The organism is Streptomyces sp. NPDC026417 (genome assembly GCF_055567695.1).
This window is the reverse complement of record NZ_JBVHPY010000007.1, coordinates 136,349-193,541: the sequence shown is the minus strand read 5'-3', so window position 1 is coordinate 193,541 and position 57,193 is coordinate 136,349. Positions and strand designations below refer to the sequence as shown.

Annotated in this window: 47 protein-coding genes; 23 read left to right on the top strand and 24 right to left on the bottom strand. The window is 69.6% G+C overall.

All coding sequences use genetic code 11. The features are described 5' to 3' along the window. Positions 1-90: 90 nt before the first annotated feature. Together murJ and ACZ4NT_RS13820 are read right to left on the bottom strand one after the other, a co-directional pair. On the bottom strand, positions 91-2,319 hold the full coding sequence (gene murJ / locus ACZ4NT_RS13825; protein ID WP_121404991.1) for a murein biosynthesis integral membrane protein MurJ: 2,229 nt from the start codon (positions 2,317-2,319) through the stop codon (positions 91-93). Between the two features lie 46 nt (positions 2,320-2,365). Next, entirely contained in the window at positions 2,366-4,795 is a 2,430-nt protein-coding gene (locus tag ACZ4NT_RS13820; RefSeq protein WP_467725333.1) for a DUF6049 family protein, read from the bottom strand. A gap of 234 nt (positions 4,796-5,029) precedes the next feature. Here ACZ4NT_RS13820 and ACZ4NT_RS13815 point away from each other — a divergent pair, with 234 nt between their 5' ends. After that, on the top strand, positions 5,030-6,496 hold the full coding sequence (locus ACZ4NT_RS13815) for a CCA tRNA nucleotidyltransferase (RefSeq protein WP_467725331.1): 1,467 nt from the start codon (positions 5,030-5,032) through the stop codon (positions 6,494-6,496). Positions 6,497-6,609: 113 nt separating this feature from the next. Here the strand turns inward: ACZ4NT_RS13815 and ACZ4NT_RS13810 are convergent, their stop codons facing one another. The 4 genes from ACZ4NT_RS13810 to ACZ4NT_RS13795 form a co-directional block, all read right to left on the bottom strand. Then, positions 6,610-7,086, bottom strand: a complete 477-nt coding sequence (locus ACZ4NT_RS13810) for an LppU/SCO3897 family protein (protein WP_121404988.1) — start codon at positions 7,084-7,086, stop codon at positions 6,610-6,612. 116 nt (positions 7,087-7,202) lie between these two features. Further along, positions 7,203-8,465: an MFS transporter gene (locus ACZ4NT_RS13805; RefSeq protein ID WP_121404987.1), complete on the bottom strand. Its 1,263-nt coding sequence runs from the start codon at positions 8,463-8,465 to the stop codon at positions 7,203-7,205. A 78-nt stretch (positions 8,466-8,543) separates the two neighbouring features. Further along, on the bottom strand, positions 8,544-9,626 hold the full coding sequence (locus ACZ4NT_RS13800) for an inositol-3-phosphate synthase (protein WP_121404986.1): 1,083 nt from the start codon (positions 9,624-9,626) through the stop codon (positions 8,544-8,546). A gap of 44 nt (positions 9,627-9,670) precedes the next feature. Continuing rightward, on the bottom strand, positions 9,671-10,351 hold the full coding sequence (locus tag ACZ4NT_RS13795) for a helix-turn-helix transcriptional regulator (protein WP_121404985.1): 681 nt from the start codon (positions 10,349-10,351) through the stop codon (positions 9,671-9,673). Between the two features lie 374 nt (positions 10,352-10,725). Here ACZ4NT_RS13795 and ACZ4NT_RS13790 point away from each other — a divergent pair, with 374 nt between their 5' ends. Beyond that, the gene (locus ACZ4NT_RS13790) at positions 10,726-13,431 is read left to right on the top strand and encodes a transglycosylase domain-containing protein (protein WP_467725330.1); all 2,706 of its coding nucleotides are present in this window, start codon (positions 10,726-10,728) and stop codon (positions 13,429-13,431) included. Positions 13,432-13,541: 110 nt separating this feature from the next. After that, complete coding sequence (locus tag ACZ4NT_RS13785; RefSeq protein ID WP_467725328.1) at positions 13,542-15,050, top strand: glycosyltransferase family 87 protein; 1,509 nt, start codon at positions 13,542-13,544, stop codon at positions 15,048-15,050. 101 nt (positions 15,051-15,151) lie between these two features. On the opposite strand, the gene ACZ4NT_RS13780 is transcribed toward ACZ4NT_RS13785, so the two are convergent. From ACZ4NT_RS13780 to ACZ4NT_RS13770, 3 genes are all read right to left on the bottom strand, one after another. Beyond that, complete coding sequence (locus ACZ4NT_RS13780) at positions 15,152-16,183, bottom strand: alanine racemase (RefSeq protein WP_121404982.1); 1,032 nt, start codon at positions 16,181-16,183, stop codon at positions 15,152-15,154. A 116-nt stretch (positions 16,184-16,299) separates the two neighbouring features. Beyond that, the gene (gene femX, locus ACZ4NT_RS13775; RefSeq protein WP_121404981.1) at positions 16,300-17,421 is read right to left on the bottom strand and encodes a peptidoglycan bridge formation glycyltransferase FemX; all 1,122 of its coding nucleotides are present in this window, start codon (positions 17,419-17,421) and stop codon (positions 16,300-16,302) included. Positions 17,422-17,630: 209 nt separating this feature from the next. Continuing rightward, on the bottom strand, positions 17,631-17,945 hold the full coding sequence (locus tag ACZ4NT_RS13770) for a hypothetical protein (RefSeq protein ID WP_121404980.1): 315 nt from the start codon (positions 17,943-17,945) through the stop codon (positions 17,631-17,633). 286 nt (positions 17,946-18,231) lie between these two features. Between ACZ4NT_RS13770 and rpsF the strand changes: the two genes are divergently transcribed. From rpsF to rplI, 4 genes are all read left to right on the top strand, one after another. Next, on the top strand, positions 18,232-18,522 hold the full coding sequence (gene rpsF, locus ACZ4NT_RS13765) for a 30S ribosomal protein S6 (protein ID WP_004950685.1): 291 nt from the start codon (positions 18,232-18,234) through the stop codon (positions 18,520-18,522). A 78-nt stretch (positions 18,523-18,600) separates the two neighbouring features. Beyond that, a complete protein-coding gene (locus tag ACZ4NT_RS13760) occupies positions 18,601-19,200 on the top strand; it encodes a single-stranded DNA-binding protein (RefSeq protein WP_467725325.1) in 600 nt (199 codons plus the stop codon). Between the two features lie 45 nt (positions 19,201-19,245). Further along, a complete protein-coding gene (gene rpsR / locus ACZ4NT_RS13755; protein WP_003949403.1) occupies positions 19,246-19,482 on the top strand; it encodes a 30S ribosomal protein S18 in 237 nt (78 codons plus the stop codon). Between the two features lie 18 nt (positions 19,483-19,500). Continuing rightward, positions 19,501-19,947, top strand: coding sequence for a 50S ribosomal protein L9 (gene rplI / locus ACZ4NT_RS13750; RefSeq protein WP_121404978.1), 447 nt, complete (start codon positions 19,501-19,503; stop codon positions 19,945-19,947). Positions 19,948-20,097: 150 nt separating this feature from the next. On the opposite strand, the gene ACZ4NT_RS13745 is transcribed toward rplI, so the two are convergent. Next, the gene (locus ACZ4NT_RS13745; protein WP_467725322.1) at positions 20,098-21,444 is read right to left on the bottom strand and encodes an MATE family efflux transporter; all 1,347 of its coding nucleotides are present in this window, start codon (positions 21,442-21,444) and stop codon (positions 20,098-20,100) included. A gap of 450 nt (positions 21,445-21,894) precedes the next feature. Between ACZ4NT_RS13745 and dnaB the strand changes: the two genes are divergently transcribed. Together dnaB and ACZ4NT_RS13735 are read left to right on the top strand one after the other, a co-directional pair. Beyond that, on the top strand, positions 21,895-23,373 hold the full coding sequence (dnaB, locus tag ACZ4NT_RS13740) for a replicative DNA helicase (RefSeq protein WP_121404976.1): 1,479 nt from the start codon (positions 21,895-21,897) through the stop codon (positions 23,371-23,373). 90 nt (positions 23,374-23,463) lie between these two features. Further along, entirely contained in the window at positions 23,464-24,849 is a 1,386-nt protein-coding gene (locus ACZ4NT_RS13735; RefSeq protein ID WP_121404975.1) for a serine hydrolase domain-containing protein, read from the top strand. Positions 24,850-24,922: 73 nt separating this feature from the next. Here ACZ4NT_RS13735 and ACZ4NT_RS13730 read toward each other — a convergent pair whose 3' ends face one another. Continuing rightward, complete coding sequence (locus ACZ4NT_RS13730) at positions 24,923-25,375, bottom strand: GNAT family N-acetyltransferase (RefSeq protein WP_121404974.1); 453 nt, start codon at positions 25,373-25,375, stop codon at positions 24,923-24,925. 64 nt (positions 25,376-25,439) lie between these two features. Next, a complete protein-coding gene (locus ACZ4NT_RS13725) occupies positions 25,440-25,898 on the bottom strand; it encodes a MarR family transcriptional regulator (RefSeq protein ID WP_121404973.1) in 459 nt (152 codons plus the stop codon). A 142-nt stretch (positions 25,899-26,040) separates the two neighbouring features. Between ACZ4NT_RS13725 and ACZ4NT_RS13720 the strand changes: the two genes are divergently transcribed. Next, positions 26,041-27,249, top strand: coding sequence for an MFS transporter (locus ACZ4NT_RS13720; RefSeq protein WP_121404972.1), 1,209 nt, complete (start codon positions 26,041-26,043; stop codon positions 27,247-27,249). A gap of 132 nt (positions 27,250-27,381) precedes the next feature. Next, complete coding sequence (locus ACZ4NT_RS13715; protein ID WP_467725320.1) at positions 27,382-27,804, top strand: GlcG/HbpS family heme-binding protein; 423 nt, start codon at positions 27,382-27,384, stop codon at positions 27,802-27,804. 64 nt (positions 27,805-27,868) lie between these two features. Here the strand turns inward: ACZ4NT_RS13715 and ACZ4NT_RS13710 are convergent, their stop codons facing one another. Next, positions 27,869-28,735: a GNAT family N-acetyltransferase gene (locus ACZ4NT_RS13710; protein ID WP_121406323.1), complete on the bottom strand. Its 867-nt coding sequence runs from the start codon at positions 28,733-28,735 to the stop codon at positions 27,869-27,871. 736 nt (positions 28,736-29,471) lie between these two features. Here ACZ4NT_RS13710 and ACZ4NT_RS13705 point away from each other — a divergent pair. Beyond that, entirely contained in the window at positions 29,472-31,004 is a 1,533-nt protein-coding gene (locus ACZ4NT_RS13705) for a globin domain-containing protein (RefSeq protein ID WP_467725318.1), read from the top strand. A 98-nt stretch (positions 31,005-31,102) separates the two neighbouring features. Here ACZ4NT_RS13705 and ACZ4NT_RS13700 read toward each other — a convergent pair whose 3' ends face one another. From ACZ4NT_RS13700 to ACZ4NT_RS13680, 5 genes are all read right to left on the bottom strand, one after another. Further along, positions 31,103-31,585 (bottom strand): NUDIX hydrolase, encoded by a 483-nt coding sequence (locus ACZ4NT_RS13700; RefSeq protein ID WP_121404969.1) that lies wholly within the window; start codon positions 31,583-31,585, stop codon positions 31,103-31,105. Positions 31,586-31,742: 157 nt separating this feature from the next. Next, entirely contained in the window at positions 31,743-32,648 is a 906-nt protein-coding gene (locus ACZ4NT_RS13695) for a LysR family transcriptional regulator (protein WP_121404968.1), read from the bottom strand. 248 nt (positions 32,649-32,896) lie between these two features. Continuing rightward, entirely contained in the window at positions 32,897-34,042 is a 1,146-nt protein-coding gene (locus ACZ4NT_RS13690) for a cystathionine gamma-lyase (RefSeq protein ID WP_467725315.1), read from the bottom strand. Beyond that, entirely contained in the window at positions 34,039-34,539 is a 501-nt protein-coding gene (locus ACZ4NT_RS13685) for a low molecular weight protein-tyrosine-phosphatase (protein WP_121404966.1), read from the bottom strand. The genes ACZ4NT_RS13690 and ACZ4NT_RS13685 overlap by 4 nt, the downstream gene beginning before the upstream one ends. After that, the gene (locus ACZ4NT_RS13680) at positions 34,539-34,919 is read right to left on the bottom strand and encodes a phage holin family protein (protein WP_467725313.1); all 381 of its coding nucleotides are present in this window, start codon (positions 34,917-34,919) and stop codon (positions 34,539-34,541) included. The genes ACZ4NT_RS13685 and ACZ4NT_RS13680 overlap by 1 nt, the downstream gene beginning before the upstream one ends. A 79-nt stretch (positions 34,920-34,998) precedes the next feature. Here ACZ4NT_RS13680 and ACZ4NT_RS13675 point away from each other — a divergent pair, with 79 nt between their 5' ends. The 4 genes from ACZ4NT_RS13675 to ACZ4NT_RS13660 all read left to right on the top strand — a co-directional run bounded on the left by ACZ4NT_RS13675 (position 34,999) and on the right by ACZ4NT_RS13660 (position 37,355). Beyond that, positions 34,999-35,316 carry a cupin domain-containing protein gene (locus ACZ4NT_RS13675; RefSeq protein WP_121404964.1) on the top strand — a complete coding sequence of 106 codons (318 nt, stop codon included), beginning with the start codon at positions 34,999-35,001 and terminating at the stop codon, positions 35,314-35,316. 194 nt (positions 35,317-35,510) lie between these two features. Continuing rightward, positions 35,511-35,723, top strand: a complete 213-nt coding sequence (locus tag ACZ4NT_RS13670) for a DUF5326 family protein (protein ID WP_121404963.1) — start codon at positions 35,511-35,513, stop codon at positions 35,721-35,723. Between the two features lie 212 nt (positions 35,724-35,935). Next, positions 35,936-36,817: an IclR family transcriptional regulator gene (locus ACZ4NT_RS13665; protein ID WP_467725311.1), complete on the top strand. Its 882-nt coding sequence runs from the start codon at positions 35,936-35,938 to the stop codon at positions 36,815-36,817. 100 nt (positions 36,818-36,917) lie between these two features. Next, a complete protein-coding gene (locus ACZ4NT_RS13660; protein ID WP_121404961.1) occupies positions 36,918-37,355 on the top strand; it encodes an SsgA family sporulation/cell division regulator in 438 nt (145 codons plus the stop codon). 39 nt (positions 37,356-37,394) lie between these two features. On the opposite strand, the gene ACZ4NT_RS13655 is transcribed toward ACZ4NT_RS13660, so the two are convergent. Continuing rightward, the gene (locus tag ACZ4NT_RS13655) at positions 37,395-38,870 is read right to left on the bottom strand and encodes a YibE/F family protein (protein WP_121404960.1); all 1,476 of its coding nucleotides are present in this window, start codon (positions 38,868-38,870) and stop codon (positions 37,395-37,397) included. 220 nt (positions 38,871-39,090) lie between these two features. Between ACZ4NT_RS13655 and thiC the strand changes: the two genes are divergently transcribed. Next, a complete protein-coding gene (gene thiC, locus ACZ4NT_RS13650; protein WP_121404959.1) occupies positions 39,091-40,893 on the top strand; it encodes a phosphomethylpyrimidine synthase ThiC in 1,803 nt (600 codons plus the stop codon). Between the two features lie 177 nt (positions 40,894-41,070). On the opposite strand, the gene ACZ4NT_RS13645 is transcribed toward thiC, so the two are convergent. The 3 genes from ACZ4NT_RS13645 to ACZ4NT_RS13635 form a co-directional block, all read right to left on the bottom strand. Then, complete coding sequence (locus ACZ4NT_RS13645) at positions 41,071-41,937, bottom strand: hypothetical protein (RefSeq protein ID WP_121404958.1); 867 nt, start codon at positions 41,935-41,937, stop codon at positions 41,071-41,073. 182 nt (positions 41,938-42,119) lie between these two features. Further along, positions 42,120-43,205, bottom strand: a complete 1,086-nt coding sequence (locus ACZ4NT_RS13640; protein WP_467725499.1) for a metallophosphoesterase — start codon at positions 43,203-43,205, stop codon at positions 42,120-42,122. Positions 43,206-43,399: 194 nt separating this feature from the next. Beyond that, entirely contained in the window at positions 43,400-44,512 is a 1,113-nt protein-coding gene (locus ACZ4NT_RS13635) for a LacI family DNA-binding transcriptional regulator (protein ID WP_121404956.1), read from the bottom strand. A gap of 420 nt (positions 44,513-44,932) precedes the next feature. Between ACZ4NT_RS13635 and hisC the strand changes: the two genes are divergently transcribed. After that, on the top strand, positions 44,933-46,012 hold the full coding sequence (gene hisC / locus ACZ4NT_RS13630) for a histidinol-phosphate transaminase (protein ID WP_121404955.1): 1,080 nt from the start codon (positions 44,933-44,935) through the stop codon (positions 46,010-46,012). 102 nt (positions 46,013-46,114) lie between these two features. On the opposite strand, the gene ACZ4NT_RS13625 is transcribed toward hisC, so the two are convergent. After that, the gene (locus tag ACZ4NT_RS13625; RefSeq protein ID WP_121404954.1) at positions 46,115-46,519 is read right to left on the bottom strand and encodes a cyclophilin-like fold protein; all 405 of its coding nucleotides are present in this window, start codon (positions 46,517-46,519) and stop codon (positions 46,115-46,117) included. A 238-nt stretch (positions 46,520-46,757) separates the two neighbouring features. Between ACZ4NT_RS13625 and ACZ4NT_RS13620 the strand changes: the two genes are divergently transcribed. The 5 genes from ACZ4NT_RS13620 to ACZ4NT_RS13600 all read left to right on the top strand — a co-directional run bounded on the left by ACZ4NT_RS13620 (position 46,758) and on the right by ACZ4NT_RS13600 (position 56,042). Further along, complete coding sequence (locus ACZ4NT_RS13620) at positions 46,758-48,263, top strand: cytochrome ubiquinol oxidase subunit I (protein WP_121404953.1); 1,506 nt, start codon at positions 46,758-46,760, stop codon at positions 48,261-48,263. A gap of 20 nt (positions 48,264-48,283) precedes the next feature. Beyond that, complete coding sequence (cydB, locus tag ACZ4NT_RS13615) at positions 48,284-49,288, top strand: cytochrome d ubiquinol oxidase subunit II (RefSeq protein ID WP_121404952.1); 1,005 nt, start codon at positions 48,284-48,286, stop codon at positions 49,286-49,288. Between the two features lie 101 nt (positions 49,289-49,389). After that, a complete protein-coding gene (gene cydD / locus ACZ4NT_RS13610; RefSeq protein ID WP_467725307.1) occupies positions 49,390-52,962 on the top strand; it encodes a thiol reductant ABC exporter subunit CydD in 3,573 nt (1,190 codons plus the stop codon). A 138-nt stretch (positions 52,963-53,100) separates the two neighbouring features. After that, the gene (locus tag ACZ4NT_RS13605; RefSeq protein WP_121404950.1) at positions 53,101-54,819 is read left to right on the top strand and encodes a GAF domain-containing protein; all 1,719 of its coding nucleotides are present in this window, start codon (positions 53,101-53,103) and stop codon (positions 54,817-54,819) included. Between the two features lie 176 nt (positions 54,820-54,995). Continuing rightward, complete coding sequence (locus ACZ4NT_RS13600; protein ID WP_121404949.1) at positions 54,996-56,042, top strand: M23 family metallopeptidase; 1,047 nt, start codon at positions 54,996-54,998, stop codon at positions 56,040-56,042. Positions 56,043-56,094: 52 nt separating this feature from the next. Here ACZ4NT_RS13600 and ACZ4NT_RS13595 read toward each other — a convergent pair whose 3' ends face one another. After that, on the bottom strand, positions 56,095-56,982 hold the full coding sequence (locus tag ACZ4NT_RS13595) for a Cof-type HAD-IIB family hydrolase (RefSeq protein ID WP_183116957.1): 888 nt from the start codon (positions 56,980-56,982) through the stop codon (positions 56,095-56,097). Between the last annotated feature and the right edge of the window lie 211 nt (positions 56,983-57,193).

The window sequence follows — 57,193 nt, the reverse complement described above, 5'->3', positions numbered from 1 at the left end:
CGCTGTCCGCCGCAGAAACCAATTGTGCCCACAGTCCGGTGCTATGCACGACACACAGCAGCGAACGATGGTTGTGCGCCTACCCCCGCGTCAACGCCCCAGGCGCCCGCGGACCATGCCGACCATTGAGTTGAGCTCTTCGATGCGCATCTTCCGTGCGGCGACGTAGAAGACGCCCAGGAGGATGGCGCCCCCGCCGATCAGGGCGAGGAAGGACCCGCCGACGCCCTGGCCGAGCGACTTGCTCATGCCGTAGCAGGCCGCACCGCTCAGGAGTGCCGCCGGGACCGCTGCGATGCCCAGCCGGGCGTAGGTGCGCAGGACGCGGGCGCCGTCCAGGTCGCCGCCCAGGCGCTTGCGCAGCCGGCTCCAGGCGATGCCGACGCCGATCGCGTAGGCGATTCCGTACGAGGCGGCCATGCCGACCACGGCCCAGCGGGAGGGCAGCAGGAGGAAACAGGCGGCCGAGGCGCCCGCGTTGACTGCGGCCACGATCACCGTGTTGTAGAACGGCGTCCGGGTGTCCTCGTAGGCGTAGAACGCGCGCAGCACGACGTACTGCACGGAGTACGGGATCAGGCCCAGGCCGAAGGCCATCAGCATGTAACCCATGTTGGTGGCTTCGCCGGTCCCGGAGGAACCGAAGATCAGGGTGCACATCGGGATGCCGAGTGCGACGAAGCCGAAGGCGATGGGCACGATCGCGACAGCCGTGGTGCGCAGCCCTTGCGAGATGTCGTCTCGGACGGCGCCGGTGTCGCCCTCGTTGGCGGAGCGCGCGAGCCTCGGCAGCAGGGCGGCCATCAGCGACACGGTGATGATGGCCTGCGGCAGCCCCCAGATGAGCTGGGCGTTGGCGTAGGCGGCGAAGCCGGTGCCGTCCACCGGCGAGTCCTTGCCCGCCGCGGTGGACAGCTGGGAGACCACGATCGCACCCGCCTGGTTGGCGAGGACGAAGAGCACGGTCCACTTGGCGAGCATCGCGGCCTTGCCGAGGCCGTGGCCCTTCCAGTCGAAGCGGGGACGCAGCCGGAAGCCGGTCTCCCGCAGGTACGGGATCATCGCCAGGGCCTGCACGACGAGGCCGAGCAGAACGCCGATGCCGAGCAGCCGCTCGCCCTCCGGCGGGATCGTCGTCACCTTCATGCCGGAGTTGGCCGCGGAGCCGTAGACCCAGATGAACAGGCCAAGGGTGACGATGATGACGATGTTGTTGAGGACCGGAGTCCACATCATCGCGCCGAACTTGCCGCGCGCGTTGAGGATCTGACCCATCACCACGTGGATGCCCATGAAGAAGATCGTGGGCAGGAAGTAGCGGGTGAAGGTGACGGCGACGTCGTTGGCGGCCGGGTTGTCGGCGATTCCGGCGGACAGCATGCGCACCAGCAGGGGGGCGCCGGCCACCGCAAGGACGGTGAGCGCGCCCAGGGCGACCATGACGAGCGTCAGCAGGCGGTTGGCGTACGCCTCGCCGCCGTCGCCGTCCTCCTTCATGGCGCGGACGAGCTGCGGCACGAAGACGGAGTTGAGGCCGCCGCCCACGGTGAGGATGTAGATCATCGTGGGCAGCTGGTAGGCGATCTGGAAGGTGTCGCCGAGGAGGCCGACGCCGAGCGCCGAGACGATCAGCGCGGAGCGGATGAAGCCGGTGAGCCGGGACACCATCGTGCCGGCGGCCATCACGGCACTCGACTTCAGAAGTCCCGAGGCTCGGCCGCCCTTCTTGGGCGCGGCCGCGGAGGCGGCCGCTGCGGGAGCTGGTGCCGGTGCCGGTGCATCGGGCACGTGGCGGGGGGAGGGCGCGGGCGACGGGCCCGGCACCGCCGCGGAATCCATGGGCGGGCGGGTGCCGTCCTGCTGCTGGTCCCGGAAGAGGTGTGCGAAGGCGTCGGGCTCGTGGCGTTCCTCGCCGGCCTGCGTGACCAGGTCGTCCACACCCACGAACTGGGTGGTGCGAGGGTCCTCGCCGTACGGCAGATGCCGGGTGGGGCCCGCGGGCTCCGGCGGGGGTGTCTGGGCCCACACGCGGGGATCGGGTGCGTACTGCTGCGGCTGCGGCTGCGCGTAGAGCGGCTGCTGCGGCTGGTACACGCCCGGGGGAGGCGGGGGGTGCGCGGCACGGTCGTAGAGCGCCTCGGTCACCGGGTCCTGGTCCGAGAGGTCCTGCCCCCGGTACGGGTCCTGGTCGTAGGCGTCCTGGAAGTACATGTCCGCGGGGGGCCCCGGCGGCGTCTGTCCGGGCTCGGGCGGCGGACCCTCGGGGTAGCCCGAGTCGCCCGCGCCCTGACCGCGGTCACCGTCGTACGGCGCGTTCATGGTTACCCCACCTCATCGTCCCCGGGCCCACCGGCCACGACATCGCTCAACGGTCCACTCTCTCACCCGTGCCGGACGGGTCGGTGCTTTCCGGTGCGGTGTCCGGTGTCGGGTCACTCGGGTGCTCCGGGCCGCCGGCCCCGGGTTCCGTGCCGGACTCCCCTGCCGGACGGTCCCGGGAGTCCGTGGCGTCGGTGTCCTCAGTGTCTACGGTGGCGCCGGTGTCCTCGTTCAGGGTCTCGCCCTCCGGACCGTCCTCCGGCTCCTCCTCGGCTCGCCGGGCGACCGCGCGCTTGCGCTGCGTGTACATCCGGAAGCCGGCGAGCACGAGGAGCAGGACACCGCCGGCGATGACCAGCATCACCGTGGGCGTGATCTCGTTCACGTCGACGTCGAAGGTGACCGGGTCGCCGTACGCCTGGCCGTCCTGCGTGTAGAGCTGGGCGACCACCGTGACGGGGCCGTTGGCGTTGGCGTTGGTGATGAACTTCACCGACTGGCTGTGCCCGCCGGAGACGCCGATGGGCTGCTCGTCGTAGGGGCCGTCGTTGATCTTGAGGCGAGTGGGCTGTTCCGACGTGAGGCGCAGGACGAGGTCGTCGACGCCCTGCACCAGGTTGTTCTGCACCGTCACCGGGATCGTGGCGCTGCGGCCGGAGAGCTTCGTCTCGGACTTGTCGATCAGCCGCACCTGGTCGGTGAGCTGCTGGAGATAGGTCTCCACGCCGGAGCGGAACGTCGCCGCCTCCGCGGCGCGGCCGCGCCACGAGGTGGACATGCCGCGGTCCATGGCCCGCCCGAAGGGCGTCACCACGCGGTCGGGGTTGATGAGGATGACCTCGAACCCGTCGAGCTTGCGCTGGATCTTCGCGATGTCCTCGAAGGCGGACTGCGGCAGCTCCTGGCGCGGGCTGCGCAGGGCGGAGGGGTACGAGGAGGCGGACGGGACCCGGGTCGTGGCGTTCGGGTCGGGCTTGGCCTTGGCGGCCGCTGTCAGGTCCTGGGACTGGGACCAGTTCCCGTCCTGGAGCGCCCTGACGGCCACGGCCATGGTCTGGGCCTGGCTCCCGGAGGGCATCCGCTGCGGCGCGACCACGATGCTGCGGTGCTTGTCCGGCTGCTGCAGGGTGGTCATCAGGCTCTGCGCGAGGAAGGCCTGCACGGCGCGCGTCGAGTTGTTCGCCTTGGTCATGTCGCCCTGGAAGGCCGTGGACATGCGGGCGTCCGCGACCACCGCCGTGGTGCCGCCCCCGATGGGCCGCGCCGCGTTCGGCGTGTACGAGAGACCGCTGGTCTCCCGCAGGCTGTCGCTCCGGGTGATCACCTTGTCGGCACCCGCGGAGGTGGCCACCTTTACGATCGACGGATCGATGGCGCCGTCGGCCGGCCAGGCGAAATCGGTGTTCGGGGTCACGTGCAGGACCGTCTGCACGGTGTCCGAGGCCACGTCCGTGGCGTCCTTGAGGCGGCTCAGGGAGCCGGTGACGTTCCTGCCGTTGTGGGCGAGCGACGCGAGGTCGGGGTCGGCGAAGGGAAGGGCGACGACCTCCTTGTTCTCGACGGTCTTCTCGAGTTTGTTGAGCCAGTCCTTGGCGACCTGCTGGTTCTTGCCCGCCGTCGTGGTGTCGCCCTTGCCCTGGATGCGGTAGCTGTCCCGCATGGCGTCGACGGAGGCCAGCAGGTCCGGGTCGACGACCCATGTGACGTCGAGGGTGCTGCCCAGCGAGAGGAGCTGGTCCAGACGGCCACCGGGGGAGATCTCCTTGGCCAGCTCGTCGTTCCGGAAGACCGGGGTCTGCTGCTCGTTCGAGCCGGTCTCGGCCGTGAGGTGGACTCCGGAGATCAGCGGCCAGAGGTACGTCGTCTTCGACTTCGTGTCCGCCGACTCGGGCTGCCACGGCAGGAACGTGCGCTCGATGCCGAGCACCTGGTCGTACGGCTGGGCCGCGGTCCGGCCGGAGAGCGACACCCCGAGCTGGTAGACGCCGTCGGAGCCGAGATCCAGGGACTTGACCGGCACGGCGATGCTGAAGTGCTGCGAGACGCCCGCGGTGAGCTTCGGGAACTCCTCGGCGTACTTGTCACCGACCGGTGTCCCGTCGAGCCCCGGCTGATAGCGGGTGCGCTTGCTCACGGTCTCGATCGCGGTCCGGCTGTTCAGCGTCGGACCCAGACGTAGATCCACGCGGGCGTCGGTGACCGTCTGCTTGCTCTTGTTGGTGACCGTGCCCGAGACCGTGACGGTGTCACCGTCCGTGGGCGCGCTGGGGCTGAGGGAGTCCAGGGACACATCGACCGGGCCGGACGCCGAGGCGTCGGCGGGAGCCGCGTCGGGGGCGGCCAGGGCGGCCGGAGCCGCGGGCAACTGGAGCAGACCGGCCAGCAGGGGCGCACCCACGAGCAGGGCACCGGTGCGCCGCATCCAGCGGCGGGCAGGTGAGGGAGCCATCCCCTGGAAGTCTGCCGCCTCGGCCACGCGCTCGCCCGTCCCTCGTCGTCGTCAGTGGTCGTCGGAATGTGCGTCCACGCATGGTAACGATGTGCGTGGAGGGGAAGTGCCGCGGTCTGCTCCACAAGATCGGAAGACCCGGCCGAGCTGTCCTCTATGTGCGCCTATAGGCGGCGGCGTCCTCGCTCGCTCCCTTGGAGTGAAGTGTGCACGTTTAATGGAGGCGCCCGCAGTGGTGTGGGCCACGTACCCTTTTCTGTTGTGCCGAACGCCAACGAAGAGAACCCCAGTGCCCTGAGCCAGGTGCAGCACCGCGCGGTGAGCGAACTGCTGCGGGTGTCCCCTGTCGCCGACGACCTCGCCCGCCGTTTTCAGGAGGCCGGGTTCTCCCTCGCCCTGGTCGGCGGCTCGGTCCGGGACGCGCTCCTCGGCCGGCTCGGCAACGATCTGGACTTCACGACCGACGCCCGCCCCGAGGACGTCCTGAAGATCGTGCGGCCCTGGGCGGACGCCGTGTGGGAGGTCGGGATCGCGTTCGGCACCGTCGGGGCGCAGAAGAACGCCCGCGTCGGTGACGTGGAGCAGTCCTTCGACATCGAGATCACGACGTACCGCTCGGAGGCGTACGACCGCACCTCGCGCAAGCCCGAGGTGTCCTACGGCGACTCCATCGAGCAGGACCTGGTCCGTCGCGATTTCACCGTCAACGCGATGGCCGTGGCCCTTCCGGAGAAGGAGTTCATCGATCCACACGGAGGTCTCGGTGACCTCGCGGAGCGGGTGCTGCGTACGCCCGGCACTCCGGAGGAGTCCTTCTCCGACGATCCGCTGCGGATGATGCGGGCCGCCCGTTTCGCGGCCCAGCTCGACTTCGAGGTCGCTCCCGACGTCGTCGCCGCGATGAAGGACATGGCCGGGCGCATCGAGATCGTGTCGGCCGAGCGGGTGCGGGACGAGCTGAACAAGCTGGTCCTGGCCGCGGAGCCGCGCAAGGGGCTGACGCTGCTCGTCGAGACCGGGATCGCGGATCACGTGCTGCCGGAGCTTCCCGCCCTGCGTCTGGAGCGTGACGAGCACCACCGGCACAAGGACGTCTACGAGCACACTCTGATCGTCCTGGAACAGGCGATGGCGCTCGAGGAGGACGGACCCGACCTCGTGCTCCGGCTCGCCGCTCTGCTGCACGACATCGGGAAGCCCAGGACGCGCCGCTTCGAGAAGGACGGGCGGGTCTCCTTCCACCATCACGAGGTGGTGGGCGCCAAGATGACGAAGAAGCGCATGACGGCTCTGAAGTACTCCAACGACCTGGTGAAGGACGTCTCGCGTCTGGTCGAGCTCCACCTGCGCTTTCACGGGTACGGCACCGGTGAGTGGACGGACTCCGCGGTCCGGCGCTACGTCCGCGACGCGGGACCGCTGCTGACCCGTCTGCACAAGCTGACGCGGTCCGACTGCACGACGCGCAACAAGCGCAAGGCCACGGCGCTCTCCCGTGCGTACGACGGCCTGGAGGAGCGCATCGCCCAGCTCCAGGAGCAGGAGGAGCTGGACTCCATCCGCCCGGACCTGGACGGCAACCAGATCATGGAGATCCTCGGCGTCGGTCCGGGTCCGGCGATCGGCCAGGCGTACAAGTTCCTGCTGGAGCTGCGCCTGGAGAACGGCCCCATGGGGCACGAGGCGGCCGTGGCGGCACTCAAGGAGTGGTGGGCCGCACAGGACTGAAGGATCCGGGCCGGTGCAACGAGGTCATGTTTCACGTGAAACATGACGCCGGATACGCCGAGGGGCGGTGTTTCACGTGAAACACCGCCCCTCGGCGTATGCCGACCGAGCTGTTACTTGGTCTCCTTGAGGCACAGCACGACGTTGTGGCCGCCGCCGGTCTGGACGTAGTAGATCGTCGCGGCCTTGACGCTCTCGCACTTGCTGTCGTCGCTGGTGTTGTCGAACTTCTCGACGACCTTGTACTGCGAGTCGCCCGAGGTGCAGTCGACCGTCTGGAGGTCGGGGCTCGTCTGCGTGCCGTCGTTGTGCATGCAGCTGCCGACCGACGTGGTCTCGGCGTCGCTCTGGCCGAGGTACCACTTCACCCCGTACAGGGCTATGGCGACCAGGATGAGGCCGACGATGCGCATGGCCTTCTTGCCGAAGCGCTTGGCCGGAGCCGGCGGCGGCACGGGAGCGCCGGCCTGCTGCGGGAACGGGGCGTAGGGCTGCTGCGGGGGAACCCCGGGCTGGCCGGCCTGCTGGTCCGCGGAAGCGGGCTGCTGGGCGTACGGATTCTGGCCCTGCGGCGGCGGCGAAACGGTCACTTGGGGGTCCCCCTCGAACGATGAGAGCGCGTGGCGTGAAATAAGACGCACGTAAGCTATCGGGCCGCGCGGGCAAGTCTGAAGCCGGGAGCAGCTCTGTGGCACTGATGTGACACTTACTGCTGCGCAAAACGAGACATTGCCGCTGCAACTGCCGCGTAGATAACGGCGACTGTGACCACCAGGGCAACGGACCGTCCGTCAGAAGGCAGCATGAGCGCGGCCACTGCCGCGGCACCGACGAAAGCGACGTTGAACAGCACGTCGTAAACGGAGAAGATCCGGCCACGGAAGCCGTCGTCGACGGAGAACTGCACGATGGTGTCGGTGGCGATCTTCACGCCTTGCGTGGTCAGCCCCAGGACGAAGGCAGCGGCCAGCATCGGCGCCACGGCGAACGGAAGGGCGAGCGCGGGCTCCAGGACGGCGGCGCAAGCGGCGCAGACGGCGATCCAGCGGGCCGGCCCGAGCCGTCCGGCCACCGACGGGGTCACCACGGCGGCGGCGAAGAAGCCGGCGCCGGAGACGCCCACCGCGAGACCCAGGAGGGCGAGTCCGTCATCGGAGTCGGACGTCCAGGCATACCGGCAGAGCATCAGCACCATGACCGTCAGGGCGCCGTAGCAGAAGCGCACCAGCGTCATGGCCGCGAGGGCCCAGGCCGCCTCCCTGCGCGCTGGCTGCGACAGATGGCGCATGCCCGCCGTCAGCCCGCGCGCGGTGTCGATGAGCGTGGCCCACAGCCGTGGGTGAGCAGCATGCCGGTCGGGCCCGAGGAGATCCGGGGGGATGCGCAGCGCAGCCAGGGCCGCGCACAGGTATACGGCGGCCGCCAGGAGGACCACCACGGCGTTGGAGTCCACGGTCGACAGGCGTACGCCGAGGGCGACGGCGCCTCCCGCGGTCGCGGCCAGCGTCCCCGCCGTGGGGGACAACGAGTTGGCGATGACGAGCCGTTCGGGGTCGACGACCCTCGGCAGGGATGCCGACAGACCCGCCAGGACGAACCGGTTGACGGCCGTGACGCACAACGCGGACGCATAGAAGAGCCAGTCCGGGACGGGGCTGAGGATCAGGACGGCCGTCACGCAGGCCAGGAACGCCCGCAGCAGGTTGCCGTGGAGGAAGACCTGGCGACGGCGCCAGCGGTCCAGGAGGACGCCGGCGAAGGGGCCGACGAGGGAGTACGGCAGGAGCAGTACCGCCATGGCCGAGGCGATGGCGGCGGCCGAGGTCTGCTTCTCCGGTGTGAAGACGACGTACGTGGCGAGTGCGACCTGGTAGACGCCGTCGGCGCCCTGCGACAGCAGTCGAACGCCGAGCAGGCGTCTGAACCCCCGGAAGCGCAGGAGCACCCGCAGGTCACGCACGACGGACATGGGGCCCAGCCTCACATACGAGGAAGGTCCCCGGGCGGACGACCCGGGGACCCTCTACTGGCTCGCGAAACGGGCGCTCTAGCGCTCGACCTCGCCCTTGATGAACTTCTCGACGTTGGCGTACGCCTCGTCGTCGAAGTACTGGACCGGCGGGGACTTCATGAAGTAGCTCGACGCGGAGAGGATCGGGCCGCCGATGCCGCGGTCCTTGGCGATCTTCGCGGCACGCAGGGCGTCGATGATGACACCCGCGGAGTTCGGGGAGTCCCAGACCTCGAGCTTGTACTCCAGGTTCAGCGGAACGTCGCCGAAGGCACGGCCCTCGAGGCGGACGTACGCCCACTTGCGGTCGTCCAGCCAGGCCACGTAGTCCGAGGGACCGATGTGGACGTTCTTGGCGCCCATGTCACGGTCGGGGATCTGCGAGGTGACGGCCTGCGTCTTCGAGATCTTCTTCGACTCGAGGCGGTCGCGCTCCAGCATGTTCTTGAAGTCCATGTTGCCGCCGACGTTGAGCTGCATGGTGCGCTCGAGACGGACACCGCGGTCCTCGAACAGCTTCGCCATCACGCGGTGCGTGATGGTGGCGCCGACCTGCGACTTGATGTCGTCACCGACGATCGGGACACCCGCCTCGGTGAACTTGTCGGCCCACTCCTTGGTGCCGGCGATGAAGACCGGAAGGGCGTTCACGAACGCGACCTTGGCGTCGATGGCGCACTGGGCGTAGAACTTCGCCGCGTCCTCGGAACCGACGGGCAGGTAGCAGACGAGGACGTCGACCTGCTTGTCCTTGAGGATCTGGACCACGTCGACCGGGGCCTCGGCGGACTCCTCGATGGTCTCCCGGTAGTACTTGCCGAGACCGTCGAGGGTGTGGCCGCGCTGGACCGTGACGCCCTTGTTCGGGACGTCGCAGATCTTGATGGTGTTGTTCTCGCTGGCGCCGATGGCGTCCGAGAGGTCGAGGCCGACCTTCTTGGCGTCGACGTCGAAGGCGGCGACGAACTCGACGTCACCGACGTGGTAGTCGCCGAACTGAACGTGCATCAGGCCCGGCACCTTGGACGCCGGGTCGGCGTCCTTGTAGTACTCGACGCCCTGGACCAGCGACGCGGCGCAGTTGCCCACGCCGACGATGGCTACGCGAACCGAACCCATTCCGGTTGCTCCCTGTGTGTGCTCGGTGAAACCCCGAATGGGTCTCACGTGGTGGTGTCGTCGGACGGATCCGGCCGGGAGCTGTCCCGGTGCCGGGGCAGGCCGCCCGTCTCTCCAGATGTGCTGTCCTGATGAGCGGAGCCTTCGCCGGAACGCTTCTGGTCCCGTCCGGCCCGCTCGCTCTCGATGAGCTCGTTCAGCCAGCGCACTTCGCGCTCCACGGACTCCATGCCATGGCGCTGAAGCTCGAGGGTGTAGTCGTCGAGGCGCTCCCGGGTGCGCGCCAGTGAGGCGCGCATCTTCTCCAGGCGCTCCTCGAGCCGACTGCGGCGGCCCTCCAGTACGCGCATGCGTACGTCGCGCGACGTCTGTCCGAAGAACGCGAAGCGAGCGGCGAAGTGCTCGTCCTCGTACGCGTCGGGACCCGTCTGCGCGAGCAGCTCCTCGAAGTGCTCCTTACCTTCCGCCGTCAATCGGTAGACGATCTTGGCGCGACGCCCTGCGAGCGAGGTGGCGAGGGCGTCTTCGGGTGTGGACCCCGGTTCCTCGATCAACCAGCCGTTGGCGACCAGCGTCTTGAGGCAGGGGTAGAGCGTTCCGTAACTGAACGCACGGAACACACCCAGTGACGTATTGAGACGTTTGCGCAGCTCGTAGCCGTGCATCGGAGACTCGCGGAGCAGGCCGAGAACGGCGAACTCGAGGATGCCGGATCGCCGGCTCATGAGCGCCTCCTCCCTGTCGCTGTCACGTCGGCACGGCCATTATGCCGGGCTGATGTATCGACTCGATACATCAGCACGATAGAACGCCCCTACGGATGCGACAAGAGGGGGGAGAGTGAACGGCGTCACATCACTGATTCGTAGGAAGTGACTTGCCTGATTTGGGGTGAACTTCGGCCCTAGGTGGGTTTTGACGGTGCGTAGTCTGTGCGCCATGCAGACCACCGGGAACCGAGTGACGCCTGGGGACGTCCCTGTCCCCGGTGCAGTACGGGTGAATGCGATGACGACCGCATCCGTACTTCGGGGGGACCGGAAACCAGCCGCCGTTTCCAGGCGCGCAAAGGTGCGCCTGCCCGAGGAGTAATCGTTCGATGAGCGAGCACCGTCGCAAACCGCCGCAGCCGCAAGGCGGCGGACGTGCCGCGGCCCGACGCGGCCAGCCCGGCCCGTCCTCCGGCCGCCGTGCCGCACCGCGAGGCGCCACCGGGTCACCTTCCGATGCCTACGGCTCGGGAGGCGAGGAGCGCCCGTACGGGAGCCGTGCCGAGGCCCGCCGGGCGGCACAGAGGAACAGTGGGGGCGGCCGGCGCAGAGCGGCCGACGGCGCGGGCTCCGGTGGGCCCGGAGGGGGCGGCGCACGGCGCGGTGGTCCCGGAGGACCCGGTGGGCCGGGGCGCGGCCGAGGCCGCCCGGTACCCGCCAAGAGACGCTTCATCGACTACCCCCGTGCGGGCAGGTACGGCGCGGCGCGCTGGGTGCCCTCATGGAGGCTGGTCACGGGGCTGTTCATCGGCTTCTTCGGCAGTCTGGTGGCGGTCGCGGGTGTCGCGTACGCCCTGGTGAGCGTGCCCGACGTGGCCAAGACCGCGAAGGCCCAGAACAACGTGTACTACTGGTCCGACGGCAGCCAGATGGTCGCGACCGGCGGTGAGACGAACCGCCAGATCATCGGGTACGACAAGATCCCCAAGTCGATGCGCTTCGCCGTCATGTCCGCCGAGAACAAGACGTTCGAGTCGGACAGCGGTGTCGACCCGATGGGCATCGCGCGCGCCTTCGTCAACATGGCCAAGGGCGGCCAGACGCAGGGTGGCTCCACCATCACCCAGCAGTACGTGAAGAACGCGATGCTGGACGACCAGTCGCAGACGATCTCCCGGAAGTTCAAGGAGCTGTTCGTCTCCATAAAGGTCGGCGCCTCGATGGAGAAGCCCGACATCATGGCCGGCTACCTGAACTCGGCGTACTACGGGCGCAACGCCTACGGGATCCAGGCTGCCGCGCGTGCGTACTTCGACAAGGACGCCCAGCGCCTGGACGAGAGCGAGTGCGCCTTCCTCGCCGCGGTGCTGAAGGGCGCCACCTACTACGACCCGGCCGGCGCCGAGTCCATCGATCCCGCCGCCACCCCTCAGGCCAACCGCAAGCGCGCCGAGGCGCGGTGGCGGTGGATCCTCGAGGAGGAGGTCAAGGACGGGCGCCTCTCGGCGGCGAAGAAGGCGACGTTCAAGTCTTTCCCCAAGATCATCAGCCCGCGGTCGAACGCCCAGCTGAGCGGCCAGGTCGGCTACCTCGTCGACCTGGCGAAGGCATACCTGATCAACAATTCCGAGAAGACCGGGATCACGGCCAACAAGCTCCAGCAGGGCGGCTACGAGATCCACACGACCTTCGACAAGAACAAGGTCAAGGCTCTCGAGAAGGCCGTGAAGGACGTCCGCAAGAAGAACATCAAGCCCAAGCTGCGCCCGGACAAGGACAAGTACGTCCAGTTCGGTGGGGCCTCCGTCGATCCCGACTCGGGTGCGATCAAGGCCATCTACGGCGGTGAGGACGCGACCAAGCACTTCACCAACAACGCCGACCAGACCGGCGCCCAGGTGGGTTCGACGTTCAAGCCGTTCGTGCTCGCAGCCGCCATGTCGTGGGGTGTCCGGAACCCGGACGGCGACGTCGAGCAGGCGCAGGACGAGCGCACGGTGGTCTCGCCGAAGAGCCTGTACAGCGGCAGGAACAAGCTGAAGATCGAGGAGTACGACCGCTCCATCTGGACGGACAAGAACGGCAACGAGTGGCTGCAGAAGAACGACGGCAATGAGTCGTACAACCCGCCGAGCTACAACATCGACCTCCGCGAGGCGATGAGGGTCTCGGCGAACTCCGCCTACGTTCAGCTCGGCATGGACGTCGGTCTGGACAAGGTCAGGGAAGCCGCCATGGACGCGGGCATCCTGAAGACCAGCCTGGCCAGCGCCAACTTCCCGTCGTTCTCGATCGGCACCTCCGACCCGAGCGCGATCCGGATGGCCGGCGCGTACGGCACGTTCGCCGACAGCGGGAAGCAGCACGACCCGTACTCGGTCGAGAAGGTCACCGACGAGACCGGCACGGTCTTCCAGCACGAGAACAAGGCCAAGCAGGCCTTCACCTCGGCGGTCGCGGACAACGTGACCGACGTGCTGAGGACCGTGGTGGACAAGGGAACGGGTACCGCCGCGCAGCTCACCGGCCGCCCGGTGGCCGGCAAGACCGGTACCACCGACGGCAACAAGTCCGCCTGGTTCGTCGGCTACACCCCGCAGCTCTCCACGGCGATCACGATGTACCGGATGGACGACAACGAGAGCAGCAAGAAGCGCGAGTTCCTGGAGATGTACGGAACGGGTGGCCAGGAGAAGATCCACGGCGCCTCGTTCCCGGCCGAGATCTGGCACGACTACATGGAACAGGCGCTGAAGAAGGAGCCGGTCAAGAACTTCCCCACGCCCGAGGACATCGGCACGATCGTCAATGACGTACCGAGCCCGAGCGTGACCCCCTCGGCGACCGAAAGTCAGCAGGCGAGCCCCACGCCGAGCCCGACGCCCAGCAAGACCCGGCCCTCACCCTCGCCGACGCCCAGCGAGACCTGCGGCAAGTGGGACTGGAACTGCAACAACAACGGCGGCACCGACACGGGTGGTACCGACACCGGTGGCACGGACGGTGGCGTCACGTCGTCTCCCACGGAGACCAGCGGCACCGGGAACACGCGAGGCAACGGCAATGGGGGCCTCTTCGGCGGACCCGGCGGGTAGCAGTAGCCCCTCGACCGAGGTGTGTTTCACGTGAAACAGGGGCCGCCGCACCGAACAGGTGCGGCGGCCCTCGGCGTATTCCCCCGGACACGTACGGCAGGATGTGCGGCATGCCCAGTGCAGAAACGACGCGAGAGAGCGTGCACGAGCCGGAACCGGTACACCCGACCAGGGAGGACGAGGTCGCCGCGCACGGCAGTGAGCTGTTCGGCGGCCCCCTCGGGCGACGAGCGCTGCTGGGGACGTCCTGGTGGACCCCGGTGCGGATCGTCGCGCTGCTCGCGATCGGCATGTTCGCCCTCGGCATGGTGCAGAAGCTGCCCTGCTACGACGGCGCGTGGTTCTTCGGTGCCAGCTCCCAGTACACGCACGCGTGCTACTCGGACATCCCGCACCTGTACCAGGGACGCGGCTTCGCCGACGGGCTCGTGCCCTACTTCGACAAGCTCAACGGCGACATGGACTACCTGGAGTACCCGGTGCTCACCGGCGTCTTCATGGAGGTCGCCTCCTGGCTCACTCCCGGCAGCGGCAGCATCCAGGACCAGGAGCAGTTCTACTGGATGGTCAACTCCGGGATGCTGATGGTGTGCGCGGCGGTCATCGCCGTGTGCGTCGCGCGCACCCACGCGCGTCGCCCCTGGGACGGCCTGCTGGTCGCCCTCGCGCCCGCCTTCGCCCTGACCGCCACCATCAACTGGGACCTGCTGGCCGTCGCTCTCACGGCCGCAGCCATGCTGATGTGGTCCCGGGGCCGGTCTCTCGCCTTCGGTGTCCTGCTGGGGCTGGCGACGGCCGCCAAGCTCTATCCCGTCCTGCTTCTCGGGCCGCTGCTGATGCTGTGCTGGCGGGCCGGCAGGTGGCGCGAGTTCCGGGCCGCGGTCGGCGGCGCCGTGGTGGCCTGGCTGGCCGTGAACCTTCCGGTGATGCTCTTCGCCTTCGAGGGCTGGTCGAAGTTCTACACGTTCAGCCAGGAGCGGGGCGTCGACTTCGGCTCCTTCTGGCTGATCCTGTCCCAGCGCTGGCAGAGCACCCTTCTCACCACGGACAACATCAACACGTTCGCCACCGCACTGATGCTGCTGGCGTGCGTGGGCATCGCCGTGCTCACGGTGACCGCCCCCCGCCGTCCGCGGTTCGCCCAGCTCGCATTCCTGATCGTCGCGGCCTTCATCCTCACGAACAAGGTCTACTCACCGCAGTACGTGCTGTGGCTGGTCCCCCTCGCCGCGCTGGCCCGGCCGCGCTGGCGGGACTTCCTCATCTGGCAGGCCTGCGAGGTCGCGTACTTCCTGGGGATCTGGATGTACCTCGCGTACACCACCAGCGGAGACGCCCACAAGGGTCTGCCCACCGAGGGCTACCAGACGGCCATCGCGGTCCACCTTCTGGGAACGCTGTACCTCTGTGCCGTGGTGGTGCGCGACATCTTCATGCCGGAGCGGGATCCGGTACGTCGGTCCGGCGACGACGACCCTTCGGGTGGTGTGCTGGACGGCGCGGAGGACGTGTTCGTTCTCGGAGCGGCGGCCCATCCACCCCGGCACGCGGCCCACTTCGAGGGATCCCAGGTCGAATGGGGGGCACGGAGCTCTCCCGCGGGAGACCGTTCGCTCTGAGCGAACAGCTTGGAGAGTGCCCACGCGAAAGGCCGTACACGGACTCCGTGTACGGCCTTTCGTACGGCACGGCCGGGCAGGCGACCCGGCGCTCCGGTGGGTCAGCGGTCGACGATCCGGTCGAACTGCGTCGTGGTGTGCCGCAGATGGGCCACCAGTTCCTCGCCCACCTGCGGCTCGGGGGCGTCCGACGGCACGAACAGGATCGAGACCTGCATGTGGGGCGGTTCCGCGAACCAGCGCTGCTTGCCGCTCCACACGAACGGAGAGAGGTTGCGGTTGACCGTCGCGAGGCCCGCGCGGGCGACGCCCTTGGCGCGCGGCATGACGCCGTGCAGGGCCTTCGGGGCCTCCAGGCCCACCCCGTGCGACGTACCGCCCGCCACGACGACCAGGTAGCCGTCGGAGGCGGCCTTCTGCTGCCGGTAGCCGAAGCGGTCGCCCTTGGACACGCGGGTGACGTCCAGGACGGCGCCGCGGTACTCGGTCGCCTCGTGGTCCCCCAGCCAGAGCCGCGTACCGATGCGGGCGCGGAAGTGGGTCTGCGGGAACTGCTGCTGCAGGCGGGCGAGTTCCTCGGCCTTGAGGTGGCTGACGAACATGGTGTGCAGCGGCAGGCGGGCCGCGCGCAGGCGGTCCATCCAGCCGATGACCTCCTCGACGGCGTCCGAGCCGTCGGTGCGGTCCAGCGGCAGGTGGAGCGCGAAGCCCTCCAGCCGCACGTTCTCTATGGCGGAGTGCAGGTGGGGCAGATCCTGTTCGCTGACACCGTGCCGCTTCATGGAGGACATGACCTCGATGACGACACGGGCGCCCACGAGGCCGTACACGCCGTCTATCGACGATACGGAGCGGATGACACGGTCGGGCAGCGGTACGGGCTCCTCGCCCCTCCTGAACGGCGTCAGCACCAGCAGATCGCCACCGAACCAGTCCTTGATCCGGGCGGCCTCGTACGTGGTGCCGACGGCGAGGACGTCCGAGCCGAGGCGGGTGGCCTCGTCGGCGAGCCGCTCGTGGCCGAAGCCGTAGCCGTTGCCCTTGCAGACGGGGACGAGCCCCGGGAACTGCTCCTGCACGTGCTTGTGGTGTGCCCGCCAGCGCGCGGTGTCGACGTAGAGCGTGAGCGCCATGGCCGGTCCCGGAACCTTTCTTCGTGGCTGCGGTGAATCAGAGGTATGAAAGGAAAGTGTGGCGGATCCGCCGGGCCTTTGCGGCGATACCGCGCCGGGCAGGCGGACCGACCGGGTCAGCGGCGCGACATGTAGATGTCGAGAGCCTTGTGGAGCAGCTTGTTCAGCGGGAAGTCCCACTCGCCGAGGTACTCCGCGGCCTGGCCACCCGTGCCCACCTTGAACTGGATCAGGCCGAAGAGGTGGTCCGTCTCGTCCAGCGAGTCGGAGATGCCGCGCAGGTCGTACACCGTCGCGCCGAGGGCGTAGGAGTCGCGCAGCATCCGCCACTGCATCGCGTTCGAGGGCCGGTGCTCGCGGCCGATGTTGTCCGATGCGCCGTAGGAGTACCAGACATGGCCGCCGACGACGAGCATGGTTGCCGCGGACAGGTTCACCCCGTTGTGCCGGGCGAAGTAGAGCCGCATGCGGTTGGGGTCCTCGGTGTTGAGAGCCGTCCACATGCGCTGGAAGTACGAGAGCGGCCGGGGCCGGAAGTGGTCGCGCACGGCGGTGATCTCGTACAGCCGCTGCCACTCCTCCAAGTCCTGGTAACCGCCCTGGACGACCTCGACGCCCGCCTTCTCGGCCTTCTTGATGTTGCGGCGCCACAGCTGGTTGAAGTTCTTGTGGACCTCTTCCAGGGACCGGTTCGCCAGCGGCACCTGGAAGACGTAGCGGGGCTGGACGTCGCCGAAGCCGGCGCCGCCGTCCTCGCCCTGCTGCCAGCCCATGCGGCGCAGCTTGTCGGCCACCTCGAAGGCACGGGGCTCGATGAAGTCCGCCTCGATGTCCCGAAGCCGCTTCACGTCGGGGTTCTGGATGCCGCCCTTGATGGACGTGGCCTCCCAGCGCCGGATGATCACCGGCGGGCCCATCTTCACGGAGAAGGCGCCCTGCTGCTTGAGGTGCGCCAGCATCGGCTGCAGCCAGTCGTCGAGGTTCGGTGCGAACCAGTTGATGACCGGGCCCTCGGGCAGGTAGGCGAGGTAACGCTTGATCTTCGGCAGCTGGCGGTACAGCACCAGACCCGCGCCGACCATCTCGCCGGTCCTGTCGTCGAACCATCCGAGGTTCTCGGAGCGCCACTCCGCCTTGACATCTGCCCAGGCGGGGACCTGCATGTGGCTGGCCGAGGGCAGGCTCTGGATGTATGCCAGATGCTGCTCTCGGCTGATGGTCCTCAGGGTCAGGCTCATTCGGGGCGCTCCTCGGCTGGTCTGTCCCCATGGGTACAGGGGCTCCGGCTCTCGCGCCGAAGCCTACTGCGCCCTGCGAGCGCCCCGATTGGCCGTATGCAACCTCGCCACCGGCCGGCGGGCCGGCGGGGTGCCGAGGGGTGTCGTCCGGGCTGTGCGGCCGGCCGCCCGTCAGCCGGCCGTCTGCCCGGTGCCGAGTGGGCGGCCGGTCAGCTGATGACGCCTCCGAAGAGGCCTCCGTGCGCCATGCCGAGGAAGAAGCCGAAGGCCGAGGCGCCGAGGCCGAGGATCAGTCCGAAGCGTTCTCGCGTGGTCTCGGAGATGAACTGGCCGTAGGCCCCGGTGGCGATGCCGATCAGGCCTGCCCAGGAGCTGATGAGGTGGAGGTTGTGGAACATCGCGGTCACGAAGGCGACGACGCCGAGGACGGCGGTCACCCACAACAGCGTGTCCTGGAGGGGGTGGGGCTTGCCGTCGGTCGCGAACAGGGAACCGCCGATGTTGGGTCGCATTGTCTGTGCCATGGGGCACCTCCTGCGGAAGGTGGCGCATCGTAGCGCCATTCACACCCGATGTGTACAGACTGACGGTCTCCCCGGTCGGATTTCAACCGGAAGCCACCCTGCGGGTACTCTGTACTCTCCGCACCGGTGTCTGCCCAGGCTCCGGCCGAGTCACGACAGGGACTACCGCTCGGATCTCCGATCGCGAAACCCGTTGTCAGTGGCGGCCGATACCGTTGCTCACGCATAACAACCCTCCTGCCACGGAACGACCGTGGCCGCTGAGTCCAAAGGAGGTGGGTTCCACATGCGTCACTACGAGGTGATGGTCATCCTCGACCCCGATCTCGAGGAGCGTGCTGTCTCCCCGCTGATCGAGAACTTCCTCTCCGTCGTCCGCGAGGGCAACGGAAAGGTCGAGAAGGTCGACACCTGGGGCCGTCGTCGTCTCGCGTACGAGATCAAGAAGAAGCCCGAGGGCATCTACTCGGTCATCGACCTGCAGGCCGAGCCTGCGGTCGTGAAGGAGCTCGACCGCCAGATGAACCTGAACGAGTCGGTCCTCCGGACCAAGGTCCTCCGTCCCGAGACCCACTGAGCTCTCCCGCTCAGCTGATCTCGGGTTCCGAGTAGCAGCACCAAGCAGCCAGCAGCAAACCCGCCGAGAGGTTCCCCCATGGCAGGCGAGACCGTCATCACGGTCGTCGGCAATCTTGTCGACGACCCCGAGCTGCGCTTCACCCCTTCCGGTGCGGCGGTCGCGAAGTTCCGTGTCGCGTCCACCCCCCGCACCTTCGACCGTCAGACCAATGAGTGGAAGGACGGCGAGAGCCTGTTCCTGACCTGCTCGGTCTGGCGTCAGGCGGCGGAGAACGTTGCCGAGTCGCTCCAGCGAGGCATGCGCGTGATCGTGCAGGGCCGGCTGAAGCAGCGGTCCTACGAGGACCGTGAGGGCGTCAAGCGCACGGTCTACGAGCTGGACGTCGAGGAAGTCGGCGCCAGCCTGAAGAACGCCACGGCCAAGGTCACCAAGACCACCGGTCGAGGCGGTCAGGGCGGTTACAGCGGCGGTGGCGGCGGCGGCCAGCAGGGCGGCAGCTGGGGCGGAAGCTCCGGCGGCGGTCAGCAGCAGGGTGGCGGCGCTCCCGCCGACGACCCCTGGGCGACCAGCGCTCCTGCCGGCGGCGGCAACCAGGGCGGCGGCGGTGGCGGCGGCGGCTGGGGCGGAAGCTCCGGCGGCTCCGGCGGCGGCTACTCGGACGAGCCCCCCTTCTAAGGGCGGGTTCGTACCCCCACTTCTTGATCACACAGGAGATACACCATGGCGAAGCCGCCTGTGCGCAAGCCGAAGAAGAAGGTCTGCGCTTTCTGCAAGGACAAGGTCACGTACGTGGACTACAAGGACACGAACATGCTGCGGAAGTTCATTTCCGACCGCGGCAAGATCCGTGCCCGCCGCGTGACCGGCAACTGCACGCAGCACCAGCGTGACGTCGCCACGGCTGTGAAGAACAGCCGTGAGATGGCGCTGCTGCCCTACACCTCCACCGCGCGATAAGGGAAGGGTGACCGAAACATGAAGATCATCCTCACCCACGAGGTCTCCGGCCTCGGTGCCGCGGGCGACGTCGTCGACGTCAAGGACGGTTACGCTCGCAACTACCTGATCCCGCGGAACTTTGCGATCCGCTGGACCAAGGGCGGCGAGAAGGACGTCGAGCAGATTCGTCGTGCTCGCAAGATCCACGAGATCGCGACCATCGAGCAGGCCAACGAGATCAAGGGCCGCCTCGAGGGCGTCAAGGTCCGCCTTGCCGTCCGCTCCGGCGACGCCGGTCGTCTCTTCGGTTCCGTCACCCCGGCCGACATCGCTTCGGCGATCAAGGCTTCCGGTGGCCCCGAGGTCGACAAGCGCCGCATCGAGCTGGGCTCGCCGATCAAGACGCTGGGCGCCCACGAGACGTCCGTGCGTCTGCACCCCGAGGTTGCCGCCAAGGTCAACATCGAGGTCGTCGCTGCCTGAGTGCAGCTCTCGGCTTAGCTGAGAGAAGGGCCGTACCCCTCGGGGTGCGGCCCTTCTTCATGGTCTCTTGATGGGCGTCGGCGGACTCGTCGCCCCTCATGTTTCACGTGAAACACGGCGTTTCACGTGAAACACCGGGGCGGGCGAGCGTCAGCGAGTGGCGCCGGTGACGATCCAGCGGCCCGAGCGCGTCCGCAGCCACAGGGTCAGCATGCGCATCGTCATCATCAAGGTCATGGCGGCCCAGAGAGCGGTCAGCCCGCCGCCGAGCGTGGGTACGAGCAGGGCGACCGGGGCGAAGACGGCCAGCGTGAGGATCATGGCCCACGCCAAGTAGGGGCCGTCCCCGGCGCCCATGAGCACTCCGTCGAGGACGAAGACGATGCCGGAGACCGGCTGGGAGATCGCCACTACGAGGAGGGCGGGCAGGGCGGCGTCCTGTACGACCGAATCGCTGGTGAACAGGGGCAGGAACAGCGGTCGGGCGAGCACGACCAGTACGCCGAGAACGATGCCGACGGCCAGGCCCCACTGCACCATCCGGCGGCAGGCCTCGCGAGCCCCCTCCGCATCATCCGCGCCCAGATAGCGGCCGATGATGGCCTGGCCGGCGATGGCGATCGCGTCCAGGGCGAAGGCGAGCAGGCTCCACAGGGCGAGGATGATCTGGTGGGCGGCCACATCGGCATCACCGAGGCGGGCGGCAACGGCGGTGGCGATCAGGAGGATGGCTCGCAGGGAGAGCGTGCGCACGAGAAGGGGTGCCCCCGCCTGGGCGCACGCCCGGATTCCCTCCAGGTCCGGCCGCAGTGAGGCGCCGTGCTTCCGAGCACCTCGGACGACGACGTTCAGATAGACGGCGGCCATGCCGAACTGGGCGATGACGGTGCCCCAGGCCGAGCCGGCGATTCCGAGATCGGCGCCGTAGACGAGGCCTGCGTTGAGGGCGGCGTTGGCCACGAAACCCCCGACGGCCACGTACAACGGAGTCCGAGTGTTCTGCAGGCCCCTGAGTACTCCGGTGGCGGCGAGCACGACCAGCATGGCCGGGATGCCGAGCGCTGAGATCCGCAGATAGGTGATGGCGTACGGGGCGGCCGTGTCCGATGCGCCGAAGAGTTCCACCAGGGCGGGTGCCGTGGGCAGAGTGAGAGCGATGACGGCCGCGCCGATCAGCAGGGCGAGCCAGATGCCGTCCATGCCCTGCCTGATCGCGGCGCGCAGATCGCCGGCGCCGACCCGGCGGGCGACGGCGGCCGTGGTGGCGTAGGCGAGAAAGACGAAGACCCCCACGGCTGTCATGAGGAGAGCCGAGGCCACGCCGAGGCCGGCCAGCTGCGGGGTGCCGAGATGGCCGACGATCGCACTGTCGGCCAGCACGAAAAGGGGCTCGGCGACGAGAGCGCCGAAGGCCGGAACAGCCAGCGCGACGATCTCTCGATCATGACGGCGCCGGGCGGCCTTGGGTGTCGCAGGAGCCTGTGTCATGAGCACCAATCTAATCTTCCACAGGTAAGAGATGCAAGACGTCTGGGACCCTTACTCAAACGCTGGTGACCCGGGCCGTCGCGCAGTGTTCGAGGAGAACATGGTCTGACCGGGAAAGTTTTTCTTCCCCACAGCCGGTGGACGGCAAAGGTGCAGGTCAGGATCTGTGAGTCCGCGGGACTGAGTGCTTGTTCACAGGGCTGTCCACCGGCTCGTGCACAGGTTTTGCCGGGTTCTCCACAGCATCGGGGCCGTCGTCCACATGGCCTGTGGATAACCAGATTGGCTGACGGTGCCCGCAGGCCTAACGTGGGGCGGCGCCCGCTCTCTCCTCCGTCCTCGGAAACCTGGCAAAACCGACGCGTCAGAACCGGAGTTGGGTGGCTCATTTGTCAGTGCCGTGCCGTAGAAAAGAGGGGCACGGCTAGGTCCGCTCGGCGGACGGGAGGAGGTGGCTCGGTGAGTATTTCCGAGCCCTTGGACGACCCGTGGGCCGACAGCGGTCCCAGTGATCGTCTGCCCGCCTCCCGGCAGCGCCGCGACGGTGGCCGGAGCCGCGAAGAGCAGCATGAGCGCGGTCGCGAGAGTGGCGACTGGGACGGCGGAGGCTCGTCCTTCGAGCGGGTGCCGCCGCAGGACATGGACGCCGAGCAGTCCGTTCTCGGTGGCATGCTCCTGTCCAAGGACGCCATCGCCGACGTCGTGGAGGTCATCAAGGGCCACGACTTCTACCGGCCCGCGCACGAGACCATCTACCAGGCGATCCTCGATCTGTACGCGAAGGGCGAGCCGGCCGACCCCATCACGGTCGCGGCCGAGCTCACCAAGCGTGGTGAGATCACCAAAGTCGGTGGCGCATCGTATCTGCACACCCTCGTCCAGACAGTCCCCACGGCAGCGAACGCCGAGTACTACGCGGAGATCGTCCACGAGCGGGCCGTCCTGCGCCGTCTGGTCGAGGCGGGTACGCGCATCACGCAGATGGGATACGCGGCCGACGGCGATGTGGACGAGATCGTCAACAGCGCGCAGGCCGAGATCTACGCGGTCACCGAGCAGCGCACCAGCGAGGACTACCTGCCGCTCGGCGACATCATGGAGGGCGCGCTCGACGAGATCGAGGCGATCGGCTCACGCAGTGGCGAGATGACCGGAGTGCCCACCGGCTTCACGGACTTCGACTCCCTGACGAACGGCCTGCACCCGGGCCAGATGATCGTCATCGCCGCCCGTCCCGCCATGGGTAAGTCCACGCTGGCCCTGGACTTCGCGCGGGCCGCCTCGATCAAGAACAACCTGCCCAGTGTCATCTTCTCGCTCGAAATGGGCCGTAACGAGATCGCGATGCGCCTGCTGTCCGCAGAGGCACGCGTGGCCCTGCACCACATGCGTTCGGGCACGATGACCGATGAGGACTGGACGCGGCTGGCCCGGCGGATGCCGGACGTCTCGGCAGCTCCCCTGTTCATCGACGACTCTCCCAACCTGTCGATGATGGAGATCCGGGCCAAGTGCCGCCGCCTCAAGCAGCGCAACGACATCAGACTGGTCGTCATCGACTACCTCCAGCTGATGCAGTCCGGCGGCTCCAAGCGCGCCGAGAGCCGCCAGCAGGAGGTCTCGGACATGTCCCGAAACCTCAAGCTGCTCGCCAAGGAGCTGGAGGTGCCGGTCATCGCGCTCTCGCAGCTGAACCGTGGCCCCGAGCAGCGAACCGACAAGAAGCCGATGGTCTCGGACCTCCGAGAGTCCGGTTCCATCGAGCAGGACGCCGACATGGTCATCCTGCTGCACCGTGAGGACGCGTACGAGAAGGAGTCGCCGCGCGCCGGCGAGGCCGACCTGATCGTGGCCAAGCACCGTAACGGTCCTACGGCGACCATCACGGTCGCCTTCCAGGGCCACTACTCCCGCTTCGTGGACATGGCCCAGACCTGATCCCTTACGGTCGGACCGACCGGGCGGACACACGTCGGACGCCGCCGAAATGCGCTCGACGCACGGGGCCGGGGAGGGTGGACTGGGGGTATGACTACACCCCAGGAAGAACTGCTTCCCGCTACCCGTCGAGCCCTGCTGCACCGCATCGCCACTGCTCAGGCCGAGGGGCGGGCGCCGTCGCTGGTCGCGACGGTGGTCCGGGACGGGGAGCCGGTGTGGACGGGGTCGCGCACCTCGGTGGAGGGACACGGGCCGGACGAGAACGTGCAGTACCGGATCGGTTCGATCACCAAGACCTTCACCGCGGTACTCGTGCTGCGTCTGCGTGACGAGGGTGTGCTGGACCTGGGCGACCCGCTGGAGAAGCACCTTGCGGGTACCGGCGCGGGGGAGGCCACGATTGCCGAACTGCTCGCGCACACCGGTGGGCTGGCGGCCGAGTCACCCGCTCCGTGGTGGGAGCGCACGCCGGGCTCGTTGCGTCCGGAGCTCGCCGACGTGCTGGGCGAACAGCCGTTCCGGCATCCCGTCGGGCGGCGGCACCACTATTCGAACCCCGGTTACACACTGCTGGGTGCCCTGGTCGAGGAGCTGCGGGGAGCGCCCTGGGAAGAGGTGCTGCGGCGTGAGGTGCTCGGACCGCTGGGCCTGCACCGCACCAGTGGTCGGCCGCAGGCGCCGCACGCGGGTGGCTGGGCGGTGCATCCCTGGGCGGACGTGATGCTTCCCGAACCCTCCGAGGACCTGGGAAGGATGGCTCCGGCCGGACAACTCTGGTCGACCACGGCGGATCTGGCACGCTTCGCGGTCTTCCTCGCCCGCGGTGACGACCGGGTGCTGAGCGCCGAGTCCGTACGCGAGATGCGCACGCCCGCGGCGCCTGCCGAGGCGGCGGACGTGGCGGCCGGCTCCGCCTATGGACTGGGGCTGCAGATCCAGCATCGCGACGGACGGTTGCTCGTCGGGCATTCCGGCTCCCTCCCGGGTTTCCTCGCGAACCTGACGATCAGTGTGGAGGACGATCTGGCGGCCGTGGTGCTGTCCAACTGCACCTCCGGCCCCCTCGTGTCGACCCTTGGCGCCGACCTCGTCCGCCTGGTGGCGGAGGCCGAGCCGCGCATTCCGGCCCCGTGGCGACCGCTGGCCGAAGTCGACGCCTCGGTACTGGAGTTGGCGGGCCAGTGGTACTGGGGCACTCAGCCCTTCGCGCTGCGGCTGACGGCCGACGAGGGCCTCTCGCTCGGACCGTTGTCCAGTTTCGGCCGCCGCTCACGGTTCCGGGCGAACGGCGATGGGACGTGGACCGGGCTCGACGGCTACTACGCGGGAGAGCCGCTGCAGGTCGTACGGCGGCCCGACGGATCCGTGAGCCACCTGGACCTCGGATCGTTCGTGTTCACGCGTCAGCCGTACGACGAGGCGGCCCAGGTGCCCGGTGGAGTCGATCCCGAGGGCTGGCGCGGCGTTCGGTAGGAACGCACGTGGCTCATGCGCCCTGTTTCACGTGAAACAGGGCGCCCCGTCATGCCGAGCGCGGAACGGATGCTCAGAGCTGAAGCTTGAAGCCGACGTGCGATGCGGTGAAGCCGAGCCGCTCGTAGAAGCGATGAGCGTCGGTGCGGGTGGCGTCGGAGGTGAGCTGGACCAACTGGCAGCGCTCGCGCCTGGATTCGTCGATCGCCCACTCGATGAGCTGGGTGCCCAGGCCACTGCCGCGCTCGTCGGCATGGACCCGCACGCCCTCGATGAGCGAGCGGGTCGCTCCCTTGCGGGAGAGGCCAGGGACGATCGTGAGCTGAAGGGTTCCGACGACGCGGCCGTCGCGCACGGCGACCACCACGTGCTGGTTGGGGTCGCCGCTGAGGCGTTCCAGCGCGGCGAGGTACGGCGTCAGATCGTCCGGTGACTCCCGCTGTGCTCCCAGCGGATCGTCCGCGAGCATGGCGACGATGGCGGGAACGTCGTGGGCGGTGGCTGGTCGTATCTCAAGATCTCCCATGACCGCACCCTACGCAGACGGAACCGGCCCGTGCTCGCCCGGTCGTGACCGCACCGGGCCAGGGCTAAGCGGGCTCGCTCACGGACTCCACGACCCGGACCAGCGGGGCCAGCTCCGGGATCTCCGCCGCGGCATCGAGCGCCTCACGCAGGGCGGCGTCGTTGGTGGGGCGGGCCTCGTCCAGCAGCTTGAGCCCTGTCTCGCTGACATTCGTGTAGATGCCGCGCCGGTCGGTCGGGCAGAGGTAGCGGGAGAGGAGCCCCCGGTCTTCGAGCCGGGTGACCAGCCGGGTGGTGGCGCTCTGGCTGAGCACGACCGCGTCGGCGACCTGCTTCATCTGCAGGTGCCCGCCTTCCCCGTCGTGCTGCCGGCTGAGCACGTCGAGCAGGGAGTACTCCCGCACGCTCAAGTCGTGCCTGGCCTGCAGGGCGCGCTCGATATGCGCCTCGATCCTTCCGTGCAGCAGGGAAAGGGCGCACCAGCCCTGGGCGAGGGCGGTGAGCGCGGGGTCCGTCGCTGTCATGGCGTGTTCCTCCGTCCCGGAGCGGCTGCACCCAGGATAGAGCACTGCCGCAATAGACCGCGGTTGCATGTAACCCGCGTCTGCAACTATTGTGAACGCACGCAAAGCGCTCCTGCAATTATCTGGGAAGGTGCATCCACCCATGCCTCTCGCGCTTCTGGCCCTCGCGATCGGGGCCTTCGGAATCGGCACCACGGAATTCGTGATCATGGGCGTCCTGCCCCAGGTCGCGGGTGACTTCGGTGTCTCCATCCCCACCGCCGGACTCCTGGTGACCGGCTACGCCCTCGGTGTCGTGCTCGGCGCCCCGATCATGACCGCCCTGGGTACGAAGGTGTCCCGGAAGCGGATGCTGATGCTCCTGATGGGGCTGTTCGTCGTCGGCAACCTGGTCTCGGCGGTCGCCCCGGTCTTCGGGCTGATGCTGGCGGGCCGCGTGGTCGCCTCCCTCGCCCACGGAGCCTTCTTCGGTATCGGTTCGGTCGTCGCCGCCGAACTCGTCGCCCCTGAGAAGAAGGCCGGCGCCATCGCCATGATGTTCAGCGGGCTCACCATCGCCAATGTGGTCGGTGTGCCGTTGGGCACCCTGATCGGGCAGTCGGCCGGCTGGCGCGTCACCTTCGCCGGGGTGGCCGTGCTCGGGGTGATCGGGTTCCTCGGCATCGCCAAGCTGGTGCCCGACATGCCGAAGCCGGAGGGTGTCCGTCTCCGCCACGAACTGGCCGCGTTCAAGAACGTGCAGGTACTGCTCGCCATGGCGATGACCGTCCTCGGCTTCGGCGGTGTCTTCGCCGCCATCACCTACATCGCGCCGATGATGACCCACGTCGCGGGCTTCGCCGATGGATCCGTCACCTGGCTCCTGGTCCTCTTCGGCCTCGGCATGGTCGGCGGCAACCTGATCGGCGGCAAGCTCGCCGATCGCGCCCTGATGCCGATGCTGTACGTGTCCCTGGGCGGCCTCGCCGTGGTACTCGCGCTCTTCACCTTCACCGCGCACAACAAGGTCCTCGCGGCCGTCACCATCGCCCTGATCGGTGCCCTCGGCTTCGCCACCGTGCCTCCGCTGCAGAAGCGCGTCCTCGACCAGGCGCACGGCGCTCCGACGCTGGCCTCGGCCGTGAACATCGGAGCCTTCAACCTGGGCAACGCCCTCTCGGCCTGGCTCGGCGGCATCGTCATCGCGGCCGGCCTCGGATACACGGCCCCCAACTGGGTCGGTGCCGTCCTCGCCGCGGCCGCCTTGGTCCTGGCCGTGGTGTCGGCAGCACTGGAGCGTCGAACCGGCGCCCGCAGCACGGTCGTCGCGGGTGGCACTCCCGCCGAGCCGCGCGCCGTCGTCCCGCACTGATCTCCGGTCACGGCGGGAGCGGGGCCGGGGCCGTCCCCGCCTCCCCGGACCGGAGCGACCTTCAACACGTGTCAGAGCGAGCGTCCGCGTTTCACCGGACGTTCGGCACCACCCCGCAAGGAGACCTTCTTCATGAGCACCACCGCCGCTGTCGCCCCCTTGACCGTCCAGGACGCCGAACTCCTCGTCGACACGGCTCGTCGTGCCGCCGAGGCCACCGGAGTCAGCGTCAGCGTCACCGTCCTCGATGCGGGCGGACACCTGCTCGCCTTCCGACGCGACGACCGCGCTGTACTGATCTCCGGTGAGACCAGTACGCGCAAGGCCTACACGGCGCTCCAGCTGGACTCCGCCACCGCCGACCTCGTCGACGCCGTCCAGCCCGGTGGGCTCTTCCACACCCTGCCCACCGCGCTGGACCGCCCGCTGCTGTTCATCGCGGGTGGTCTGCCGGTGCACCGTGACGGCCGTCTGATCGGCGCGATCGGGGTCGGTGGCGGTACGCCCGGGCAGGACCACGGCTTCGCCACCGCGGCCGCCGAGGCCCTCGTGTAACCGTCTTCCGTTGATCGAAGGAGTCGGCTCCCGAGCTGGGGCCGGCTCCTTCCGCGTCGGGACGTCAGCCGGCCGCCACCGTCAACGGAGCGAAGCGCCGCGTCCAGTCGCCGGGCAGGTCCGGAGTTCCGTACGTCATGACCGCGTTGAACGCGACGGGGGCCAGACCGTGCTCCTTCACCCAACGCAGCAGCTCCTCGTGCCGGACGTCGATGTCGGTGCGCAGCGGACGGTCCGTATGCGCCGCCAACGAGGCGATGAGGGCCTTGGCCGTCTCCGTGTCCCGGGCGATCAGCGGACCCACGACATGCGTCTCCATGTTCGGCCAGGCCGCCGCGTAGCCGATGATCCGGCCGCCCTCCTCGGCCACACGGAGCTGGTCGGCGAAGGCGGGCAGTCGGGTGATCACGTGGGTGCGGTCGCAGCCGAAGGCCTCCTCGTCGAGCCGCAGGATCGTGGTGAGGTCCTCGGCGGTGGCGGGCCGCGTGGCGACTCGCGACTGCTCGTCGCCGGGCACGAAACTACCGCGGACCATCTCGGCCCGTCCGACGGCTTTGAAGCCCAGTTCCTCATAGAGCGGACGGCCGTAGGGGGTGGCGTGGAGCGTCAGCGGAGTGGTGCCCAACTCCGCGATGACGTGCCGCATCAGACGGCGTCCGATGCCCTGGCGCGCGTGCCGGTCCGCGACCAGCACCATGCCGATCGCACTCAGCTCCGGCCGGTCCGCGGGCCCGTACTCCGTGACGACGCAGGCGGTGACGAGTCCGCCCTCGGGGTCGTCGATGCCGTATCCGGTCCCCGCCGTCAGGAGGTGACCCCATTTGTGTTCTTCTCGGGGCCATCCCCGGTTCTCGGACAGGTCCGCGCAGGCGGTGAGATCGCGCAGCGTCAGACGGCGGATGGGCAGAGCAGCGAGGGAAGGTGTCGACACGCAGGTCAGGCTGTACGACAAGCGCCCGCGCCGTCCACCGGTTTGCGCCCGGACGGCTGTTGTTTTGGCCACCTTGTGCATCACTGTGCCGCGGGCGGACAGGTGTTTCACGTGAAACAACGCACCGGATCCGCTTCCGCCCCTTTCTGTGAGCCCGTCCGGAATTCGCGGCGCCGTGACGCTGCGGCCACGGTGCAGATCGAGAACCGGCTCTGTGAAGAGTCGGGGGTGAACAGTGCGGGCCGAGCCGCTCCCGGTACCGGCCGGCGTCTCAGCGGTACGGGATCTGCGGAATGTCGACGAATTGGCCCGAGGTACCCGGCAATTGGAAAATTGACGGCTCGGCCCGGCCGCTTCGGGGTGTTGCGGGAGAGTACTTGTCTGCGGGCCATTGGCCGGTAGGGTCGACTCCGGTTCCGGTGAGGGCGTGATGGACGGCACCCCGGCCGGCGAACGCAGGCCAAAACAGCGTAACGGGACGCGGAGATCGAAGACCGCACTTCCCGTTATGCCTCCCGGGACCGATGGGTGGTGGGACGCTGCGAAGGACGATGCGGCCAATGTCACACTCTCGACTTACTTGTCCGTAAGGGAGGGAAACCCGGCTTGACTGTGGCTGCATTGGCCAAGAGAACTGAGCGGGGATGTAGAGAAAACCGTCTGCGGGGGAAAGCAGGCATCTTCCGATCGCGGAAGTGCGCAGACCGACCGAAAGATGTTCGAGGCGAGGCTCATCATGGACGCTCCGACCGCTAGGCCGGCCGACAACGGCATACCCGACGGCAATGGCGGAGGCGGTTGGTTCGCGCCGCGCAACCAGCCCGAGCCCGGCGCCGCGGACATGAAGGCACCCGAGGGCAGCCGGTTGGCGGCCATGCGACCGCGCGGCCGGTCCGCCGCGGGGGAGAGCGCGCCGGAGCAGGAGCGAAGAGCGCAGGCCCCTGAGACAGCGTCGGAGGCTCTGCCCGCCGAGGTGCTGTCCGGTGCCCCGTCCACCGAGGCGGCCCCGCCCGCCGCGGCCGCATCCGAGGCGAGCCCGCGTCCCGCGCCCGACGGCACGCGGCGAGCTTCCGGACCTGCCGACACCGAGCGGCACAGCCCGCGGCCGTACGCTCCGGAGCCCGAGCCCCGGCTGCCCCGGCCGGCTCCGGCGGCCTCCCCGGACGCCCTGCTGGTCCAGCGCACCATGGCCGAGGTCGGTCCGGTCGCCGACAAGGTCACGTCCTACTTCTACGCACTGCTCTTCGTGCGCCACCCCGAGCTGCGCTCGCTCTTCCCCGCCGCGATGGACACCCAGCGCGACCGCCTGCTCCGAGCGCTGCTCACGGCGGCCGAGCACATCGACAACACCGACGTCCTTGTCGCGTACCTGCAGAACCTGGGCCGGGGCCACCGCAAGTACGGCACACGGCCCGAGCACTACCCCGCCGTGGGCGAGTGCCTCATTGGTTCGCTGAGCCGGTACGCCTCCGCGATCTGGGACGAGCAGACCGAGGCGGCCTGGGTACGGACGTACACGACGATCTCCCAGGTCATGATCGACGCGGCGGCAGCCGACGAACTCCGCTCCCCGGCCTGGTGGCACGCGGAGATCGTGTCGCACGACCTGCGGACCCCGGACATAGCGGTGCTCACCGTCCGCCCTGACCAGCCCTATCCCTTTCTCGCGGGGCAGTACACGAGCGTCGAGACACCCTGGTGGCCGAGGATCTGGCGGCACTACTCGTTCGCGTCGGCACCTCGCTCCGACGGGCTGCTGTCGTTCCACGTCAAGGCGGTCCCGGCAGGCTGGGTGTCCAACGCGCTGGTCCACCGGGCCCGGCCCGGCGACGTCATCCGGCTCGGCCCGCCCGCCGGCACGATGACCGTCGACCACACCACCGGGAGCGGGCTGCTCTGCCTGGGCGGCGGCACCGGCATCGCCCCGATCAAGGCCTTGGTCGAGGACGTCGCCGAGCACGGGGAGCGCCGTCCGATGGAGGTCTTCTACGGCGCTCGTACCGGGCACGACCTGTACGACATCGACACGATGCTGCGGCTCCAGCAGAGCCACCCATGGCTGTCGGTGCGTCCGATCGTCGACCAGCAGGCGCACCTGCAGCTTCCCGACGCCGTGCGCGAGTACGGGCCGTGGAACGAGTACGACGCGTACCTCTCCGGTCCGCCCGGCATGATCCGCAGCGGGGTGGACGCCCTCAGGGACATCGGCATTCCGTCCGACCGCATCCGCCATGACTCGGTCGAGGAACTCGTGGCCGCCGCCACCTGAACCAGCCCACGGCCGCCACCTGAACCCGCCCGCACCCGCCGGCTGAACCCGCCCGCCGCCGTCAGGTGGATCGCTGACGTCCGTCGGACCGGCGGTCGTCAGCCCAGGTCGGGTGCGTGCATCGCCCGCACCCCTTCGATGTTGCCGTCGAGATAGTGCCGGAGGGACAGCGGGACGAGATGGACGGAGGCGATGCCTACCCGGGTGAAGGGGATCCGCACGATCTCGTATTCGCCGCACGGCTCGTCGATCTCCGGCCCGTGGCGCTGCGAGAGGTCCATGGACTCGAGGTGGCAGACGAAGAAGTGCTGCACCTTCACACCGGTCGCGCCGCCGTCCTCCCCGATGTGCTCGACGGTGTCCACGAAGCAGGGCACCACGTCGATGATCTTGGCGCCGAGTTCCTCGTGCAGTTCGCGGTGGAGTGCGTCCACGACGGTTGTGTCCTCCGGCTCGACCCCGCCACCCGGGGTCAGCCAGTAGGGATCCATGCCGGGCTTGGTCCGCTTGATGAGGATCAGGTCGTCGCCATCCAGCAGGATGGCGCGGGCGGTGCGCTTGACCACGGGTCGGACGGTCATGGGAGAAATGTGGCCCGGCTGGTTCCACGTGAAACATCGCGGAGCCCTGAAGCCGTCAGGAAGGCCCACAGCGCCGTCCGTGCCGAGGAGAGGCAGCCGCGGTGTCCGCCGCCGGGCCCCGCGCCCGGCACCGTCCGGGGCCACGGTCGGCTCGTCCTCAGCTCCAGTCCCCCGCGGCAGCCAGGAGCCACTCGTAGGCACGCGCGATGTGCGGCAGGGCCAGCGTCCCGGTGCGCACCACGAGGAAGTACGTCCGCAGCGGGGGCACCGCCGGATCGAGCAGCGCCACGACGTCCCCCGCGTCCAGCGCCTCGGCGCAGAGATAGCGGGGCAGCACCGCGAGTCCCGCGCCCGCGACGGCACAGGCGAGGACGGCGCGCAGATCGGGCACGACGACCGTGCCGGAAGCCGCCGGGCGCGAGTCGAAGACGGAGGCCCAGTAGCGGGCGACGAACGGTAGCGACTCGTGCACCTCGACCAGGGGGAGGTTCTCCAGAGCGTGTGCTCCCTTGCGGCGCAGCTTTCCGGCACCGATACGGCCGGCCCAGCGGGGAGCGGCGACCAGGACGTGTTCCTCGTCGCAGAGCGGAGTCGCGGTGAGCAGGGCCCCGCGGGGGCGGGCCGTCGTGATGGCCAGATCATGATGTCCGGCGGCAAGCCCCTCCAGCGCCTCCTCCGCGTTCCCGAAGGAGGCGCGCAGTGCGAGGCCCTGGCCGTCGTCGCCGGTGAGGGCCGTCAGGGCGGGCAGCGCCCGCTCCGCGGTGAACTCCGGTGGTCCGGCGAGATGGAGGGTGCGCAGGGACGAGTCCTCGTCGAGGCCGGTCTCGGTGATCTCCACCAGTGCGTCCAGATGCGGGGCGGCTTTGTGGGCGAGTTCGTCGCCGATCGTCGTAGGGGTCACTCCCCGGGCCTGACGCAGGAACAGAGGCCGCCCCAACTGGCGCTCCAGGGTGCGGATCTGAGAGGTCACCGCGGGCTGGGAGAGGCCCAGCAGGGCGGCGGCGCGGGTGAAGGAACCGGCCCGGTGCACGGTCACGAAGGTGCGCAGCAGGGCCAGATCCATACTGTCCCACCCCTCCCAGCGTCCCCGAGCGAACCCCAACTATAAATAAGTCGATAGGTCTCTGTCGCTACCGTGATTGGACACTGACACAGAGTCAACTAGCCTTGGCGGCACGGTTCTTCGCGCGCGGAACCGCGACGGTCCGAGCCATGAGGGGGGAGGCTCGGACCGTCCTGCGTGCGGAGCGCACGTCCGCTCCGCCGTCCCGGTGCACGATGCACCGGACTGACCGGTCGCTCAGGAAATGCTCACTCTGCCGACTCGTCGAGGGCGCGGAGCACGTCGGCCACCAGATCCTGCGGGTCCTCGGCGCCGGCCGAGAGGCGGATGAAGCCCTCCGGCACCGCGTCCCCGCCCCACCGGCCGCGCCGCTCCGCCGTGGACCGCACCCCGCCGAAGCTGGTGGCGTCGTCCACGAGTCGCAGCGCGTCGAGGAAACGGTCGGCGCGCTCCCGCGTGGGGAGGGTGAACGAGACCACGCATCCGAAGCGCCGCATCTGCTGGGAGGCGATCTTGTGCGAGGGGTCGTCGGGCAGCCCGGGATAGCGCAGCCCGCCCACCTCGGAACGGCCGCGCAGGGCCTCGGCGATCGCGAGGGCGTTGGCGTTCTGCCGGTCGGCACGCAGTTGCAGTGTGGCGAGCGAGCGGTGCGCGAGCCACGCCTCCATGGGGCCGGGGATCGCTCCCACGATCTTGCGCCAGCGACGCACGGGCGCCATGAGCTCGGCATTGCGTCCGCTGACGTATCCGAGCAGGACGTCGCCGTGCCCGGTGAGCATCTTGGTGCCGCTGGCCACCGAGAAGTCGGCGCCCAGTTCCAGTGGACGCTGGCCGAGCGGGGTGGCCAGGGTGTTGTCGACGGCGACCAGGGTGCCCTGGGCGTGGGCCGCCTCGACGAGCCGCCGTACGTCGCACACGTCCAGACCCGGGTTCGACGGGGTCTCGATCCACAGCAGTTTGGCTCCGTCGAGCACGTCGAGCTGGGAGTCGCCGGCGGTCGGCGCGGTGCGCACCTCGATGCCGTACGCGGTCAGCTGCTCGCGCACCAGCGGCAGCACCTGGTAGCCGTCGTTCGGGAGGACCACGACGTCGCCGGCGCGCAGCTGGGAGAAGAGCACCGCCGAGATGGCGGCCATGCCGGAAGGGAAGGCGAGCGTGCTGACGTCGCCCTGCGCGGGCGCCTCCAGTTCGCCGATGGCCCGCTCCAGGAGCGTCCAGGTCGGGTTCTCGTCCCGGCCGTAGGTGTACGGGCCCGTGGGGTCGCCCGGCAGATGGAAGTGCGCCGCGAAGACCGGACCCGGCAGGGTCGGCTCGTACTTCACGGGCTCGGGCAGTCCGGCCCGCACCGCGCGTGTGCCGTCACCGGTCTCCGTACCGAATTCCCCGGATGTCATGCTGCCCGTCCCTTCACCTGCTCGTGTATCGCGGCGAGCAGACCAGTGCTCGCCGCCTCCACCATCTCAAGACACTCCTCGAAGCCGTCCATGCGTCCGTAATACGGATCCGGTACGTCCGGATCGGCTCCGTCGGACGGGTCGTAGGAGCGCAGCAACCGGACCTTGGCGGCGTCCGCCGGCCCGGGCGCGAGGCGTCGCAGTGCCTGGAGATGGCCGGTGTCGAGCGCGATCACCAGGTCGAGCCCGCCGAACCAGGAGGCCTGGAACTGCCGCGCGGTGTGGGCGCTCTCGTAGCCGTTCGCGTCGAGTACGGCGACGGTGCGCGGGTCGGCGCCGTCACCCTCGTGCCAGCCGCCGGTACCCGCGCTGTCCACCTGGATCAGGCCGTCGAGTCCGGCCTCCTCGACCCGTGCGCGGAAGACGGACTCCGCCATCGGGGAACGGCAGATGTTGCCCGTGCAGACGAAGCAGACGCGGAAGGGAGTCGGGGACATCAGTCCTCGCTGTCGGGCAGGACGACGTTCAGCGCCCAGGAGACCACCGAGACGATCAAGCCGCCCAGGACGGCCGTCCAGAAGCCCTCGACGTGGAAGCTGAGGTCGAGCTTGTCGGCCAGCCACGAGGTCAGCAGCAGCATCAGGGCATTGACCACGAGGGTGATCAGGCCGAGCGTGAGGATGAACAGGGGGAAGGTCAGGACCTTTACGACCGGCTTGACCAGGAAGTTCACCAGGCCGAAGACCAACGCGACCACTATGAGGGTGCCGATCTCCTTTCCGGTGCTGTCGCCGGTCAGGGTGATCTTGTCGAGCAGCCACACGGCAACGGCCAGGGCGCCCGCGTTGGCGATCGTCTTGACTACCAAATTCTTCATGTGTCTGATCGTGGCAGAAGAGATCGAGAGAGAACACGGCCGTGATCGCGGCCGCCTGCGCAGGGAGCGGACGAAGTCGATGAAGGCATTCCGGCTGGACGAACTGGAGGCGGAACGCGCCGCCAACGACGGCGCCTATCTGCAGTTCCTGCGCGAGCGGAACATGTCGGCGGGCCTGTATGCGCTGGATGCCGGCGAGCTCGACCCGCAGAAGCCCCATCAGCAGGACGAGGTCTACTTCGTCGTCAGCGGGCGGGCCTCGATCACGGTCGGCCTGGAGACGACCCAGGTCGGGCGCGGCAGCGTCGTCTACGTGCCCGCCGGTGTCGCCCACAAGTTCCACCACATCACCGAGGACCTGCGGGTTCTGGTGGTCTTCTCTCCGCCCGAGAGCTGAGGCGCGTCTCAGGGTTCCCTAGGGGGCCGGTCAGGGGCAGACAAGGGGCGCCGGGCCCCCGTAGGCCCCTGTCCCCGCCCTAGCATCGAAGGCGAGACATCAGAGATCCCGGAAGTCAGACATTCCGGACGTCGAGGAACCCGGAATCACAGCCCCGGACTCGGGGCGACGGGCGGAGAGGCAAGGACAGGGCGATGCGAGAGCTCTTCAGCGGTATGCCGTGGTGGGTGAAGTGGGTCGCGGTGCCGGTCATCGCCCTGCTCGTGTTCGGCAGCGTGATAGTCAGCGTGGTCAGCGTGGTGGTCTGGCTGCTCTTCAAGGTGCTGATCTTCGTCGCGCTGGTGGGCGGACTGATCTATGTCGTACGGAAGTTCATGGCGGGTTCCTCCTCGCGCAGCGACTGGTGAGGCCGATGCGGGTCTTCCGGGTCGGTAACGGGCAGCGGGTGACAGGGGGCTGAGGTTCCCTCGCCCGGGGGAAGTTTCCCGCCGGGGCGGTCGGCGGGCGGTGGTGGGCGGTTAAAGTCCGGATTCGACGCGGGGTCGACCCCGCGGGCGGCGCACACCCCCTCCCGTGTCCCCCCGCACGGGCGGCCCTCCTCGCGCTTCGGGAGTGACCCTTGGCCACGGTTGACACCGCACCCGCAGAATCACCCGCTCCACCCGTCCAGCGATCGAGCGCCGCGGCGGGGCCACGTGTCCCGCCGGTCCAGCCACGCACTTCGCCCACCGAGGCCGGCTCCCCGGAGCCGCACTCCACCACGCTCATCGGCTCGGTGCAGCGGGCGATGCGGCTGCTGGAGGCCGTGGCCGCCCGCGAGAGCGGGGCGCCCGCCAAGCAACTCGCCCGCGAGGCCGGGCTCGCGCTTCCGACGGCGTACCACCTGCTGCGCACGCTGGTCCACGAGGGCTATCTGCACCGGGAGAAGGGGCTCTTCTACCTCGGCGAGGCGGCAGAACGGCTGGGCAGCAGCGGAGCCCAGCAGAAACGTCGCAGCACCGTGAACGACGTGCTGGCCCGGTGGAGCGAGACGCTCGGCGTCCCGATCTACTACGCGGTCTACCGCGACGGCGAGATCGAGGTCGTGTCCGTCGCCGACAGCCCGGGCAGCCCCGCGGTGGAGGAATGGGCCGACTTCCGGGAGACCGGGCACGCCCATGCGATCGGCCAGTGCCTGCTCTCGCAGCTCGACGAGGAGGCCCGTAGGGACCATCTCGACCGCTATCCCGTGCAGTCCATCACCCCGAACACGGTGCGTGACGAAAGTACGCTGCTGCGCCGCCTGGAAAAGTCGCGGCGGATGGAACCAATCGCCGAACGCCAGGAATACGCCCTCGGAACGGTGTGCGCCGCACTCCCCATCACGGCCGGGGCGATGGCCGCGACAGTGGCCTTTTCCCTGCCCTTTCATCAGGTCGAGCGACTGCTGCCGGTGGCCAGGCAGCTGCAGACCGAGATCGGCCGGATGCTGGGATCCCTGACGATCTCTATCAGCATCTGAAAACTCACTCCTTGTGATCTGCCGTGTACGTTGAGCAAGATGCCAGCAGTGTCAGGAGGATGATTCCTGGCCAGTCGACGGCAAACGACGGGGTTTGACGATGCACGAGTCGGTACAGGCAGAAGTCATGATGAGCTTTCTCGTCTCCGAGGAGCTCTCCTTCCGCATTCCGGTGGAACTCCGTTATGAGACCAATGATCCTTTCGCCGTGCGGCTCACTTTTCATCTGCCCGGTGATGCGCCCGTGACGTGGGCGTTCGGGCGTGAGCTGCTGATCGACGGTGTGGGCCGCCCGTGCGGTGACGGTGACGTGCACATCACGCCGGCCGATCCCGAGGCGCTCGGCGAGGTCCTGATCCGGCTGCAAGTGGGCTGCGACCACGCGCTGTTCCGGTCGGGCACCGCTCCGCTCGTGGCCTTCCTCGACCGCACGGACAAGCTGGTGCCTCTGGGGCAGGAGCGTTCCCTCGCCGACTTCGACACCCATCTCGACGAGGCGCTCGACCGCATCCTGGCGGAGGAGCAGAGCGCGGGCTGAAGCGCCAGGTCTCCCGTGGGCGTAACGCTTCCTCTCGCCTCAGTGCTTGCGGCGCCGGCCCTTTCCGGCTCGGGCCGGCGTCCTGGCGGGTGCGGGAACGGCAGCCCCCGCCGCCCCCTTGCGGTCCGCGGAGACCACGAGCGCGGCCAGGGCGGTGGTCACCGGCACCGAGGCGACCAGGCCGATCGAGCCGACCAGGGTGCGCACGATCTCCTCCGCCACCAGTTCACTGTTGGCCACGGTGCCGACGCTGCTCTGGGCGATGGAGAACAGCAGCAGCAGCGGAAGCGCCGCGCCGGCGTACGCCAGCACCAGGGTGTTGACGACGGAGGCGATGTGGTCGCGGCCGATCCGGATCCCTGCGCGGTACAGCCCGCGCCGCCCCATCGTGGGGTCCGCCTGATGCAGCTCCCAGACGGCGGAGGTCTGTGTCACCGTCACATCGTCGAGCACGCCGAGTGAGCCGATGATGACGCCCGCCAGCAGCAGACCGCTCATGTCGATCGACGGGTAAAGACCGTGGATCAAGCCCGTGTTGTCGTCCACGTTGCCGGTCAGCGCGGCCCAGTCGATGAAGCCCGAACCGAGCACACCGATCAGCAGCAGGGAGAGCAGCGTGCCGATCACCGCGACCGAGGTGCGCGCGGAGAGACCGTGGCACGTGTAGAGGGCGATGAGCATGATGGCGCTGGCCCCGACCACCGCCACGACGAGGGGATTGGAGCCCTGCAGGATCGCGGGCAGGATGAAGAACGTCAGGATGAGGAAGCTCACGGCGAGAGCGACCAGCGCCATCACACCGCGCAGACGGCCCACCACCACGACGGCCAGCGCGAAGATCCCCGCGAGCAGCGCCATGGGGAACTTCCGGTTCACGTCGGTGACCGAGTACTGCAGGTTCGAGGGAGCGGAGGGCTCGTACGCGACCACGACCTTCTCGCCCTCGTGCAACTGCCGTGACTGGTCCGGCTGGACGATCTCGGTGAAGGTGCGGCCCTTGTCCTTGCCCGTGTCGATCCGAATCGTCGCCCTCTTGCAGTCGCTTTTGGCCTGCTGTCGGGCGGAGGACCCCTCGGCGGTGGAGGTGTCGCCGGTCGGGGTGTCGCCCGAGGCGTTGACGGACTTGCAGTCCACCTCGTCGACCTGGGTGACCGTGGCCTCCTGGGACTGACGGTCGAAGCCGACGCCGGTCCGCTCGTGCGAGGGCGCGCCGCCCGGCCAGAGCACCACCAGTCCCACGACGACCGCAGCCGCGAAGGGGATCAGCACCGCGGCGATGACCTTGCGCAGATGCCGGGAGACCGGGGCGGCGGGGCCGTGGCTGTGCGAGTGACCGTGTCCGCCGCCCGGCGCGGGGCCGCTCCCGCCGCTGGATCCAGGGCCGTTTCCGTCGCCGCCTCCCGGGCGGGGGCCGTCCCCGGCACCGCGTCCGGAGCCATGGCTGGAGGCGGTGCCCGCGCCGTGCCCGTGCGGGGGTTCGGAGGGAGGAAACGGGGGCTGCTGCATCGTGGTCACCGACCGATCATCGCAAGAACGCGGGGGGCCCTCTGGTCACCGCGCCAGACAGGACGCTAGCGTGGAGGCACCTTTGCACACGCGGGAGCTCGGAGCACCGGGCTGAGAGGGCGCTGACCTCCGTCTTCGCGATGTTTCACATGAAACATCGGCAGACGGACGCCGCTGCGTCGACCGCTGAACCTGTTACCGGGTAATGCCGGCGTAGGGAGTAGGTCTCATGACCATCAAGGACGTAAGCACGCCTGCCTCCGGCCAGACGGACGGGGCGCCCGCCCCGGTCGACACCGCCAAGGCCGGGAAGTCCATCGGCTGGCACAAGGGGTACGTCGAGGGCTCACGCCCCGATCTACGGGTGCCGGTCCGTCAGGTGCACCTCACCAACGGGCAGTCGGTCACGCTGTACGACACCTCGGGCCCGTACACCGATCCGGCCGTCGACACCGACGTACGCAGGGGACTGGCGCCGCTGCGCGAGAACTGGATCATCGCGCGGGGTGACACCGACGAGTACGCGGGCCGGGCCGTGCGGCCCGAGGACGACGGCATCAAGCACACGTCACCGCGGGGCGGACTGCGCAATCTGGACGCCGTCTTCCCCGGCCGGCCGCGTCAGCCGCGCCGGGGGCGTCCGGGGGAGGCGGTCACCCAACTCGCCTACGCCCGCCGCGGCGAGATCACCCCCGAGATGGAGTTCGTGGCGGTCCGGGAGAACGTCGACCCCGACGTCGTACGGCAGGAGATCGCCGCCGGCCGGGCGGTCCTGCCCGCGAACGTCAACCACCCGGAGATCGAGCCGATGATCATCGGCAAGCGGTTCCTGGTGAAGGTCAACGCCAACATCGGCAACTCCGCGGTCACCTCCTCCATCGAGGAGGAGGTGGACAAGATGACCTGGGCCACCCAGTGGGGCGCGGACACGGTCATGGACCTGTCCACCGGACGCAACATCCACACCACGCGCGAGTGGGTCCTGCGCAACTCCCCCGTGCCCATCGGCACCGTGCCGCTCTATCAGGCGCTGGAGAAGGTCGACGGCCGTGCCGAAGAGCTGACCTGGGAGATCTACAAGGACACGGTCATCGAGCAGGCCGAGCAGGGCGTGGACTACATGACGGTCCACGCGGGCGTGCGCCTGCCGTACGTGCCGCTCACCGCCAACCGCAAGACCGGCATCGTCTCTCGGGGCGGTTCGATCATGGCGGCCTGGTGCCTGGCGCACCACAAGGAGAGCTTCCTCTACGAGAACTTCGAGGAGCTCTGCGAGATCCTCGCCGCCTACGACGTCACGTACTCGCTCGGCGACGGGCTGCGGCCCGGGTCGATCGCCGACGCCAACGACGCCGCCCAGTTCGCCGAGTTGCGGACGCTCGGGGAACTCAACAGGACCGCGAAGCGTTTTGACGTACAGACCATGATCGAGGGCCCGGGGCACGTCCCCATGCACAAGATCAAGGAGAACATCGACCTTCAGCAGGAGATCTGCGATGAAGCTCCGTTCTATACGCTCGGCCCGCTGACGACGGACGTCGCCCCGGCGTACGACCACATCACCTCCGGCATCGGTGCCGCGATGATCGCCTGGTGGGGTACGGCCATGCTCTGCTACGTCACGCCCAAGGAGCACTTGGGCCTGCCCAACCGTGACGACGTCAAGACCGGCGTCATCACCTACAAGATCGCCGCCCACGCGGCCGACCTCGCCAAGGGGCACCCGGGCGCGCAGGAATGGGACGACGCCTTGTCGGACGCCCGCTTCGAGTTCCGGTGGGAGGACCAGTTCAACCTGGCTCTCGACCCGGACACGGCACGGGAGTTCCACGACGAGACCCTGCCGGCGGAGCCCGCCAAGACAGCCCACTTCTGCTCGATGTGCGGGCCGAAGTTCTGCTCGATGAAGATCTCGCACGACATCCGCCGTGAGCACGGTGGTGCGGAGTCCGAGATCGCCGAGGGCATGGCGCAGAAGTCCAAGGAGTTCGCGGCGGCGGGCAACCGGGTCTATCTGCCGCTGGCGGACTGAACCGTCGACCGCCTCCCCCGCGTGCCGGACCGTCGGCTTGCGCTTCCCCGGCGGGGGCGCGGGCCGGGGTGCCGTCGCGGCGGCCCGCCGGAGACGGACGCCTCCGGCGGCCCGCCGGTGGCGATGCCGGTCCGGTGGTCCCGCGGAGACAGCTCCGAAGGACCGCCGGGCCGGACGTCACTCCGGTTGGTGCTCCGGGCCTCCGAAGTCCGGGCTGCTGAAGTCCGGACTGCTGTAGCTCGGTCGCGGACCGGCCGCGGGGCCGCCGTCCGGGCTGCTGAAGCCCGGCCGGTTGTACCCGAGATGCGGCATCCGGCCGGTCGGTTCCGGGGACGTCCGGGGCACGGCCGCCGTCCCCGCGTCGGCGAGGGCCTCCCGGAGGAACGGCAGAATGCCGCGCTCCAGCAGGGCCTTCCGCCAGGCGTCCCCGGCCCGGGCCACTTCCTCGTGCAGCTCGCCCCGGACCTCGGCCTGGACGGAGGAACCGCCGTCGCGCAGAGCGGTGAGCAGGAGCCCGACCGCGGCCACGAGGATCGCGACGACCGTGACCGCGCCGAAGACCCATCCGGTGGTGAGGATCGTCCTGGCGAACGCCGGCTCGGGGTCGAGCATCTTGAGGATGTAGCCCACGAGCAGGAATATCGCCGCGGCCGTCCCGGCGAGGACGGGAGCGAGCACCGCGACGACGGCGATGGCGCCGGCACCGGCCGTCTCGGCGACCTCCCCCACGCTGGTGGCGAGCCCCACCGCGCTTCCGCCCGGCTCCGCGACGGCCGGCTCCTCGCGGACGGACGGGGCGGACGACGCAGGTCGGCGCAGCTCCTGGCGGACCTTCACATAGTGCTGGTACTCGGTCGCTGCGGCCGCCGTGATCAGGGCGGTGGCGTTCAGAGCCATCGTGCGCAGTTGTTCGGGGTTGAGCCGCTTGCCGACAGCGGCGAGTTCCGGGCGGTGTGGGGCGGAGCGCAGCGCCTCATCGAGGATCCGCTCGTAGTCCTGGCGGTCCTCGCTCAGCAGGTGCTGCGGAACGCTGTTCATCTGCATCCCCCGATGCTCCGTAGGGCTGGTGGCTCGCACGCTGACGAGCCGTCGGGCAGAAACGGAGGGGAGCCTGCTACGGATAAGCCGATGGTAGAGCGGCAAGGGCACGCCGTGACAGGGGCTTTCCGGAAATTGCCCCCTGGCCAGCAGGGTCCTTTCGCAGGGGACGCCCGCCCGTTGAGGGCTCAGCCACCCAGGGGGAGCTGCTGGACCAGCAGCTTTCCGGCCATGGTCACTCCGCCGTCCATGGCGATGGCCAGTCCGTCGGCGTAGATGTGCGGGCCTTCGACCGTGGGGCCCGCGCTGTCCTCGCCGTCCTCCGAGCCGACTTCGCCCAGCAGGTACGGGATCGGGCTGTGCCCGTGGACGATGCGCGTCCCGCCGTAGGTGTCGAGGAGGGAGCGGACCGCCTCGGCGCCGCCGTCGTCGCGGAAGGCGAAGCGCTTGGTGAGCTTGCGGAACAGGTCCCAGCACTCGTCGGCGTCGTTGCGGGTGAGGGTTTCGCGGACGGTGTCGTTGACCGCCTCGATGGAGTCGCCGTAGTCGAGGTAGGCGGTGGTGTCGGAGTGCACCAGGAGATGTCCGTCGGAGATCTCCATGGCGTCCAGGCGGGCCATCCACTGCAGGTGGTGGTCCTGGAGGCGGTCCATGTCGGTCTTCTGACCGCCGTTGAGCAGCCAGGCGGCCTGGAAGGTGGCGGTGCCCGCACCGGAGTTGACGGGGGTGTCGCCGAACCGCTTGGCGCCGAGCAGCAGCAGCTCGTGGTTGCCCATGAGCGCCTTGCAGTAGCCGCCGACCGCGGCCGCCTCCGCGGACAGCCGCATCACCAGGTCGATGACGCCGATGCCGTCCGGGCCGCGGTCGGTGAAGTCGCCGAGGAACCACAGCCGGGACGTGCCGGCGCACCAGTTGCCCGCGGCGTCGACGAGGCCCTGTGCCTGGAGGGCGGCGACGAGTTGGTCGAGGTAGCCGTGCACGTCACCGACGACGTACAGCGGGCCCGGGCCCTCGGCCGGTTGCGGAGCGGGTGCGGCGGCGGGATCGACGGCGACCTGAAGCGTGTCACCTCGGTTGATGACCGGCAGGTCGCGCTGCGTGGGTGTGTACTCAGTCGGCTCCGCGACAGGGGACACCCCCTCGTCGGGGGGCGAGTTCTGCGCGTACGGACCGGTCTCGTGGACGTACGCGGGAACCCGGAAGTCGCGCAGCGTCGCCGTGCGCACCACCTCGGGTCCCTGACCGGCCCCCTGAGTCATCGACCCCTCCACCACCATCGCGCCGCATCTGCACCGCATCGGACTGCCTGGTCGCAGCGGCCCGCGGTGTCGTCCGCCCATCATAGGAATGCGGATCGCGCCATGTGATGACCCAGGGGTGGTGAATCGGAGCAAGACCCCGGTTCACCGCGGTTTTCGCCCGAATTGGGCGGAGCCTCCCCCTCGGCATCGGCCCCGCCACCTGTGACTCAGCCCTCTTCCGGTGACCGGGGCGGGCTGACCGTCGTGCGCGGCGGACGTCGCTCGGACGACGTACGCACGATCAATTCGGTAGGTATCACCTGCTCGACCGGGTGGTCCGACTCCAGGCCCTCGATGGCGTCGATGAGGAGCTGGACCACGGCCGTGCCGATGCGGCGCGGCTTCAGGGAGAGCGTGGTGATGGGCGGCTCGGTGCTGGCGTAGACGGTGGACTCGCTGCAGCAGACGAGCAGCAGGTCGTCCGGTACGCGCAGTCCGTAGCGCCGGGCGGCGGCCAGGAGATCGGTGCCGTTCGGGTCGAAGAGGCCGTACACCGCGTCCGGGCGGTCGGGCCGGGCGAGCAGCCGGTCGGCGGCGACGGCGCCCGCGCACGGGTCGTGCGCGGGATAGGCCTCGTACACCGGGTCCTGGCCGACCCGCTCGCACCAGCGCAGGTATGCGGTCGTGGAGAGGTGGGTGTACGTGTCGGTGGTGGTGCCGGTGAGGAGGCCGATCCGGCGGGCGCCCGCGTCGGCCAGGTGGTCGAGGATGCCCAGGACCGCGGCCTCGTGGTCGTTGTCGACCCAGGCGGTCACCGGGAGCGAACCGGCCGGGCGGCCGTCGGAGACGACCGGGAGACCCTGGCGCACCAGCTCGCTCACGACCGGGTCGTGGTCGGACGGGTCGATGACCACCGTGCCGTCCAGAGCGACGTTCGACCACACGTCGTGACGCGAGGTCGCGGGCAGGATGACCAGGGCGTAGCCCCGGGCGAGGGCGGCGGAGGTGGCGGCTCTGGCCATCTCCGCGAAGTAGGCGAACTCGGTGAAGGTGAAAGGTTCATCCCCGTACGTCGTCACGGTCAGGCCGATGAGGCCCGACTTTCCGGTGCGGAGCGTTCGGGCCGCGGCGGAGGGGCGGTAGCCCAACCGGTCGGCGACCTCGCGGACGTGGCGTCGGGTGGCGTCCGGCAGCCGGCCCTTGCCGTTGAGGGCGTCGGAGACGGTCGTGATCGAGACCCCGGCGGCGGCGGCCACGTCTCTGATGCCCGCCCGGCCCGGCCGACCGCCGCGGCGGGGAGTGTCCGCCCGGCTCACCTGGTGCTTCCCTGCTGCTGTCATGGCGAGCCGATAGTAGGGCTCATGCGGTGGGGTAGTGCGGACGCATATGCACTCGTTGACAGGCACGTTTCTGCATGATCGAAATGGGTCAACTACCTTTGAAAGCGAGGCATTTGAACGATCCAATGGCAGGACGTGACGCGTCGGCGCGCATGGGCCTGCCAAGTCGGCCAGGTTTCGAAGAGGTCTCAACTCACCTTCACGGGGGATGCGCGCCACGGCGTGAGCCACCGGCGCGTGCCGAAGCGGACGACGCGCCCCCTGTTTTGTACCGCTCGTGTGACTTCGGGTGGAGATGACCGTCCGGATGCAGGCGGCTGTCCACAGCCCATTCGCAGCGGCGCCGAATCCTCATAAGGTGAGCAGCATTGGAAGCCGGTCGTGGGTCATGAGCCGGTGGTGGTCGCGAGGAGGACTGCGGTGAGCGAGACGAGCCCCAAGCTGCGTGCCGAGCTGGAGGGTATCCCCACCTACAAGCCCGGCAAGGCCGCCGCGGCCGACGGGCCGGTGGCATACAAGCTGTCGTCGAACGAGAACCCCTATCCGCCGCTGCCCGGCGTGATGGAGAGCGTGACCGCGGCGGCCGGGTCCTTCAACCGCTATCCGGACATGGCCTGCACCGGCCTGATGGACGAGCTGTCGAACCGATTCGGCGTGCCGCTCTCGCACCTGGCCACGGGCACCGGCTCGGTCGGTGTCGCCCAGCAGCTCCTGCAGGCGACCAGCGGACCGGGCGACGAGGTCATCTACGCCTGGCGGTCCTTCGAGGCGTACCCGATCATCACGCAGATCAGCGGCGCGACCTCGGTGCGGGTGCCGCTCACCGCCGGTGACGTCCACGACCTGGACGCGATGGCCGACGCGATCACCGACCGGACGCGGCTGATCTTCGTCTGCAACCCCAACAACCCGACCGGCACCGTGGTGCGCCGGGCCGAGCTGGAGCGCTTCCTCGACCGGGTGCCGAGCGATGTGCTGGTGGTCCTCGACGAGGCGTACCGGGAGTTCATCCGGGACCCGGAGGTGCCGGACGGCGTCGAGATCTACCGGCAGCGGCCCAATGTCTGCGTGCTGCGCACCTTCTCCAAGGCGTACGGCCTCGCGGGGCTCCGGGTCGGCTTCGCGATCGCCCACGAGCCCGTCGCCGCCGCACTGCGCAAGACGGCCGTGCCCTTCGGCGTGAGCCAGCTCGCGCAGGAGGCGGCCATCGCCTCGCTGCGCGCCGAGGACGAGCTGCTGGGCCGGGTCGGCGCTCTGGTGTGCGAGCGGCAGCGGGTCGTCGAGACGCTGCGCGGCCAGGGCTGGACGGTGCCCGAGACGCAGGCCAACTTCGTGTGGCTGCGGCTGGGGGACCGCACGCTCGACTTCGCCGCGGCCTGCGAGCAGGCCGGTGTCGTCGTCCGGCCGTTCGCCGGCGAGGGCATGCGGGCGACGATCGGCGAGGCGGAGGGGAACGACATCTTCCTGAAGGTGGCCGAGGGCTTCCGCCGGGAGCTCTAGGCACACCCACGGCCCTGCCGGGGCGGCCCCCGCCGCCTCGGCCGCCGTCCCCCGCGGACGTTGGACCTCAGGTCAGGTGGTCCTCGTCGGACACGGCGGGGACTACCGGTCGCCCATGAATTCGACGCGCACCGGATCGCCGTCCCGGACGGTCGCGAGGACGCCCGGGTCCCCGTCCACGCGACCGAGCAGATTGCAGGGGCTCGCGAGTCGGCACTCCCCGTTGAACGCGTCGCGGGGGAGTTCCCAGCCCTGTGAGATCGGTGTGGGTCCGTAGGGAAGGGCCAAGGCGTCGCCGTCGGTCCAGAAGGCCACCGTGCCCGGGGTGACCACCTGCCGGGCGTCTCCCTCCAGGGCGACCGGCACCCCCGTGTCGAAGTAGACCTCCTCGCCCCAGGTGCGCGCGGTGGAGACGAGAGGCAGCGCTCCGGCGAGAGCCCGGGCGGTGGGAGTGTCGTCGAGAGCCGCGGTGAGCTGTCCCGCGGGCCAGGAGATCCGTATCTGCATGCCGCGGATTCAACAATATGTTGAAGAGTCTGCCAAGGGTTCCGACCGGCAGCTTCGTGCCAGATGCCGTCCGGCCCGGACTTAGGGACCCCCCACCACTCATGCTTCGAACGGGTGCGTCATAATTGCTTGTGAATGTGAACGCGTTCACAAGCGTGTCCTGTTTGCTCCCGATGTGCGTGACATGGGGGGCGGGCAGCCGCCGGGACCACGGCGGTGACGTAAGGAGACTGACGACGTGGAATTGGCTCTGGCGCCGGAGACACTGGCGCGATGGCAGTTCGGCATCACCACCGTCTACCACTTCCTCTTCGTCCCCCTGACGATCTCGCTCGCCGCGCTCACCGCCGGCCTGCAGACCGCCTGGGTGCGCACGGAGAACGAGAAGTACCTCAGGGCCACCAAGTTCTGGGGAAAGCTCTTCCTGATCAACATCGCGATGGGTGTCGTCACCGGCATCGTGCAGGAGTTCCAGTTCGGCATGAACTGGTCCGACTACTCGCGCTTCGTGGGTGACGTCTTCGGCGCCCCGCTGGCCTTCGAGGCACTGATCGCCTTCTTCTTCGAGTCCACCTTCATCGGACTGTGGATCTTCGGCTGGGACAAGTTGCCGAAGAAGATCCACCTGGCCTGCATCTGGATGGTGTCGATCGGCACCCTGCTGTCGGCGTACTTCATCCTTGCGGCCAACTCGTGGATGCAGCACCCCGTCGGCTACCGCATGAACGAGGCGAAGGGCCGGGCGGAGCTCACCGACTTCTGGCGGGTCCTGACCCAGAACACCGCGCTCAATCAGGTCTTCCACAGCTTCTCCGCGGCCTTCCTCACGGGCGGCGCCTTCATGGTGGGCATCGCCGCCTTCCACCTGATGCGCAAGAAGCACATCCCGGTGATGCGCACGTCCCTCCGGCTCGGCCTGGTCACCCTCGCGGTCGGCGGGCTGCTCACCGCCATCAGCGGCGACACCCTCGGCAAGGTCATGTACGAGCAGCAGCCGATGAAGATGGCCGCCGCCGAGGCCCTGTGGGACGGCGAGAAGCCCGCACCCTTCTCGGTTTTCGCGTACGGCGATGTCGACAAGGGGCACAACAAGGTCGCCCTGGAGGTCCCGGGCCTGTTGTCGTTCCTCGCCCACAGCGACTTCGAGTCGTACGTGCCCGGCATCAACGACACCAACAAGACACTGCAGGAGAAGTTCGGCCCCGGTGACTACAAGCCCATCGTCCCCGTCGCCTACTGGGGCTTCCGGTGGATGATCGGCTTCGGGATGGCGTCCTTCTCGCTCGGCCTGCTGGGGCTGTGGCTCACCCGGAAGAAGTTCCTGCTGCCGGCGGCCCACCGGACCGGCGAGGACGAGGTGCCGCACTTGGTGCTGCTGAAGCAGCCGCTCGGCACGAGGTTGACCCGGCTGTACTGGCTCGCGGCGCTCTGGACGATGGCCTTCCCGCTGATCGCCAACTCGTGGGGCTGGATCTTCACCGAGATGGGCCGGCAGCCCTGGGTCGTGTACGGCGTGATGCAGACCCGCGACGCCGTCTCCCCCGGTGTCTCGCAGGGCGAGGTCATCACCTCGATGATCGCCTTCACGGCGCTGTACGCGGTCCTCGCCGTCATCGAGGTCAGGCTGCTCGTGAAGTACGTCAAGGCCGGGCCGCCCGAGCTCACCGAGTCCGACCTCAACCCGCCCACCAGGATCGGCGGCGACTCCCGTGACGCCGACAAGCCGATGGCCTTCTCCTACTAGGCCCAGGGAGCTGCTGAGTCATGGAACTTCACGACGTCTGGTTCGTCCTCATCGCCGTCCTGTGGACCGGCTACTTCTTCCTGGAGGGCTTCGACTTCGGGGTCGGCGTGCTCACCAAGCTGCTGGCTCGCGACCGTGCCGAGAAGCGCGTGCTGATCAATACGATCGGGCCCGTCTGGGACGGCAACGAGGTGTGGCTGCTCACCGCGGGCGGCGCGACCTTCGCCGCCTTCCCGGAGTGGTACGCGACCCTTTTCTCCGGGTTCTACCTGCCCCTGCTGCTCATCCTGCTCTGCCTCATCGTGCGCGGTGTCGCCTTCGAGTACCGGGTCAAGCGGGCGGAGGAGAGCTGGCAGCGCAACTGGGAGACCGCGATCTTCTGGACCTCGCTGATCCCGGCGTTCCTGTGGGGCGTGGCCTTCGGCAACATTGTGCGCGGGGTGAAGATCGACTCCGAGATGGAGTACGTCGGCACCCTCGGGGATCTGCTCAACCCGTATGCGCTCCTGGGCGGGCTGGTCACGCTGACGCTGTTCACGTTCCACGGGACGGTGTTCGTGGGGCTCAAGACCGTGGGGGACATCCGCGAGCGGGCACGGAAGCTGGCGCTGCAAGTGGGCTCGGCCACCGCTGTGCTGGCGTTGCTGTTCCTGCTCTGGACACAGGTGGAGAGCGGGGACGGCAAGTCCCTGGTCGCCCTGGTCGTGGCCGTGGCGGCGCTGGTCGCCGCCCTGGGAGCGGTCAGGGCGGGCCGTGAAGGGTGGGGGTTCGCCCTCTCGGGTCTCACCATCGTGGCGTCCGTCACCATGCTCTTCCTGACGCTCTTCCCGAACGTCATGCCGTCCTCGCTCGACCCGGACTGGAGCCTGACGGTCACCAACGCCTCGTCGAGCCCGTACACCTTGAAGATCATGACCTGGTGCGCGGGTATCGCCACGCCGCTGGTCCTGCTCTACCAGTCCTGGACCTACTGGGTGTTCCGCAAGCGGATCGGCACGCAGCACATCGCGGACGTCGCGCACTGAGTCCGCACATCGAGGGGCATGTTTCACGTGAAACATGCCATCTGGACCGAAGGGTGCGGTTCGACCCGGACCGCACCCGTTGACCCGAGGGTGTGTTTCACGTGAAACCGATCGACCCGCGCCTGATCCGGTACGCCCGTGCCACCCGCCTCTTCCTCGCGGCGGTTGTCGGCCTCGGGGCCATCGGAGCGGCACTGGTCATCGCCCAGGCGATGCTCATCGCCGAGATCGTGGTCGGTGCCTTCCAGCACGGCCAATCGGTGCCTGAACTGCGCACGCCGATCGCCCTGTTGGCCGGAGTCGCCCTCGGACGCGCGGTCGTCGCATGGCTGACGGAGCTCGCCGCGCATCGGGCGAGCGCGGCGGTCAAATCGGAGTTGCGGGGTCGGCTGCTGGAGCGTGCCGCGGAGCTCGGTCCCGGCTGGCTGAACGGGCAGCGCACGGGTTCCTTGGTCGCGCTCGCCACCCGGGGGGTCGACGCCCTCGACGACTACTTCTCCCGCTATCTGCCGCAGCTGGGCCTCGCGGTCGTCGTTCCGGTGGCGGTGCTCGCGCGGATCGTCACGGAGGACTGGGTGTCCGCGGCGATCATCGTCGGCACACTCCCGCTGATCCCCCTGTTCATGGTGTTGATCGGCTGGGTCACGCGGTCCCAGATGGACCGTCAGTGGCAGCTGCTCTCCCGGCTCTCGGGCCACTTCCTGGACGTGGTCGCGGGGCTCCCCACGCTCAAGGTGTTCGGCCGGGCCAAGGCGCAGGCCGAGTCGATCCGCCGCATCACCGGGGAGTACCGGCAGGCGACCATGCGGACGCTGCGGATCGCCTTCCTGTCGTCCTTCGCGCTCGAACTGCTCGCCACGCTCTCGGTCGCGCTGGTCGCGGTGACCATCGGCATGCGCCTCGTCCACGGCGAGATGGACCTGTACGTGGGGCTCGTGATCCTCGTCCTCGCACCGGAGGCCTATCTGCCGTTGCGACAGGTGGGTGCGCAGTATCACGCGGCCGCCGAAGGGGCCGCGGCCGCCGAGGAGATCTTCTCGGTGCTGGAGACCCCGGCACCGGTGTCGGGCTCGCTCGTCGTGCCGGAGGGGCCGATCAGCTTCGAGGACGTGCGCGTGCGGTACACCGGGCGCGCGTCCGACGCGGTGTCGGAGACGTCCTTCACGGTCGGACAGGGGGAGACGGTGGCCCTCGTCGGGCCCAGTGGAGTGGGCAAGTCGACGCTCCTGAACGTGCTCCTGGGGTTCGTGCGGCCGACCGCGGGACGGGTGCGGGCCGGAGGAGTCGATCTCGCGTCGGCCGACCTGACGGAGTGGCGCTCGCGGATCGCATGGGTACCGCAACGGCCCCATCTGTACGCCGGGTCCATCGCCGAGAACGTGCGGCTGGCGCGCCCCGGGGCGGACGACGGGGCGGTCCGGCGGGCCCTCGCCGACGCGGGGGCACTGGACTTCGTCGACGCCCTGCCCGAAGGCGCCGACACCGTCCTCGGGGAGGACGGGGCCGGGCTCTCAGCCGGTCAGCGCCAACGCCTCGCTCTCGCCAGGGCGTTCCTCGCGGACCGGCCGGTGCTGCTCCTCGACGAGCCGACGGCCGCCCTGGACGGGGCGACGGAGGCGGAGATCGTGGAGGCAGTGCGGCGACTGGCCGTGGGGAGGACGGTTCTGCTGGTCGTCCACCGGCCCGCGCTGCTGGCCGTGGCCGACCGGGTGGTGCGGCTGGAGCCGACGCCCGGCGTGTCCGTCCCCGCCTCGCGTTCCGCCGGCACGGTCTCGCGTTCCGCCGGCACCGCCTCGCGTTCCGCCGGCACCGCCGAACGGCAGGTGCGGGGAACCGAGGAGCCGGTGGCCGGGGGTGCCGGGTCCGCGACTCCTGGGTCGCCGGACGGCCCCGTGTCCGATGCGCGGGAGAGTCGCCGCGGGGACGTGCTGGCGCGGGTGCGCGCCATGGCGGGCGCCCGGCGCGGCCGCCTCCTTCTCGCGCTGCTGCTCGGCAGTCTCGCGCTCGGCAGTGCCGTCGGTCTGATGGCCACCTCCGGATGGCTCATCTCACGGGCGTCCCAGCAGCCGCCCGTGCTGTATCTGATGGTGGCCGTGACGGCCACGCGGACCTTCGGGATCGGGCGGGCGGTGTTCCGGTACGCGGAGCGGCTGGTGTCGCACGAAGCGGTCCTGCGGATGCTGGCGGACACCCGGGTCGCCGTGTACCGGCGCCTGGAACGGCTGGCGCCCGCCGGGCTGCGTGCGACCCGGCGCGGTGATCTGCTGTCGCGGCTCGTCGCCGATGTGGACGCCCTGCAGGACTACTGGCTGCGCTGGCTGCTGCCCGCGGGTGCGGCCCTCGTGGTGTCCGTCGCCTCGGTCGGCTTCACCGCCTGGCTGCTGCCCGAGGCCGGTGCCGTCCTCGCCGTCGGCCTGCTCGTGGCCGGTGTCGGCGTCCCGCTGCTGACCGGTGCCGTGGCACGCCGCGCCGAGCGCAGGCTGGCCCCGGCCCGCGGGGTGCTGGCGACCCGGGTGGCCGACCTGCTCACCGGGACGGCCGAGCTGACGGTCGCGGGCGCCCTCCCGACGCGTACCGCCGAGGCCCGCCGCGCCGACGCCGTGCTCACCCGCATCGCCTCCCGTGCCGCCACCGCCACCGCACTCGGGGACGGTCTCACCGCGCTCGTGTCCGGGCTGACCGTGACCGCGGCCGCCCTCGTCGGCGCCCAGGCCGTCGCCGACGGGCCCCTGGCCGGGGTGACGACGGCGGTCGTCGTCCTCACTCCGCTGGCCGCCTTCGAGGCCGTACTGGGGCTGCCGCTCGCCGTCCGGTACCGGCAGCGGGTGCGCAGGAGCGCGGAGCGGGTGTACGAGGTGCTGGACGCCCCCGAGCCCGTACGGGAGCCGGAGCGGCCGCAGGCGGCACCCGCGTCCCCGTTCCCGGTGCGGGTGCGTGGGCTCGCCGCCCGCCACGCCGGGCAGCACCGGGACGCCCTCGCGGGGCTCGATCTGCGCCTCGACCGGGGGCGCAGGGTCGCGGTGGTCGGGACCTCCGGTGCCGGCAAGACGACCCTGGCACAGGTGCTGCTGCGGTTCCTGGACCCGTCGGCCGGCACGTACACGCTGGGCGGGGTGGACGCCCGCGCGATGGACGGCGACGACGTGCGCCGGCTCGTCGGGCTGTGCGCGCAGGACGCGCACCTCTTCGACAGCTCGGTGCGGGAGAACCTCCTGCTGGCCCGGCGGGACGCCACCGAGGCCGAGCTGCGGGACGCGCTCGCGCGGACCCGGCTGCTGGACTGGGCGGACGGTCTGCCCGACGGGCTGGACACGCTGACCGGCGAGCACGGGGCGCGGCTGTCCGGTGGTCAGCGTCAGCGGCTCGCGCTGGCGCGGGCACTGCTCGCGGACTTCCCCGTCCTCGTCCTCGACGAGCCGGCCGAACACCTCGATCTCCCGACGGCGGACGCGCTCACCGCCGATCTGCTCTCCGCGACCGAGGGCCGTACGACCGTGCTGATCACGCACCGGCTGGCCGGACTCGATGCGGTGGACGAGGTGATCGTGCTGGCGGAGGGCCGCGTGGTGCAGCGAGGCCCGTACGCCGAGCTGGCGGACGCGGCGGGACCGCTGCGCGAGATGCGGCGGCGCGAGGCCGAGGGAGAGGCGCTCGTGGGCGCGGTGGGGCGGTAGGCAGGTGCCGGGGGGACCTGCTCGGGGGGCGGCGCGGCGGGCCGGTGATGAGATGGTGGCGCGTTCGTCCCGGGCTCCGTCCGGGCCGGTGGGACCTCTCGACTTTCCCTTGCAAATCGGACTAACTACCCTCTAGGCATGTCAGTACCCCCCGCCTCGCCCGAACCGCACGGTGCTCCGGGCGCGGTGGCCCGGACCTCCCGGGGTCTGCGCGACCTCTCCGCGGAGCTGACGGCACGGGTGCCGCAGCTGCTGCGGGCGATGCGGACCGTCGGCACGGGCCTGGAGCTGCACTCCACGCTGGACCGGATCTGCGAGACCGCCGCCGAGCTGACGGACGCACGCTACGCGGCCATCGGGGTCGTCTCCGAGGACGGCGAAGGGCTCGCGGACTTCGTCCATCACGGGGTGGGCGAGGAGGCCGCCCGGCGCATCGGCCGGCTGCCCGACGGCCACCGGGGACTGCTCGGCGCGCTCATCCACGAACCGCAGGCCGTACGGCTCGCCGATCTGACCGCCGATCCCCGCTGCTGCGGATTTCCGGAGCACCATCCCCCGATGTGCAGCTTCCTCGGCGTCCCGATCCGGGTGCAGGGAGAGATCTTCGGCAATCTGTACGTGACCGAGAAGCACGGGGGCGGCGCGTTCGGTGAGGACGATCTCCACATGCTGCGGGTGCTGGCCGCGGAGGCGGGCATCGCCGTCGGCAACGCCCGCCTGTACGAGGCCGCCAAGCAGCGCGAGCGCTGGATCGACGGGTCGGTGGCCGTCACCACCGCGCTGCTCTCGGGCGGGGACGCGGAGGACCCCCTCCAGGTCGTGGCCGAACAGGCCCGGCGGCTCTCCGCCTCGGCGGCCGGAATCGTCCTGCTGCCCGCGGACGAGGGAGGCCTGGAGATCGTCGCCGTGGCCTCGGACCAACCGTCGAGGGCGCTCGGGGTCGTCGTCCCGCCGGAGAGCGAGATCGTCGCCGAAGTCCTCGGGGGCGAGCCCGTGTTCGTCGAGGACGCGTCGACCGACCCGCGCATGCTCACCGACCTGGCCCGTGCGTACGGACCGGCCATGATGCTGCCCCTGCAGAGCGGCGGCCGTGTCCTGGGCGCCCTCGTCACACCCCGCGAGCGGGGCGCCCGCCCGTTCACTGAGTCCGAGCGGACCCTCGCCGCGCAGTTCGCCGCGCAGGCCGCGCTCGCGCTGAAGATGGCCGAGGCCCAGCGCGACCGGGAACGTCTGGCCGTGTACGAGGACCGCGACCGGATCGCCCGTGACCTGCACGATCTCGTCATCCAGCGGCTGTTCGCCACCGGAATGATGCTGGAGAGCGCACAGCGTCGGTCGGTCGTGCCCGAGGTGCGCCAGGGGGTCGGCAAGGCGGTCGACGAGCTCGACGTGACCATCCAGGAGATCCGTACCGCCATCTTCGCGCTGCAGCGGGGTCCGGCCGAGGAACCCTCCGGACTGCGCACGCGGGTCCTGCGCGAGATCAACATGGCGGCCGTCCCGCTCGGCTTCCGGCCCACGCATCATTTCGTCGGCCCCGTCGACTCGGTGGTCGGCGACCTCACCGGCAAGAACCTCATCGCCGCGCTGCGGGAGGCGCTCTCCAACGCCTTCCGGCACGCCGGCGCCTCCCGCATCGACGTCACCGTCGACGCGACGGTCGTCCTGCCCGGCGGTGAACAGGGCGTACGCCTCACCGTCGCCGACGACGGCGTGGGCATCCCCGAGGGCGGCCGGCGCAGCGGCCTGCTGAACCTCCAGCGGCGCGCCGAAGCGCTGGGCGGCGACAGCCGGCACGGACCCGGCATCGGTCAGGACGGGGGCGGCACGACGGTGGTGTGGCAGGCGCCGTACTGAGCCGCCGTCGGCAGGGAGGAGGAGAGCCCGTAGCAGCTCGGGTGCGCCGGACGACGCAACACGCCCGAGTGGGAACCCTGTTCGGCGGAGCGGGGTGACCCGTCCGTGGCGCCGGGTCCCCCATGCGTACGACTTGAACAGGACCGCGGGCACCGGCCCGGGACACGATCGCTGGCATGCGCCCACCTCGCCGCTCCCTTCTGCTCGCACCGGTCCTGCTGTGCGTGCTCGCGGTGGCCGGGGCCCGGCCACCGGCGGCCGTCGGCGATCCCGATGCCGATTCCGGCGTCGGCGCGCAGGTGGTGCGGCTGTACGAGGACGCCGCTCTCGCGACGCGGCGGTACGAGCAGGGCCGGCGGGAGGCCGACGCCCTGCGGGACAGGGCGCAGCGGGCCGAACGGCTCCTGGAGCGCGAGCGGTACGGGATCGCTGTGCTGCACGGGGACCTCGGCCGGATCGCGCGGGCCCAGTACCGGCAGGGCGGCGGGCTCCCGTACACGGCCCAGATGCTGCTGGCCGACAGTCCCGATGAGCTGATGCGCGGTCAGCGTGCCGTCTGGCAGGCGGACCTCGCCGTCAACAACGCCGTGTCCAAGAGCCGGCGGGCGGAGGCCAGGCTCGCGGCGGACGAGTCGAAGGCCGCCGAGCAGTGGCAGGCGCTGGAGAAGTTCACCGGAGAGCTCGCCGAGGTGAAGCGGACCATCCAGGCGAAGCTCGACGCGGCGCGGGCGACGCTCCAGGGCCGGGCCGACGCCTCGGTCGCGGCGGGTTCCTGCCGGGGTGCCGTCCGGCTCGATCAGCCGGAGACGACCTCGGCCTCACCCTGGCTCGCACCGCTGGAGACGTACGAACTCTCCGCGGGCTTCGGCAGTGGCGGGGAGCACTGGGCGAACCGGCACACCGGACAGGACTTCGCGGTGCCCATCGGCACGCCGGTGCGGGCGGTGGGCGCGGGACGCGTGCAGCGGGTGTCGTGTGGCGGACCCTTCGGCATCGAGGTCGTGGTCGAGCACCCGGGCGGCTACTACACCCAGTACGCGCACCTTGCGGCCGTCACGGTCGACCAGGGGCAGCGGGTCGTCCCCGGGCAGTGGGTCGGGCAGTCCGGCACGAGCGGCAACTCCACCGGACCTCATCTGCACTTCGAGGTGAGGGTCACTCCCGACTCCGGATCTGCCGTGGACCCCGTGCCCTGGCTGGCCGAGCACGGGGTGCACCTGTAGCCGGCGAGTGCGGGGGCACGGCGTCGCGTGGCGGACGCGAAGGGGGGACCGGCTAGAGCCGTTCGGCGAGTATCCGCTCGATCACGACCGCGACCCCGTCCTCGTTGTTGGCGACCGTGCGCCCGGACGCCGCGGCGATCGCGGCGGGGTGGGCGTTGCCCATCGCGTAGGACCGGCCCGCCCAGGTCAGCATCTCGACGTCGTTCGGCATGTCCCCGAAGGCGACGACCTCCTCGTGGGAGATGCCCCGCTCGGCACAGCACAGTGCCAGCGTGCTGGCCTTGGAGACGCCGGGACCGCTGATCTCCAGCAGGGCGCTCGGACTCGACCGGGTGACGTTGGCCCGGTCGCCGATGGCCAGCCGGGCCACGGTGAGGAAGTCGTCCGGCGCGATGTCCGGGTGGTAGGCCAGCACCTTGAGCACGGGCTGGTCGGCGTCGAGGGCGTCCGCCGCGAGGAGCTTCTCGGCGGGGGCGATGGCCTCCGGGGGCTCCATGTGCAGCGACGGGTAGGCGGGCTCCAGGTGGAGGCCGAAGGTGCGCTCGACGGCACACGCGGTGCCGGGCGCGGCGGAGCGGAGCAGCTCGATGACGTCCAGCGCGGTACGGGGCTCCAGCTCCCGGACCTTGACGAAGCGGTGGGCGCCGGGTCCGCCGTGCAGGTCGACGACGGCGGCGCCGTTGCCGCAGATCGCCAGGCCGTGGCCGTGGACGTGGTCGCTGACGACGTCCATCCAGCGGGCGGGGCGGCCGGTGACGAAGAAGACCTCGATGCCGGCTTCCTCGGCGGCGGCGAGGGCGGCGATCGTGCGCTCGGACACCGACTTGTCGTCACGCAACAAGGTGCCGTCGAGATCCGTGGCGATCAGCCGGGGCGGAACGGTGGAGGCCGGGGTCTCGGGCCGTCGAGTCGCTGAGGTCACGTCGTCATTCTCCCGCATATGCGTGCACGGCCGTGCGAGGGGTCGCACAGGTGAGTGGTCACCGTACCCATCAGAGCCGTCACCTTCCGCTGTCGCGGGGCACGTCCGGACGGGCCCGACCCGTGCCGGTGGCGTCGAAGCGAACTCGGGGGGGGGGGGGGGGGGGGGGGGGGGGGCCCCCCCCCCGGGGGTTCCCCCGATCTGCTCGGGGTTTCATGGGAAGGCTCCT

What these genes read in the sequence shown, in the direction of transcription:
- murJ (WP_121404991.1), bottom strand. Translation starts at nt 2,319, where the DNA reads ATGAACGCGCCGTACGACGGTGACCGCGGTCAGGGCGCGGGCGACTCG.
- ACZ4NT_RS13805 (WP_121404987.1), bottom strand. Translation starts at nt 8,465, where the DNA reads ATGTCCGTCGTGCGTGACCTGCGGGTGCTCCTGCGCTTCCGGGGGTTC.
- ACZ4NT_RS13800 (WP_121404986.1), bottom strand. Translation starts at nt 9,626, where the DNA reads ATGGGTTCGGTTCGCGTAGCCATCGTCGGCGTGGGCAACTGCGCCGCG.
- ACZ4NT_RS13795 (WP_121404985.1), bottom strand. Translation starts at nt 10,351, where the DNA reads ATGAGCCGGCGATCCGGCATCCTCGAGTTCGCCGTTCTCGGCCTGCTC.
- ACZ4NT_RS13790 (WP_467725330.1), top strand. Translation starts at nt 10,726, where the DNA reads ATGAGCGAGCACCGTCGCAAACCGCCGCAGCCGCAAGGCGGCGGACGT.
- ACZ4NT_RS13785 (WP_467725328.1), top strand. Translation starts at nt 13,542, where the DNA reads ATGCCCAGTGCAGAAACGACGCGAGAGAGCGTGCACGAGCCGGAACCG.
- ACZ4NT_RS13780 (WP_121404982.1), bottom strand. Translation starts at nt 16,183, where the DNA reads ATGGCGCTCACGCTCTACGTCGACACCGCGCGCTGGCGGGCACACCAC.
- femX (WP_121404981.1), bottom strand. Translation starts at nt 17,421, where the DNA reads ATGAGCCTGACCCTGAGGACCATCAGCCGAGAGCAGCATCTGGCATAC.
- ACZ4NT_RS13770 (WP_121404980.1), bottom strand. Translation starts at nt 17,945, where the DNA reads ATGGCACAGACAATGCGACCCAACATCGGCGGTTCCCTGTTCGCGACC.
- rpsF (WP_004950685.1), top strand. Translation starts at nt 18,232, where the DNA reads ATGCGTCACTACGAGGTGATGGTCATCCTCGACCCCGATCTCGAGGAG.
- ACZ4NT_RS13760 (WP_467725325.1), top strand. Translation starts at nt 18,601, where the DNA reads ATGGCAGGCGAGACCGTCATCACGGTCGTCGGCAATCTTGTCGACGAC.
- rpsR (WP_003949403.1), top strand. Translation starts at nt 19,246, where the DNA reads ATGGCGAAGCCGCCTGTGCGCAAGCCGAAGAAGAAGGTCTGCGCTTTC.
- rplI (WP_121404978.1), top strand. Translation starts at nt 19,501, where the DNA reads ATGAAGATCATCCTCACCCACGAGGTCTCCGGCCTCGGTGCCGCGGGC.
- ACZ4NT_RS13735 (WP_121404975.1), top strand. Translation starts at nt 23,464, where the DNA reads ATGACTACACCCCAGGAAGAACTGCTTCCCGCTACCCGTCGAGCCCTG.
- ACZ4NT_RS13730 (WP_121404974.1), bottom strand. Translation starts at nt 25,375, where the DNA reads ATGGGAGATCTTGAGATACGACCAGCCACCGCCCACGACGTTCCCGCC.
- ACZ4NT_RS13725 (WP_121404973.1), bottom strand. Translation starts at nt 25,898, where the DNA reads ATGACAGCGACGGACCCCGCGCTCACCGCCCTCGCCCAGGGCTGGTGC.
- ACZ4NT_RS13720 (WP_121404972.1), top strand. Translation starts at nt 26,041, where the DNA reads ATGCCTCTCGCGCTTCTGGCCCTCGCGATCGGGGCCTTCGGAATCGGC.
- ACZ4NT_RS13715 (WP_467725320.1), top strand. Translation starts at nt 27,382, where the DNA reads ATGAGCACCACCGCCGCTGTCGCCCCCTTGACCGTCCAGGACGCCGAA.
- ACZ4NT_RS13705 (WP_467725318.1), top strand. Translation starts at nt 29,472, where the DNA reads ATGGACGCTCCGACCGCTAGGCCGGCCGACAACGGCATACCCGACGGC.
- ACZ4NT_RS13700 (WP_121404969.1), bottom strand. Translation starts at nt 31,585, where the DNA reads ATGACCGTCCGACCCGTGGTCAAGCGCACCGCCCGCGCCATCCTGCTG.
- ACZ4NT_RS13695 (WP_121404968.1), bottom strand. Translation starts at nt 32,648, where the DNA reads ATGGATCTGGCCCTGCTGCGCACCTTCGTGACCGTGCACCGGGCCGGT.
- ACZ4NT_RS13690 (WP_467725315.1), bottom strand. Translation starts at nt 34,042, where the DNA reads ATGACATCCGGGGAATTCGGTACGGAGACCGGTGACGGCACACGCGCG.
- ACZ4NT_RS13685 (WP_121404966.1), bottom strand. Translation starts at nt 34,539, where the DNA reads ATGTCCCCGACTCCCTTCCGCGTCTGCTTCGTCTGCACGGGCAACATC.
- ACZ4NT_RS13680 (WP_467725313.1), bottom strand. Translation starts at nt 34,919, where the DNA reads ATGAAGAATTTGGTAGTCAAGACGATCGCCAACGCGGGCGCCCTGGCC.
- ACZ4NT_RS13675 (WP_121404964.1), top strand. Translation starts at nt 34,999, where the DNA reads ATGAAGGCATTCCGGCTGGACGAACTGGAGGCGGAACGCGCCGCCAAC.
- ACZ4NT_RS13670 (WP_121404963.1), top strand. Translation starts at nt 35,511, where the DNA reads ATGCGAGAGCTCTTCAGCGGTATGCCGTGGTGGGTGAAGTGGGTCGCG.
- ACZ4NT_RS13660 (WP_121404961.1), top strand. Translation starts at nt 36,918, where the DNA reads ATGCACGAGTCGGTACAGGCAGAAGTCATGATGAGCTTTCTCGTCTCC.
- thiC (WP_121404959.1), top strand. Translation starts at nt 39,091, where the DNA reads ATGACCATCAAGGACGTAAGCACGCCTGCCTCCGGCCAGACGGACGGG.
- ACZ4NT_RS13645 (WP_121404958.1), bottom strand. Translation starts at nt 41,937, where the DNA reads ATGCAGATGAACAGCGTTCCGCAGCACCTGCTGAGCGAGGACCGCCAG.
- ACZ4NT_RS13635 (WP_121404956.1), bottom strand. Translation starts at nt 44,512, where the DNA reads ATGACAGCAGCAGGGAAGCACCAGGTGAGCCGGGCGGACACTCCCCGC.
- ACZ4NT_RS13625 (WP_121404954.1), bottom strand. Translation starts at nt 46,519, where the DNA reads ATGCAGATACGGATCTCCTGGCCCGCGGGACAGCTCACCGCGGCTCTC.
- cydB (WP_121404952.1), top strand. Translation starts at nt 48,284, where the DNA reads ATGGAACTTCACGACGTCTGGTTCGTCCTCATCGCCGTCCTGTGGACC.
- ACZ4NT_RS13605 (WP_121404950.1), top strand. Translation starts at nt 53,101, where the DNA reads ATGTCAGTACCCCCCGCCTCGCCCGAACCGCACGGTGCTCCGGGCGCG.
- ACZ4NT_RS13600 (WP_121404949.1), top strand. Translation starts at nt 54,996, where the DNA reads ATGCGCCCACCTCGCCGCTCCCTTCTGCTCGCACCGGTCCTGCTGTGC.
- ACZ4NT_RS13595 (WP_183116957.1), bottom strand. Translation starts at nt 56,982, where the DNA reads ATGCGGGAGAATGACGACGTGACCTCAGCGACTCGACGGCCCGAGACC.